Here is a 55,549-nt window from a genome sequence, read left to right as displayed (position 1 = left end):
CCTGGGCGGTGAAGACCTCGCCCGGCTTGGCGGCGAAAGCCTTGTTCAGGGCGTCCGGGGACAGCGACTGGTTGGACTGGGCGGATGCGCGATCGACCCCGACCGTGCGCACCACCCGCGAACCGATCGAGGCGGCGACCTTCTCGGGGCTTTCGCCCTTGCGCAGGCGCTCGGCCAGCTCGCCGGCGCGGGTCTCCATCCGCTTGACCATTTCGCGCAGCATCCAGGCGCGGGTGAGCTGGGGCTTCACCTCGGCGAGCGGCGGCAGGGCGGCGGGGATGACCCGCTCGACCCGGACCGCGTAGTAGGTGCCGTCGCCGCCTTCCTCGATGTCGCTTTCACCGCCCTGGGCCAGGCCGAACGCGGTCTGCAAGATCTTGGCGGTCACGCCGTTCACCGGTTCGCCCTGGGGACCACGCCCTTCGGCGGTGACGGGCCCCACGGTCACGGCCGGGACGCCGGCCTTCTGGGCCGCTTCGGTAAGGCTGGCGCCTTCGGCGTGCGCGTCCTCGTAGGCCTGGCTGAGGGCGTAGACCTTCTCGGCGGCCGCGTCCTTGCGCAGCTCTGCCTCGATTTGCGGGCGAACCTCCTCGAGCGTGACCTCATGGCCGGGAGTGACCTTTTCGACCTTGACCACGGCCAAGCCAAGATCGCCCTGGATGGGTCCGCTCACCTGGCCTTCCGGCAGGGCGAAGGCGGCGGCGGCCACCTTGTGGTCGACAATGGCCGTCTGCGGCTTGTCCTCGTAGATCACCGGATCGACCCCGAGGGACTTGGCGACGGCCTGCGGCGCCTCGCCCTTGGCGAGCCGGGCGGCGACCGCGCCGGCCGCGGCGGCGTCCTTCACGGGGATCTGGACCAGCGAGCGGGTCTCCGGCGTCGATAGCGTGTCCTTTCGGAACTCGAAACGCTTCTTCACGTCCTCTTCGCTGACCGGCAGGTTGGCGCTGACCTGGTCGGGGCTGAAGCGGACGACGGTCAGGATGCGCTGCTCGGGCCGAGTCAGGCGCGCGGCGTTCTCCTTCATGAAGGCCTGCAGCTGGGCGTCGGTGGGCGCCGCCGGCTCGCCGACCATCTGTGGCGTGATCGAGAAGCTGGTGATGTCGCGGGCCTCGAGGCCGTAGATGGCGCCGAGGGCGGTGTAGGCGCGCGGAGCGGTGAAGCCGTTGGCCAGGGCGGTGGCGAACTGGTTCTGGGCGATGTCGTCGCGCACACGCTGCTCGAAGCTCGCTTCGGTCATGCCGTTCTCGGCCAGGCGCTGGCGGTAGAGGTCCTTGTCGAACTGTCCACTGACGGAGTTGAAGAAGGCCGGGATGCGCCGCAGCTGCTCGGCCACGAGCTTGTCGGACGGCTGGACCCCCGCCGACTGCAGGGCCGCGGCGAAAGCTTCCTGGGTGGCCAGCTCGTTCAGCAGGCGATCGTCGAGGCCGGCTTCGGCCGCCTCCTGGGTGGTGATCGGCTGGCCGTACTGCTGCTCGGCCTGTTGGCGGAAGTTGTCGAACGCCTGGCGGTACTCCGCCGCGCCGACCGTGCGCGGCCCGGCCTTGATCACCCAATCGCTGAGTCCTCCCCGGAACACGTCGCTCAGGCCGAGGACGGCGAAGCTGACGATCAGGAGGCCGATCAGGATCAGGGCGACCCAGGATTTCGCGAATGCGCGGATGGCGGAGAGCATGGGACCCTTTCCGGGGTGCGAACGTCTGGCGGGTATAGTGGAGGCCCCTTCGCCCCTGCAAGCACGTGACAGACGCCGTCGGGCGCCTTAACCGGCCCGGGAACCGTACGAAAGTGAGGCTTGATGACCGCTCCCATCCCCCTGATCGCCGGAAACTGGAAGATGAACGGCCTGGCCGCCGCGCTGAGCGAAGCCAAGGTGGTGGCCGCGGGCGCCGGCGAGAGCCGGGCGCGCGTGGCGCTTTGCCCGCCGGCGACCCTGATCGAGCGCATGAGCGCGGCCCTGGCGGGAAGCCCGGTGCTGGTCGGCGGCCAGGACTGCCATGCCGAGGCTTCGGGGGCCTTCACCGGGGACATCTCCGCCGAAATGCTTGCCGACGCGGGCGCCCGGCTGGTGATCGTGGGCCACTCCGAACGGCGCGCCGGCCATGGCGAGGACGATGCGGCGGTGGCGGCCAAGGCGCGGGCGGCCCTGCGAGGCGGCCTGGAGCCGATCGTCTGTGTGGGGGAAACCCTGGAGGAGCGCAAGGCGGGCAAGGCGCTGACTGTCGTCACCGGTCAGGTGAAGGGCTCGCTGCCGCCGGAGATGGCCGGCTCCGCCTTTGCGGTGGCCTACGAGCCGGTCTGGGCGATCGGTTCGGGCCTGACGCCGAGCATCGCCGAGATCGAGGAGGTCCATCGCGCGATCCGGGAAACCCTGGTGGCGATGTTCGGCGACCACGGCGCCGCCCAGCCGATCCTCTACGGCGGATCGGTGAAGCCTGCGAACGCGGCAGAGATTCTCGCCGCCGCAGAGGTGGGAGGCGCGCTCGTGGGCGGCGCATCGCTGAAGGCCGCCGACTTCCTGGGCATCGTCGGCGCGGTCTAGGCCGATCGGGCGCGGGGCGCGGCGAAACGCTCGATCCGCGCCTGGGCCGCGTGAACCGGGTGGCCCTCGGCCGCCTGGACCTCGGTCTTGAAGCGGCCGACGAGGGTGGCCAACTGCACCGCCTCGGTGTTCAGGGCGTGGGTCGCGGCCGTCGATTGCTGGACGACGGCGGCGTTCTGCTGGACGACCCGATCCATCTGGGTGACGGCGGTGCTGACCTGATCGACGCCGACCGCCTGTTCCTGGGCCGAGCGGCTGATCTCGGAGACGAGGTCATGAATCTCCGCAACCTGCCCGACGATCCGCTGCAGCGCCTCGCCGGTCTTGCCCACCAGCTCCACGCCGGCCTCCACCTGCTCTGAAGAGGCGCTGATGAGGTCCTTGATCTCCTTGGCGGCCTCGGCCGAGCGCTGGGCCAGGGCGCGGACTTCCGAGGCGACGACGGCGAAGCCGCGGCCGGACTCGCCTGCGCGCGCGGCCTCGACCCCGGCGTTCAGGGCCAGAAGGTTGGTCTGGAAGGCGATCTCGTCGATCACGCCGATGATCCGGCCGATCTGGTGCGAGGAGTGCTCGATCTGGCCCATGGCTTCCACCGCCTGGGCGACCACGTGTCCGGACTCCTCGGCGTCGCGGCGGGCGGACTGCACGGCGCCGGCCGCCTGCTGGGCGCCGGCGGCGGTGCGTTTGACCGTGGCGGCGATCTCTTCCAGGGCTGCGGCCGTCTCCTCCAGGCTGGCGGCCTGCTGCTCGCTGCGGCGGGCGATCTCGTCGGAGGCCTGGGCGATCTCGCCGGCCCCGGAGCGGATGCCCCCCGTCGCCGAGACGACCGCGCCGATCGCCGACTCCAGTTGGGCTATGGCGCTGTTGAAGTCGCGCTTCAGGTCGGCGTACTCCGCGGCGACGTCGTCGCTGAAGCGCGTCGAAAGGTCGCCCTCCGCCAGACGCAGGAACCGGTGGGCGAGGGCGTCGACGACCCGCTTCTGCTCGCGGCCGGCGAGCTCGAACGCAGCCTCGGTCTCCTTGAGTCGGCGGTCGAGGTTCTCCTGAAAGCGCGCGGCTTCCGCCTCCAGCTTGGCGCGCTCCTGGCCGTTGTCCTTGAAGATGATGACGCTCCTGGCCATGGCGCCGACCTCGTCACGGCGATCGGCGTCGGCGACCTCCGCCGAATAGTCGCCGCCCGCCATTCGACGCATGGTCTCGGCCAGGCGGTGCAGCGGCACCACGACGAGACGCTCGAAGAACAGCGCGCCGACCAAGACGCCGGCCGCCATCAGGGCTCCGGCGATCAGGGCCGCGCCGAAGATCCGGCGGTAGAGCGCGTCGGCCGCCTTTGCATCGGTCTCCGCCCGGGTCTCCGTTTGAACTGCAAGGGTTCCAAGCCGCTCCTGAACCGCCGCCAGCCGCGCCGAGTCGCCTTCGGCGAACGCCTGCCAGTCGCTCTGCAGCGTCGCCGCCTCGGCATGGAGGGGGTCGCCCTTCAGGACGTCGGCCAGGTGCTCGAGCCGCGGCTTGATCCGGGCGTCGAGCGTGGCCGGCGCGTCGGTCTCGTGCCCGTCCAGGACCGCCTGGACCGCCTCGAGTTCGCGCAGCGCCGGCAGCCAGCGGGCGCTGGCCGCGAGCGATTGGTCGTGAATGCTCGTCAGGGCCATGAGACTGACGGCCACCACGGCTATGATCGCCAGGAAGCCGACGCTCCAGGATGCTCGCATCCGCGCCTTGATCGTCGACAGCATGATTCACCCCTGCAACTTGCGCTGGGAGCGTGCGGCGCCAGGCTTAATCAGCTGTGAATCGCGGCCTATAGCAGCAGGCCGAACAGGCGGCAGTCGCGGCGCTCGCCATCGCGCAGGACGTGGCCGCGCAGCAGGCCCTCGGGCTTGAAGCCGAGCCGCTCAAGCACCGCCTCGGACCTGCGGTTGCCCAGGTGCGTTCGCGCCGAGAGCTTGCGTACGCCGGCCGCCGCGGCGAGGGCGACTACGGCCTGCATGGCCTCCTGGGCGTAGCCGTAGCCCCAGGCCCCGCGACCGAGCATGAAGCCCACCTCGGCGCGCCGGTGCCAGCGGTCGATTTCGGACAGGTCGCAACAGCCGGCGAAGCCGCCGTCCTCCAGCAGCCGGATCGCCCAGTAGAGCGCGCGCCCGTCGGCCATCGCCGCAACCTGGCTGGCGACGATCCGGTCGACCAGTTCGGGATCGTCGACTTCGCCGACGTCCCAGTGGGCCATGACCTCGGCGTCGCTCATGATCGGAAACAGATCGGCCGCATCCGCCTGCGTCAGAGGCTCGAGCCGCAGGCGCGCGGTCTCAAGGACGGGCGGTGGGTCGGCGCCGAGAATCATGGACTTGCCTGAAGGCTTTGACGCCCTAGCTATGGCCTTCGGGGCGTCTCGGTGGTAGAGCGCCCGCTTCATTTCGGCGGGCTGTGTCCGCCCGAACCCACTGGACGGCCCCATGCTGCTCGGCATCCTGCTCACCTTCCACATCATTGTCTGCATCGCCCTGATCGGGGTGGTGCTGATCCAGCGCTCGGAAGGCGGGGCCCTGGGCATGGGGGGCGGACCCTCCGGGTTCATGACGGCGCGGGGCGCGGGCGACCTTCTGACCCGCACCACGTGGATCCTGGCCTCGGTCTTCTTCGCCCTGAGCCTGGCGCTCACGGCGCTCGCCGGCCGCGAGCGCGGTGCGGAGTCCGTGGTGGACCGGGTGAAGATCGACTCGCTCGACCCCAGCCAGCTCAACCGCCAGGCCGCTCCGGCGCCCGAGGGGCCGACGTCGCCGCAGACCGCCCCGGCGGACGGATCGGCCGCGCCCATCGAAGCGCCCACCCCGCAGCTGCGCAATCCGCTGCTGGGCGAGACCGAAGGCTCCGCGCCCGCCCCGACCAACCCCTGATCCGGCCGCATTGCGGCGTTACATGTCCGGACCGCTGGCGCGGTCCGAGGAGACCTGCGTTTTGCCCGTCCGCGTCCCCGCGCCGTCACGACCGTCCACAGCTCCCGGCGAATCGCCGCAGGGCGCAGGCGGCGAATCAGGGCTACTCTGAACGCCCATGGCCCGGTACATCTTCATCACCGGAGGCGTGGTCTCCTCCCTTGGAAAAGGTCTCGCGTCCGCCGCCCTCGGCGCGCTGCTGCAGGCGCGCGGCTACAAGGTCCGCCTGCGCAAGCTGGACCCTTATCTGAACGTCGATCCGGGGACGATGAGCCCCTATCAGCACGGCGAGGTCTTCGTCACTGACGACGGCGCAGAGACCGACCTGGACCTTGGGCACTACGAGCGCTTCACGGGGGTGAACGCCACCAAGGCCGACAACATCACCACCGGCCAGATCTACAAGACGATCATCGAGAAGGAGCGCCGCGGCGACTATCTGGGCGCGACCGTCCAGGTCATCCCGCACGTCACCGACGAGATCAAACGCTTCGTCCTGTCCGATCCGGGGGAGGGTGTCGACTTCGTGCTCGTCGAGATCGGCGGCACGGTCGGAGACATCGAGGGGCTGCCGTTCTTCGAGGCGATCCGCCAGCTCGGGCAGGAGCTTCCGCGCGGGCACGCCTGCTACATCCATCTGACGCTGCTGCCGTTCATCAAGACGGCGGGCGAGATGAAGACGAAGCCGACGCAGCACTCGGTCAAGGAACTGCGCTCGATCGGCATCCAGCCGGACATCCTGCTGTGCCGCTGCGAGCAGCCGATCCCGCCCGGCGAGCGGCGCAAGATCGCCCAGTTCTGCAACGTGCGGGAAACCGCCGTGATCCAGGCGATGGACTCGGCGAACATCTACGCCGTTCCGCTCGACTATCACGCCCAGGGCCTGGACGCCGAGGTGCTGGACGTGTTCGGCCTGGACGACGCGCCGGCGCCGGATCTGTCGCGGTGGGAGTCGATCTCGCACACCCTGTCCAACCCGGACGGGGAAGTGAACATCGCCATCGTCGGCAAGTACACGGGCCTGACCGACGCCTACAAGTCGCTGGTCGAAGCGCTGGTGCACGGCGGCGTCGCCAACACCGTCCGGGTCAAGTTCGACTGGATCGAGGGCGAGGCCTTCGAGCGCGACGAGGAGCTGATCGGCGAGCGGCTGACCGGGGTGCACGGGGTGCTGGTGCCCGGCGCCTTCGGCGAGCGCGGCTCGGAGGGCATGATCCGCGCGGTCCGCTTCGCCCGGGAGCACGACATCCCCTATTTCGGGATCTGCTTCGGCATGCAGATGGCCATGATCGAGGCGGCCCGGAACCTGGCCGGCATCAAGGCCGCGTCCTCCACCGAATTCGGCCCGACCTCGGAGCCCATCGTCGGCCTGATGACCGAATGGACCCGGGGCAACTCACGCGAGGTGCGCCGGGAGGGCGACAATCTGGGCGGCACCATGCGCCTGGGCGCCTACGAGGCGGTGCTGGAGCCCGGATCGAAGGTGGCCGAGATCTATGGGGCGGTGAACATTAGCGAGCGGCATCGCCATCGCTACGAGGTCAACATCGGCTACCGCAAGGCGATCGAGGACAGCGGCCTGGTGTTCTCCGGCCTGTCGCCGGATGGCGTGCTGCCGGAAATCTGCGAGCGGCGGGATCATCCCTGGTTCGTGGGCGTACAGTACCACCCCGAGCTGAAGAGCCGGCCGTTCGACCCGCATCCGCTGTTCGCCAGCTTCATCGGGGCGGCGAAGGAGCGCAGCCGCCTCGTCTGAGGCTACCAGCGCAGCAGCCGCGGGCCGAGGAGCGCGCCGACGGCGCCCGCCGCCAGGACGCCGATCGTGTACCAGACCGCCAGGAAGGCGGCCGTGTGCTCGGTGCAGGCCAGTCCATAGGCGGTCGCCCCCACGGCGCCGGAGACCAGTCCCCCCGCAAACCCGGCCAGGGCCAGTCGCGTGGGCGCCAGGTTACGGAAGGCCCAGACCAGGGCGGCGTAGACCGGCGTTGCGAAGGCGAGGATGCGGCCGGGACAGAGCATGGCGCTGTGGCCCATGACCATGCGCGTGCGCGCGTGCGGAGCGGCCTGCATCAGTTCGGCCGAGGCCAGGGCGAACACGACCAGCGTCACTGCCGCGAGCGTCAGCCACGCCCAGCCTGCGGACGCGCCAGGCCGGGACAGGCGATGCAGCACGAAAAGGCCGCAGAAAGCGAGAGCGGCCGTGTAGGCCGCCTTTATCCAGAAAGCGCCGGTGGCGACGGCCTGGGGAAGGTCGGCGCGGGGCCCCAGCACCGCCAGAACGCCGACGAGGGCGGCGGCTCCGCCCAGGGCCATGGCCAGGACCAGCCATCGCATCGCCGATCCAGGGGGCGTGGGACGCACGCCCGCGGCCAGGGCGCCGATGAGGTCGTCGGTGTTCACAGGTCGTCCCTCCCGCGCAGCCGCGCCATCAGGGTCTTCAGCCCGCGGTGCACGCCCACCTTGACTGCGGATTCCGACTGGCCGCTGACCTCCGCGGCCTCGGCGACGGATAGGCCCTGCAGTCGGGTGAGACGGATCGCCTCCCGCTGCTTGGGCGGCAGTGCGGAAAGCAGGCGCTCCACGTCGCGGCTGGCCGTGGCGGCTTCCGATTCGTCCGGGGCGAACAGGGCGTCGGCGTCTTCCAGCGGCGCGGAGGCGCGCACCCGGCGCCGGCGATAGTGATCGATCAGCTTGTAGCGGGCGACCGCATAGGCCCAGGCCGTGAACGGTTGTGCGCGGTCGTAGCTGGCGCGGCGGGTGTGCACGGCGATCAAGGTCTCCTGCACCAGGTCCTCCAGGTCGGCCGCTCCGTCGCCGAGACGCCGGCCGTAGTAGCGGCGAAGCAGGCCCGCAAGTTCGCTCAACAAGTCGCGCTGAGCCGCCGCATCGCCATCCAGGCCGCGGAGCATCAGGGACTTCAGTCGGTCTTCGACGGCGGTCACTCAGGCTCCTCAGGACCGAATACGCGCGCGGGGCCGGCCTGGTTACACCACCCGGCGCGGCCGGTCGTTGCCTGCGGAAGACGGATTCTCACACCGTCACTGTAACCAATCTGCGTCGGGCGCCGAACCGGCGGGAGTGACCGGCCGCGCCCGTCAAGCGCGGGGCGGGATTGGGCGCTGGACCGGTTCCTGCGCGTCCCTCGACCCGATAAGGGGGCGCGGCGGCGACGGAACGCATGGCGATGCTTGATCCGGCGCTGCGTTTGCGGCATACACCCGCGCTCACGTCGGCGGCCTGCGCGGCCGCCGTCTCCATTTTCTACGCCTGAGAGATTCTCCCGTGGCCGTTCCTAAAAGAAAAGTCTCGCCCTCGCGTCGCAACATGCGCCGGTCGCACCATGCCCTGGGCGCCAACTCCTACGTCGAGGACAAGGAGACGGGCGAGCTGAAGCGGCCGCATCACGTCGACCTCAAGACCGGGATGTACAAGGGCCGCCAGGTCCTGACGCCGAAGGAAGACTAAGCCGCCCGCGGCGCGCCGCGCCGCCGGAGGTCTGAAGATTTGCGCACCCGCCCGGGCCGACCGGGCGGGTGCGTTCGTTTGCGCCTACTGGCTGCGGCCGCGGGCCAGAACGCCGGCCCGGCGCGCCTCCACCTGCTCGGGGCGGACCTGGGCGTTTCGCCGCCGCGAGCGCTCGTCCTCCAGCTTCAGGCCTTCGCCGAGGGGCAGGGCGTAGCCGTCGTCGATCATGGCCTTCAGGTCGGCGAGCATGCTCGCGTCGATCTGGCTCATGTCGCGGGCCAGGGCGAGGGCGGTGGGCATCAGGTCCTCGGGTTCGACCACGCGGTTGACCAGACCCCAGTCGCAGGCGGTGCGGGCGTCCAGGAAGTTGCCGGTGAGCGAGAGTTCCTTGGCCCGATAGGGCCCGATCACCCGTGACAGCCGCTGGGACAGGCCCCAGCCCGGCGTGATTCCCACGCGTCCGTGGGTGTCGGCGAAGCGGGCGTTGGTCGAGCAGACCAGCACGTCGCAGGCGAGAGCCAGTTCAAATCCGCCGGTGATGGCGACCCCGTTGATCGCCCCGATCACCGGCTTGCGGCAGGCGAGCAGGGCCCCCACCGGGTCGGCTACGGCGCCGGCCGGATTGGCGGCCGGATTGGCGGCCGACAGAGCGGCCGGGTCTGCGCCGAGCTCCTTCAGGTCGAGGCCGGCGGTGAAGGCCCGCTCTCCGGCGCCGGTCAGGACGACCACGCGCACCTTCGGGTCGGCGTCGAGCACGGGAAAGGCCTTGGCCAGAGACTCGCGCAGCGCCTTCGAAAGGGCGTTCATGGCCTCGGGGCGGTTCATCGTCAGCACGGCGACGCCGTCGATGATCTCGGTGTTCAGCATGAGCTTGCCTCCCTGGAAGCCGGCAGCGGGCCGGGGGCGCGCCACGGAAGTCAATGCCCGCGAGTCGGCGCCGAGGTTGCGAAGCCGAGCGGGGGCGGGGTAAAGCCTGCGCGCCTCAAGGACCTCATCCCAGACAGGACCCTCCATGACCGAGATCGTCGACATCACCGCCCGCGAAATCCTCGACAGCCGCGGCAATCCGACGGTCGAGGTGGACGTGGTGCTCGAGGACGGCTCCCTCGGCCGGGCCGCGGTGCCCTCGGGGGCTTCGACCGGCGCGCACGAGGCCGTCGAGAAGCGCGACGGCGACAAGACCCACTATCTGGGCAAGGGCGTGCGCCAGGCCGTCGAAGCGGTGAACGGCGAGATCTTCGACGCCCTGTCGGGTATGGACGCCGAGGACCAGCGCCGGATCGATTCCCTGCTGATCGAGCTTGACGGCACGCCCAACAAGAGCCGGCTGGGCGCCAACGCCATCCTGGGCGTGAGCCTGGCCACCGCCAAGGCGGCGGCCGGCAGCGCCGCCCTTCCGCTCTACAAGTACGTGGGCGGCGTCTCGGCCCGGGCGCTTCCCGTGCCGATGATGAACATCATCAACGGCGGCGCCCACGCGGACAACCCGATCGACATCCAGGAGTTCATGATCCTGCCGACCGGAGCTCCGACCTTCGCCGAGGGCCTGCGGATGGGCGCGGAGATCTTCCACGGCCTGAAGAAGGCTCTGAAGGACGCCGGCCACAACACCAACGTCGGCGACGAGGGCGGCTTCGCGCCGAACCTGGCCAGCGCCGAGGAAGCGCTCGCCTTCATCGTCAAGGCGGGCGAGGCGGCCGGCTACAAGGCCGGCGAACATTTCCACCTGGGCCTGGACGTGGCCTCCACCGAGTTCTTCAAGAACGGCAAGTACGTGATGGAAGGCGAGGGCAAAACCTTCGATCCGGCGGGGATGGTCGACTACCTGGCCGGCCTCGTGGGCAAGTTCCCCATCGTGACGATCGAGGACGGCTGCGCAGAGGACGACTTCGACGGCTGGAAGCTGCTCACCGACGCCCTCGGCGGCAAGGTGCAACTGGTCGGCGACGACCTGTTCGTCACCAATCCGGCGCGCCTGGCCGACGGGATCGGGCGTGGCCTGGCCAACTCCATCCTCGTGAAGGTCAACCAGATCGGCACCCTTTCGGAGACCCTGGACGCCGTCGATATGGCCCACCGCGCCGGCTATACGGCGGTGATGAGCCATCGCTCCGGCGAGACCGAGGACTCCACGATCGCCGACCTCGCGGTGGCGACGAACTGCGGCCAGATCAAGACCGGTTCGCTCGCCCGGTCCGACCGCACGGCGAAGTACAACCAGTTGCTGCGCATCGAGGAAGAACTGGGCGATCAGGCGATCTATCCCGGCGCCAAGGCGCTCAAGCGCCTCTGATAGAGCGCCGAAAGGCGAGCACCAGCGCCAGCACCGCCACCGGCACGACGGCGTAGGTGGCGATGGCGGCGGCGAGCCCCCAGGCGTCCGCCGCCGCGCCGGCGAGCGCCGGGAAGGCTGCACCGGGCAGGCCGATGACCGAGACGATCGCGCCGGTCGAGCCGGCCTGGCCCGGCCGGAGCGTCATCACCGCCTCTTGCAGGCGCGTATAGAAGATCGCGCTCGCCGCACCGAAGCCGGCCCCGGCCGCCAGGATCGCGGCGGGCCAGGCGGCGAACGCCATCAACGGCAGGAACGCCGCCATGGCCACGGCCGTCGCGCCGAGCACGGCAGGCAGGGAGAGGTCGCGCCCCACGCGATCGGCCGCCAGATAGCCGCCGACTGCGCCGCCGACGGCGCCGAGTGCGAGGGCTGTCGCGGCTGCGGCGCCGAACCCGGCCACGCTCTCCAGATAGGCGATGGTGAAGCCCAGCAGCGGCTCGTCGAGCAGCGCGAACAGGCCCATCAAGGTTCCCAGCAGCAGGACGCGGCCGTCTCGCACGACGGCCCAGACGCCGCTCAACGGGTTGGGGTGCGCTTCGGGCGGATTCGGGGCGGGGAACCGCTGGGCCGCGAGCCAGGCGGCGTAGGCCAGCATCAGCGCCCCTCCGACGACGAACGGCGTGCGCCAGCCCCACCCCAGGGCGAGCGCCAGGGCGAAGCTCGTCGGCGCCAGCAGGTCGCCGACCGCCGACCACGCGTTCATGCGGCCGAGACTCCGGGCGAGGTCCTCGCCGGAGAGGTCCACCAGGGCGACCTCGCAGCCGTGGGTGAAGGCGTCGCTGGCCGCGCCCCAGACGAAGGCGGCCCCCAGCAGCACCCACAGGGAATCGGCCAGGCCGAACGCGATCATCGCTGCGCCGTAGGCAAGCGCCCCGGCGGCCGCCAGAAGCCGGCGGCTCACGTAGTCGGCGGCGATTTCGAAGGTGAAGCCGACGAGGCCGCCGGCGGAGAGGGCGACCAGAACCGCGCCGGCGTGGGCGTAAGCCAGCCCCAGGTCCCGGGCCATCGGCTCCAGGGCGCCGGCCGGGAAGAAGGTGAACCACTCGTCGGCGAAGCCGACGAACGTCAGGGCGGCGACGAGTAACCAGGGCGCACGCGCGAGCGGCGGCGCGGCCCATGCGGCCATGCGCCTGATCCAGCCGAAGCTAGGCGCGCGTCAATTGGGAGGGCGGGCTCTTTGCATGAGGTCACTGTGCGCCTGCAGGCCTCGGATCCGCAACGCAAAATTAAGCATGGGGGCGCGACATGGACCGGCCCAGGAGCCGCGATTCGCCCTTGCTCGCCCGTCTTCGTCCATATGCGCCGACCGCCGCCCTGGCGTTCCTGATCTTCTATTTCGGGTTCCACGCCTTCACGGGCGAGCGGGGAATCCTGTCGACCCATCAGCGCGACGAAGCCTTGGCCGCCAAGACCCGCGAACTGGCCTTGCTGCAGGCCGAGCGCCGCGATCTCGAGGCGCGCGCCCATCTGTTGCGCGACACGAGCCTTTCGGCCGATCTGCTGGAGGAACGCGCGCGGTCTCTGCTAGGCTTCAGCGATCCGAAAGACTATGTGATCCGCCTGAAGCGCTAAGCCGCTTCGTTCGTTTGACAGGTCGTGCGACCCAGACGAAGCCGCGGCGGCGACATTCACGGAGAAGCGTATGGCGCGCGGGCAGGATGCGTCCCGAAAGAAGAAGGCCGACACCGGCGCTCACGCCGAGTGGGGCAAGGCCGAGCTGATCGAAGCCTACCGCAGCATGCTGCTCATCCGCCGTTTCGAGGAGCGGGCGGGCCAGCTCTACGGGATGGGGCTGATCGGGGGCTTCTGCCACCTCTACATCGGCCAGGAGGCGATCGCGGTCGGCGTGCAGTCGGTCAAGGAGCCAGGGGATCAGGTGATCACCGGCTACCGCGACCACGGCCACATGCTGGCCTGCGGCATGGATCCGCGTGAGGTCATGGCCGAGCTGACCGGCCGATCGGGCGGCTCGTCCAAGGGCAAGGGCGGTTCGATGCACATGTTCTCGACCGAGGCCGATTTCTACGGCGGCCACGGTATCGTCGGCGCCCAGGTCAGCCTGGGCACGGGCCTGGCCTTCGCCAACCGCTACCGCCAGAACGGCAAGGTCGCCTTCGTCTATTTCGGCGACGGCGCGGCCAATCAGGGGCAGGTCTACGAGAGCTTCAACATGGCCGAGCTGTGGAGCCTGCCGGCCGTCTACATCATCGAGAACAACCAGTACGCCATGGGCACCTCGATCGAGCGGTCCTCGTCGGAGACCCACCTCTACAAGCGCGGCGCCTCGTTCCGGATTCCCGGCGAGGAGGTCGACGGCATGGACGTGGGCGCCGTGCGCGCGGCCGCGACCCGAGCCGCCGAGCATGCGCGCTCGGGCGAAGGCCCCTACATCCTGGAGATGAAGACCTATCGCTACCGTGGCCACTCGATGAGCGATCCGGCCAAGTACCGGACTCGGGAAGAGGTGGACGAGGTGCGCAAGACACGGGACCCGATCGACCACCTGCAGGAACGGCTGATCGCCGAGGGCTTCGCCGACGAGGCGGCGCTGAAGGCCATCGACGCCGAGGTGAAGAAGGTGGTCGCCGACGCCGCCGAATTCGCGCGCACCAGCCCCGAGCCGGCGCCCGACGAACTTCACACGGACGTCTATCTGGAGGCCGCCCAGTGACCGATGTGCTGATGCCCGCGCTGTCTCCGACGATGGAGGAGGGCACGCTCGCCAAGTGGCATGTGAAGGCGGGCGACACGGTGTCCTCGGGGGACGTGATCGCCGAGATCGAGACCGACAAGGCGACGATGGAGGTCGAGGCGGTCGACGAGGGGGTGGTCGAGGAGATCCTGATCGCCGAAGGCACCGAAGGGGTGAAGGTCAACACGCCCATCGCCCGCCTGTCGGGGGACGCGGCGAGCGCCAGGCCCGCGCCGCCGCCGGCCCAGTCCGCAGGCGATCCGGAGAAGTCGCCGCCCGAGGCCGCCGCGCCGAAGCCGCAAGGGCAGGGGCCTGCGCCCGTCGCGGCCGCGTCGCCGCAGGATCCGGAGATCCCGGCCGACGCCAAGCTCGTGAAGATCACCGTGCGCGACGCCCTGCGCGACGCCATGGCCGAGGAGATGCGCCGCGACGAGTCGGTGTTCCTGATGGGCGAAGAGGTGGCCCAGTACCAGGGCGCCTACAAGGTCAGCCGCGACCTGCTGCAGGAGTTCGGAGACCGCCGCGTGGTCGACACCCCGATCACCGAGCATGGCTTCGCCGGCCTGGGCGTAGGCGCTGCCATGGCCGGCCTGAAGCCGATCGTGGAGTTCATGACCTGGAATTTCGCCATGCAGGCGATCGACCAGATCATCAATTCTGCGGCCAAGACGCTCTACATGTCCGGCGGCCAGATTCGTTGCTCCGTGGTGTTTCGCGGGCCGAACGGCGCAGCGGCCCGGGTGGCCGCCCAGCACAGCCAGGACTACTCGGCCTGGTACGCCCAGGTGCCGGGCTTGAAGGTGGTCGCCCCCTACGATGCGGCCGACGCCAAGGGGTTGCTGAAGGCGGCGATCCGCGATCCGAACCCGGTCGTCTTCCTGGAGCACGAGATGCTCTACGGGGTGGAGTTCGAGATCCCGGAGGTGGAGGACTGGATCGTTCCGATCGGCAAGGCCAAGGTGCGCCGGCAGGGGAGCCACGTGACCATCACCGCCCATTCGCGGATGGTGGGTCTGGCGCTCAAGGCGGCCGAGCAACTCGCCGCCGAGGGGCTGGAAGCCGAGGTGATCGACCTGCGCACCCTGCGCCCGCTGGACCACGAGACGATCGTCGAGAGCGTGAAGAAGACCAACCGCCTGGTCACGGTCGAGGAGGGCTGGGGCCCCATGGGCGTGGGCGCGGAGGTGGTGGCGCGGGTGCTGGAGCACGCGTTCGACTATCTCGACGCTCCGCCGGCTCGGGTCCACCAGGCCGACACGCCCTTGCCCTATGCGGCGAACCTGGAGGCCCTGGCCCTGCCGTCGGTCGAGCAGATCGTGGCTGCGGCCAAAGCGGTCGCCTATCGATGAGCCCGGCGGCTCCGCGCCGCCGCCTGAACGCCTGACGGAAACGGATCCATGTCGATCGACGTACTGATGCCCGCACTGTCTCCGACGATGGAGGAGGGCACGCTCGCCAAGTGGCATGTGAAGGCGGGCGACACGGTGTCCTCGGGGGACGTGATCGCCGAGATCGAGACCGACAAGGCGACGATGGAGGTCGAGGCGGTCGACGAGGGGGTGGTCGAGGAGATTCTGATCGCCGAAGGCACCGAAGGGGTGAAGGTCAACACGCCCATCGCCCGCCTGTCGGGGGAGGGCGCCGGCGTGCCGCCCGCGAGCGACTCCGGCGCGACGCCCGTCAAGGCCGAGGCCCAGGCGCCCAAGCCGGAGCCCGCCCGGCCCGCGGCCGAGCCGGCGGAAGCCGCGGCCCCGGCTCCGAAGCCGGCCAAGCGTGAGGGGACACGGATTTTCGCCTCGCCTCTGGCGCGACGCATAGCCGAGCAGAAGGGCCTGGACCTGGCGGCGATCCAGGGCTCCGGCCCGCACGGGCGGATCATCAAGCGCGACGTCGAGGCGGCCCGTCCGGGCGCAGCGGCCCCCGCGTCGGCGGTCGCACCCGCGACGGCGCCCCGGCCGGTGCTGTCGCTGCAGCAGATGGGGATCCCTGAGGGCTCCTACGATCTGATCCCGCTCGACGGCATGCGCAGGACCGTCGCGCGGCGGATGACCGACAGCTTCCGCGACGTGCCGCACTTCCCGCTGAACGTCGATCTGGAGATCGACCGGCTGCTGGAAGGCCGTGGTCGCATCAACGCCATGCTGGAGAAGCAGGGCGTGAAGGTCAGCGTCAACGACCTGGTGATCAAGGCGGCCGCCATCGCCCTCAAGCAGGTGCCAGAGGCCAACGCCTCCTATTCCCCCGAGGGGATCGCCATGCACCACCATGCCGACATCGCCATGGCCGTGGCGGTCGAGGGCGGGCTGATCACCCCGATCATCCGGGCCGCCGAGACCAAGGGGCTGGCCCAGATCGCCATGGAGGCCAAGGACCTCGCCGAACGGGCCCGCTCGCGCAAGCTCAAGCCCGAGGAGTTCCAGGGCGGCACGTTCTCCGTCTCGAATCTCGGCATGTTCGGCATCAAGTCGTTCGCCTCCATCATCAACGAGCCGCAGGGCTGCATCCTTTCGGTTGGGGCGGGCGAGAAGCGGCCTGTCGTTCGCAGCGACCGGATCGAGATCGCCACCGTGATGAGCGTCACCTTGACGTGCGACCACCGGGTGGTGGACGGGGCGACGGGCGCGCGCTGGCTGCAGGCGTTCAAGGCCCTGGTGGAAGACCCGATCACGATGATCGTCTGAAGGAGTGCTCATGGATTTCGACGTCATCGTCATCGGCGCGGGTCCGGGCGGCTACGTCACGGCGATCCGCGCGGCGCAGCTCGGCCTGAAGACTGCGATCGTCGAACGCGAGCTGCTGGGCGGGGTGTGCCTGAACTGGGGGTGCATCCCCACCAAGGCCCTGCTGAAGTCCGGCGAGGTGTTCGAGCAGCTCAGCCATCTGGCCGACTACGGCCTGAAGGTCGAGAAGGCCAGTTTCGACTTCGGCAAGGTGATCGAGCGCTCGCGCAAGGTTGCCGCCCAGTTGAACTCCGGCGTCGCCTTCCTGATGAAGAAGCACAAGATCGAGGTCATCGAAGGCCAGGCCAGGCTCGAGAGGGGTCAAGGCGCGCCGAAGGTGGTGGTGGCGCTGAAGGCGGGCGGATCGCGCGCGATCCAGGCCAAGCACGTAATCCTCGCCACCGGCGCACGGGCGCGGACGATCCCTGCGATCGGCCTGGAGCCGGACGGCGAACGGGTGTGGACCTATCGCGAAGCGCTGGCGCCAAAGGCGGCGCCGAAGTCGCTTGTGGTCGTAGGCTCCGGCGCCATCGGAATTGAGTTCGCGAGCTTCTACAGGGCGTTAGGCTCGGAAGTTACAGTCGTGGAGGCGCTGCCGCGCATCCTGCCCGTCGAAGACGAGGAAGTCTCAAAGGCTGCGCACAAGGCGTTCGAGCGGCGGGGAATCCGGTTCCGCGTCGGGGCGAGCGTACAGAAGCTGAGCAAGACCAAGACCGGCGTCAGCCTGGCGATCGAGGCAGGCGGCAAGGCCGAGACGCTCTCGGCCGACGTGGCGATCGTCGCCGTCGGCATCGTCGGTAATGTCGAGGACCTGGGGCTGGAAGCGCTCGGCGCCAAGATCGAAAAGACCCACGTCGTCACCGACGCCCATGGCGCGACCGGCGTTCCCGGCCTCTACGCCATCGGCGACGTCGCGGGGCCGCCATGGCTGGCGCACAAGGCCAGCCACGAGGGCGTGCACTGCATCGAACACATCGCCGGGCTGAAGCCGACGAACCTGTCCTCGCCGATCCCCGGATGCACGTACGCCAGTCCGCAGATCGCCTCGGTGGGGCTGACGGAGGCTCAGGCCAAGGAAAAGGGGCTCGACGTCAAGGTCGGACGCTTCCCCTTCCGGGTGAACGGCAAGGCGATCGCTGCGGGTGAAACTGAGGGTTTCGTCAAGACGGTGTTCGATGGCGCGACCGGCGCCCTGGTCGGCGCGCACATGATCGGCGGCGAGGTCACCGAGATGATCCAGGGGTTCGCCCTGGCGATCACCATGGAGGCGACCGAGGCCGAAATCCAGGCCACCGTCTATCCGCACCCGACGATGAGCGAGGCCATGCACGAGGCGGCTCTGGACGCCTACGGACGCGTCCTGCACATCTGATCGCCGCCTGCCGGGGCGTGCATGCGCCCTCAATTCGCCCAAGACGCGTGAAAGGTCCACGCCGTGCTGACCGGATCCTCCCCAGACCGTCGGCGCACGGCCGCGTTCGCCGCCGTGCTGCTGCTCGCCGGGTGCGCCACCGCCACCCAGACCACCCCCGGTCGCACGGCGACCGAACAGCTGCTGGTCGCCCACGCGGCCGAACAGGCGGCCAAGAAGATCGAGATCCCGCTGCCCGCGGGCTCGCGGGTGTTCGTCCTGCCGGCGGGGTTCGGCGGCGAGGAAGGGCAGTATGCGATCAGCGCCCTCCGCTCGACCCTGGCCAACCGCGGCTATGCCCTGGCTCAGAAGCCGGAGGAGGCGGATGTCGTGCTCGAGGTCCGCAAGGCGGCCCTGTCCATAGACGAGATGAGCCACCTGATCGGCATTCCCTCGGTGACCCTGCCGAACATCGCGGCCCTCAGCGCCTTCACGGTGCCCGAACTGTCACTCTACGCCCGTCGCGACCGCAGCGGCGTCGCCGAGTTCCTGCTGTTCGCCTACGACGCCAAGTCGGGCAAGCCGTTGCACGTTCAGGATCGGGTGGTCGGCGCCACCATGATCCGGGCGCACAAGGCGCTGCTGGTCTTCTCTTGGGGCAAGCAGGAGGTGCGGCCAGGCGACCCGGCGCTCGGGTCGGAGCCTTGGTGGAAGGTGTGGTGAGTCGCGGCCGAGCCGCCTCAGAGGCTTTCCCGGGCCGCGCGGGCGTCGGCTTCGGCTGAGAACGCCCGGGCCATTCTCGCCTTGACCACGCCCCAGACCGCGAAGGCGCCGACCAGGCTCAGGGCGCCGCCCACGAGCGCGAGGGTCAGGACATCGGCCTCGCCCAGCGCTTCGAGCTCCGCCAGCCCCTTGGCGGCCAGATAGCCTGGCGCGATCACCGCAGGCACCCAGACGATGGCCGACGCCGCATTGGCCAACTGGAACGTCCGCGATTTCATCTTCAGCATGCCGGCGATGAGCGGCACGAACGCCCGCACCGGACCGAAGAACCGCCCGATGAAGATGGAGGCCACCCCGTAGCGCCGCGTCAGGAGGCGCGTGCGCGCCACCTTGCGGCGGTGGGGCCGCAGGATGCGGGCGCGCAGGGCGCCAGGGCCCAGTTTGCGGCCGAGCATGTAGGACAAGCCGTCGCCCAGCACCGCGCCGACGACACACCAGATGATCACCGACACCGGATCGAGAGCGCCTGCCGCCATCAGGCCGCCGGCCATGACCATCAGGGCGGTCGCCGGGACGAAGGCGCCGACGAGGACCAGGGACTCCAACAGCGTCACTGCGCCCAGGATCGGGCCTGCCCAAGCATGATGACGGCTGATGAACTCGGCGGTACTGGAAAACAGCGCGTCCATGGGGCTCCTTGCGTCACCCCCATGTGGGCAGTCGAATGAGTCGGTGCGAGGGCGCCCGCGCCTAAACTCTGCGGCCGTTGCGCGGCTGCATCAGGCCGCGCGCGAGCGCCCGTCCGCCTCGGCCATGCGCTGGATCGCCACGTAGTCGGTCTTGCCGGTGCCCAGCACGGGCACTTCGGGGACCTTGATGATCTTCCGCGGGACGGCCAGCTCGGGCGCTCCAATCGACTGGGCGTGAGCCACCATCGGGGCCGCGGCGGCGTCACGCTGGTCGGTGACGAGCACGAGCCGTTCGCCCTTCTTGGCGTCGGGCATGGCGATCACGGCGTGGCGGGAGTCGGGCCAGACTGCGCTGGCGAGATCCTCGGCGGCGGTCAGCGAGACCATCTCCCCGCCCACCTTGGCGAAGCGCTTGACCCGGCCGCGGATTTTCACCCAGCCGTCCTCGCTGACGTCGACCACGTCGCCGGTGTCGTGCCAGCCGTCGACAGGCGCCTCGATGGAACCGTCGGCGGCGAGGTAGCCCGCCATGACGTTGGGACCGCGAACGAAGAGGCGTCCGCCGCCGGGAATGCCCTCGACCGGCTCCAGGCGGGTCTCGATGCCGGGGAGGAGGCCGCCGACCGTGCCGCGGCGATTGTCGGTGGGCTTGTTCACGGCGATCACCGGCGCGGCTTCCGTGGCGCCGTAGCCCTCAAGCACGGGCACCGCGCCGAAGCGTTCGGCGATCAGGTTGTGGGTCTCCTCGCGCACCTTCTCGGCCCCGCACACGATGAACTTCAGGCCCGACAGCTCCCCCGGGTCGGCGGCGCGGGCGTACTGGTTCACGAAGGTGTCGGTGGCGAGCAGGATCGAGGCCCCGGAATCCTTGACCAGGGGCGGGATCTGCTTGGTGTGCAGGGGCGAGGGGTACTGGAAGGCCTTCATGCCGGTCAGCAGCGGCAGCAGGACCCCGCCGGTCAGGCCGAAGCAGTGGAAGGTCGGCAGCGGATTGAACATGACCCAGTCCGGGTCGAGGTCGATGTGGGCGGCGATCTGGCGGACGTTGGCGATCAGGTTGCCCTGGGTCAGCAGGACGCCGCGCGGCGCGCCGAAGCTGCCGGACGTGAACAGGATGACGCCCGGGTCGTCGGCCTTGGCCTCGGTGCGGAACCGCTTGGGGAACATGCCGGCGGCGGCGGCGAAGAGCTTGTCGGCGAGACCGACCTTCTCGCGCACGTCCTCCAGGTAGGTGACCGTACAGGTCTGCTCCAGGGCGTCGGTGAGGTCGTGAAGCTTTCCCTGCTCGATGAAGCGGTGCGAGGTCAGCACCCGCTTCACGCCCGCGAGCTCGCAAGCGGCTTTCAGGTTGCGGATGCCGGCCGTGAAGTTGAGCATGGTCGGCACACGGCCGAAGGCGTGCAGGGCGAAGAAGGTGACCACGACCCCGGCGCTGGCCGGCAGCATGACGCCGACCCGTTCCCCCGGCGCCGTCAGTTCGGCGATCTTCCGGCCGAGCGCAAATGACGCGCGGATGACATCGGTGTAGCCGAGCGGGTTCCGCTCCTGATCCTCGAGGATCAACTTCTTGGCGCCGTAAACAGCACGCGCCTCAAGCAGGGCGTCGAACAAGGAACCCGCGCTCGGATTCGAATCAAAGGGACGCGACAAAGGCGAATGCCTCCCCGAATGTTACGCCATTCTTCTTGGCCGGAGCGTATCGTCGGGCTCCGGTGTTGAAAAGATCGGTTACAGGGCGTGAGCTCTTAGCGCAAAGTCGGGGCCTCGCCCATGGCGGATCGTTCCAGGGCGAAGGCGGCCGTGGCGCGCGCGGCGCTGGCGCGATCCAGTGCGCTTGAGCCGGTCTGCTCCTGACGACAACGCGCGATCCGTGGGCACAGATCCCCTCCCACCGCTCGTCCGAGCTGAAGCACCGGCAGCGACAGACTCGACGCCGCGGCCAGGGCCTCGGCGCTTGCGGCCTGGTGCGCTTCGACCCACCCCCGGCTCGGTCCCGACATCCGCAGGTCGGGATTGACCAGTTGCCAGCCCGCGCCCACGGGGTCCGACTTTGTGGCGTCTTCTCGGGCCCACGGCTTCCAGTCGCGGGGCGGGCGGCGGTCCAGCCCCATCCAGCGCTCCAGCGTGGCTCTGGGGCTCGGCGCGGCGGTGCGGCTGGCCAGGTGCGGAGCCCACAGCACGATGCGGTCGGCCGGAAGCCCTCGCTCGGCCGTGGCGATCGCGACGGCCGCGCCGTCACCGCGCGCCAGCAGAGTGAGCGGCTGGTCCGGCGACGGCCGTACGACCGCGCCGACGAGGGCTTCCAGCGCCCGTACGTCCGGCTCAAAGCTCGAAACGTGGCCAAGGTCCCGGGGAGAGGCGAACCGCCCGGAGCCGCCCTGACCGGCGCGATCCAGCACCCAGACCGTAAGGCCGGCGCCATTGAGCGTGCGGACGGCCGAGAACCAGGCCTCCGCGGTCTCGCCGTAGGCGGGGACGATGACGGCCTGGCCCTGAGGCACGACGTCCGGGCTGGCGACCCCGTAGCGCTGGGGCGGATCCTCGCCCACCTGCACGGCGCCCCAGGCCCAGCCCTCCGGCGCGAGGTCGGCCGCAGGCAATCCTGGCGGCGCCTGGCTTTCGAAGAAGGGCGAGCGCGATGCAGGCCGCTCGCAGCCCGCGAGCAGCAGAAGTGCGGCGGCGATTGGGAACGCCCGGTTCATGGCCAAATCTGACCGCGCCGAAGGCGCAGAGCGCAAGCGTGCGCATTCGCGCCTTGATCGCAGCCGCGCGACGGACGATCTAGGCGGCATGACCGTCGTCATCGACACCCTCGGCTCCGGCCGGCCGCGCCACCCGGAAAAGCAGAACCGGCCCGACACGCCCATGCTGCGCAAGCCGCCCTGGCTTCGCGTCCGCGCGCCGGGCTCCGAAGGCTACGCCGCCACCCGCGCCGTCGTGAAGACCCACGGCTTGACGACGGTGTGCGAGGAGGCCGCCTGTCCCAACATCGGCGAGTGCTGGACCCAGAACCACGCGACGATGATGATCATGGGCGAGGTCTGCACCCGCGCCTGCGCCTTCTGCAACGTCACCACCGGAAAGCCGGCGGCCCTGGACCCTACCGAGCCGTCCCGGGTGGCGGATGCGGTCGCGAAGATGGGGCTGAAGCACGTCGTCATCACCTCGGTGGATCGCGACGACCTGGCCGACGGCGGGGCCGAACACTTCGCGCAGGTGGTCAGGGCCATCCGGGCCGCCGCGCCGGAGACGACCGTGGAGATCCTCACGCCGGACTTCCTGCGCAAGCCCGTCGCCGCCGCCGAGCAGGTGATCGATTCGCGGCCCGACGTGTTCAACCACAATCTCGAGACCGTTCCGCGGCTCTACCTGTCGATCCGGCCAGGAGCGCGCTACTACCATTCGCTGCGGCTCCTGGAGCGGGTGAAGGAGCGCGACGCCCAGATGTTCACCAAGTCCGGCCTGATGGTCGGGCTTGGCGAGACCAAGGAAGAGGTCATGCAGGTGATGGACGACATGCGATCGGCTGGCGTCGATTTCCTGACGATCGGCCAATACCTGCAGCCTACCCGCAAGCACGCCGCCGTGGACCGCTTCGTGACGCCGGAGGAGTTCAAGGCCTACGAGGAGATCGCACGGGCCAAGGGATTCCTGATGGTGTCGGCGAGCCCGCTTACGCGCTCGTCCCACCACGCCGGCGAGGATTTCGCCAAGCTGCAGGCCGCCCGGCGGGCGCGCGAGGCCGCCGCCTAGTTCGACCTTGCGACACCACCTGACCAAGGAACTGCCCTACAGGCCCGACGATCTGTTCCAGCTCGTCGGCGACGTGGCCGCCTATCCGCAGTTCGTGCCGTGGATCCAGTCCATGCGCACCTGGAACGCCCAGGAACTCGGGGAGGGCGTGGACGGGCTGGACGCAGAGGTTCAGGTGGGCTTCTCGCTGCTGAAGGAGCGTTTCGCCACCCGCGTCCGCAGGGACGCTAGGGCGCGGCAGGTGGACGTGAGTCTGATTTCCGGACCGTTCCGCAAGCTGGAGAACCGCTGGCGCTTCCATGAGACGGCCACCGGCGGCACCCGCGTGGACTTCGACATCGATTTCACCTTCAAGTCGCGCCTGCTGGAAGCGTTGCTGGCGGCGAATTTCCATACGGCGGTCGATCGGCTGATGCGCTGTTTCGAAGATCGGGCGGCGGCTCTGTATGGCCCCGCGCCGATGGCGATTCCCGGCAAATCCTGAATTTGACAGGACTTTCCTTGACGATTGAGTTGCATCTCGCCTCTCAGTTGAACTGAGTACTCGCGCGGATCGCCTGAAATCTGAGCCGGCTCGTCAAGATAATGACGCGAAGATATTATATGCGAATACGTGCGATTGTTGATCGACGCCAATTGTGATTGCGGCGAGGGCGGCCGCAATCTGCCATTCTTTTTCATCTGTGTGCCCATTTATGGTTGAGGATCGGGCAGGCGGATGCGGACGATCGCCATGATCGCGCGCAAGGGCGGGTCGGGGAAGACGACGCTGGCGACGCACCTGGCGTTGGCGGCGCACCTGCGCGGGCGTCGGGTCATGCTCGCCGACGCCGACCCCCAGCGATCGGCTTCCGACGTGCTGAAGCTGCGTCAGGCGGAGGGTCCGCAGGTGGTGGAGACCGCCGGGCCCAAGTTGTTCGCCCTGAAGGTCGCGGCCCTGCGCGACGGGTTCGACTATCTGATCATCGACACGCCCGCCGGCCCCGAGACGGAGGTGTGCCACGCCATCGTCCTGTCGGAGCTGTCGGTCGTGGTCGTGCGCCCGACCTATCTGGACCTGGTGGCGGCGGTGCGGACGGTTGAGATTCTGCATCGCCTGGGTCGGCCGGGCCTGATCGTCCTCAACCAGGCGCCGTTCTCCCGCACGGGGGCCGAGCCGCCGCTGGTGCGCAAGGCCCTCGACGCGCTGAAGCTGTTGCACGTGCCGATCGCGCCGGTCACGATCCGCGCCCGCATGGCCTACCAGGAGGCGCTCAGCGCAGGCATGTCCGTCGAGGAGCTGAGCCCGCCGACGCCGGCGACGGCCGAGATCGAGCAGCTCTGGAGCGTGGTCCAGGATCGCCTGGCGGGGCGCTTCTGAATCCGCCTGCCGGGTTCAGCGCATCCGCTCCCGCAGCATTTCCAGGGCGGACTGCACGGCCGCCAGCTGGATCTCCGACCGCGTCTCGTATTCGAACAGCTCGCCGCGATGCATCAGCCCCTGGTTGGCGCGGGCGGTGGCGATGTGCACGGTGCCGACGGGCTTCATCGACGTCCCGCCGCCGGGACCGGCGATGCCGGTGATCGCCACGGCGACGTGGGCGTTGGAGTTCTCCAGGGCGCCTTCCGCCATCATTCTGGCCACGGGCTCGGACACCGCGCCGAGGTCGGCGATCAGGTCGCCGGGAACGCCGAGCAGCTCCTGTTTGGCGCGGTTGGTGTAGACGACGTAGCCGCGCTCGAAGACGTCGGACGCGCCGGCGATGGAGCAGATGGCCCCCGCCACCAGCCCGCCCGTGCAGCTTTCCGCGGTGACGATCCGGAGCGAGCGGCTGCGAGCCTCGTCGATCAAAAGGCGCGCCAGGGTCTCGATTTCGAGGGAAAACATCGCCGCGGCTCCGGGGTCTAGGCAACAGGGAGGCGAGACCACAACATTGCGCCGACCGCCAATTCAAGCCGAATCGCGACCATGACCACCTCGGACGTCAGCGAGAGGACTGCTCCGGGCGGCGCTTCGGCGCTGTTCGCCGTGACGATCTTCGCCAGCGCGGCCCTGGTGTTCCTGGTCCAGCCGATGGTGGCCAAGATGGTGCTGCCCCTGCTGGGCGGTTCACCGTCGGTCTGGAACACCAGCATGGTGTTCTTTCAGGCGTGCCTCTTGATCGGCTACGGCTACGCCCACCTTCTGCAGCGAATTCCGGCCCTCAGAACGCAGGCGATCGTGCACGGCGTCGTGCTGCTCGGCGCGGCGGCCGTTCTGCCGTTGCGGGTGACCGACCTGCTGGGCGAGCCGGCCTCGGCCCATCCGGCGCTGTGGCTGCTTGGCGTGCTGGCGGTCTCGGTCGGCGCGCCGTTCGCCGCCCTCTCGGCGACCGCGCCGCTGGTTCAGGCCTGGCACGCGCGCACCTCGGGCCGGATCCAGGGCAAGGAGCCCTACAGTCTCTACGCCGCGAGCAACCTCGGCAGCTTCCTGGCGCTGCTGGCCTATCCCGCCGTCGTCGAGCCGACCCAGGCTCTCGGCGCCCAGACTCTCGGCTGGACGTTCGGCTACGCGGGTTTCGTGCTGCTGATCGCCGCCCTTGGGACCTTTGTGGCGCGCGCGCGGGCCGGGGACTCCGCGCCGTCGCCCGTCGTCATAGCCGCGCCGGTCTCATGGCGCGATCGCGGGCTGTGGGTGGTCCTGGCGGCGATCCCCTCGAGCCTGATGCTCGGCGTCACGACCCACATCACGATGGACGTGGTGTCCGCGCCGCTGTTCTGGGTCGCGCCGCTGGCGCTCTATCTCCTCACCTTCGTCCTGGCGTTCCAGGACAAGCCCCTGATCTCCCGGGACGCCGTACTGATGTTCCAGGCGGCGGCCCTGGCCGGCTGCCTCCTGGTGCTGCCGTTCGCCGGCACGGACATCGTGCTCGTGCTCTTCCTGCACCTGTCGGCCTTCTTCCTGACCGCGCTGATGTGTCACCAGGCCCTGGTGGCCCGCCGGCCGGAGCCCTCGCGCCTGACCGAGTTCTATCTGTGGATGTCCGTCGGCGGGGTGCTGGGCGGGGCCTTCAATGCGCTCCTGGCTCCCCTCGTCTTCGACAACGTGTGGGAATACCCGCTGGTGCTGGTGCTCTCCTGTCTGGCGCGGCCCTGGGGCAAGGGCGGGATGGAGCCCTGGAGGTGGTCCTCGATCGCGGTCGGGGTCTTCGCAGGGGTGGCGGCGCCGATCTGGACCACGTTCCACGGCGTCGGGACGACCACACGCCTGTTGCTCGCCGCGGTCTCGGTGATGGCGTTCATCGTGCGGGGCAGGGCCCTGAGCTTCCTCTGCGTGATCGCGGTGCTGGCCGTGGTCACCGCGACGGTGGGCGACCGGGTGGACGCACGGCACAGTTGGCGCAGCTTCTTCGGCGTAGTGCGCCAGTCGGAAATGCCGTCGCCGGCGATGGGCGGACAGGTGCGCATGCTCTCCCACGGCACCACCCTGCATGGCGCCCAGGCGCTGGATCCGCGCTACCGGTGCCGGCCGCTGACCTACTATGCGCCGGAGACCCCGATCGGCCAGGTGTTCTCGGCGGTGCGGGCCGAGCGCGCGGTTATGAACGCGGCGGCGGTGGGCCTGGGGACCGGCGCAGTGTCCGCCTATGTGCGGGCGGGCGATCGGCTGACCTTTTTCGAGATTGATCCGCTGGTTGTGCGGATTTCCTCCGACCCCGCGCACTTCAGCTACACCACGGCCTGCGCCCAGGGGGAGGTACGGTATGTGGTGGGCGACGCCCGCCTGACCCTCGCCAAGCAGCCGCCGGAGAGCTTCGACGTGTTGCTGATCGACGCGTTCTCGTCCGACAGCGTGCCGGCGCACCTGCTGACCGCCGAGGCTGTGGCCGGATATCTGAGCCATCTGAAGCCGGACGGCCTTCTGATTCTGCACCTGTCGAACCGGCACATGGAACTGCTCTCGCCGGCGATCGCCGCGGCCGAGGCCGCCGGCGGCGCCGCCCTGGTCCAGCGCCACACGATTCCGCCCGGGACCCCGGCGCTCTGGCAGTCCTCCGAAGACGTCGTGTTGGTCGGCCGATCGTCTGAGGCCCTGGCGCCGTTTGAGCACGACGCGCGATGGGACGCCGCCGACGCCGGCGGCGTGAAGCCCTGGACGGACGACTACGTGAACATCGTCGGCGCGATCTATCGCCGTCAGAAGGAGCGGTGGACCTGGCTGCCCTAGGCCGGCGTCTCCACGGCCACCACGGCCTGCGCAAGAAGGCCTTCCTGGCGCCCGGTGAAGCCCATGCCCTCGGTCGTGGTGGCTTTCACGCTGACCCGGTCCTCCGGCACGCCGAGCAGTTCGGCGAGGCGGGCGCGCATGGCCTGGCGATGCGGGCGGATCTTCGGGCGCTCGCAGACCAGGGTCACATCCGCGTTGATGATGCGCCCGCCGCGCGCAACGGCCAGGTCGACGGCGTGCTTAAGGAAGCGGTCTGAAGACGCGCCCTTCCACTGCGGATCCGACGGCGGAAAGTGTTCGCCGATGTCGCCTTCGCCGATCGCCCCCAGGATGGCGTCGGTCAGAGCATGCAGGCCTGCGTCGGCGTCGGAGTGGCCCACCAGGGTCTGGTCGTGGTCGATGCGCACGCCGCAGAGCCAGACCGCCTCGCCGGGGCCCCAGCGATGGGCGTCCACGCCCTGGCCGACCCGCGTGATGCGCATCGCGCCCGCCAGCCGCTCGGCCATGGCGAAGTCCTCCGGATAGGTGAGCTTCATCAGCATCGGATCGCCCGGCGCCAGGGCGACCCCGCCGCCGGCGCGCTCGAGCACCGCGGCGTCGTCGGTGGGTTCCAGATCGCCAGGCCAGGCGGCGTAGGCGGCGCGCAGGGGGCCGAGGCGAAAGGCCTGCGGGGTCTGGGCGCGCCAGAGCCCCTCGCGCGGAACCGTGGCCTGCACGACCGCCTCGCCCCGTTTCAGCGTGTCGGCCACCGGCAGGACGGGCACGGCGCCGTCGGCGCGGTCGAGCGCGGCGATGAGCGCCTGGACGTGACCCGTTGCGACAAAGGGCCGCGCCGCATCGTGGATCAGCACGATGGCGTCGGGATCGGTGTCGAGGGCGGCGAGGCCGGCCTGGACGGAGAGGGCCCGGCTCGCTCCCCCTGCGACGCAGATGGTCTGGGGCAGTCCCTCGGTGACAGCTTCGGCGGCATTCAGGCGATCCGCCGCTGCGACAAGGACAATTCGCCTTGCGCCGGCCGCGCTCATGGCCTCCAGCGACCAGCGCACGACGGGCCTGCCCCCCAGCGTCCTCCATGCCTTGGGGACGCCGGGGCCGGCCCGGGTTCCGCTGCCGGCGGCGACGATGATGGCCGAGAAATCCATGGCCGCTGTTTAGTTTGCGGGGTTCAGTTGTCCAGGCTTTACGGCGCCGCACAAATTGCCTAAAAAGCTGGCGGTTGGGGTGATTACAAAATGAGCACAACGCTCGGTGTAGGCAAGGTCGAGGTTCCCGGACGGGCGTGGATCGCGCCCATGACCGGCGTTTCCGACCTGCCGTTCCGCAGGGCGGCCAGCCGCCTCGGGGCGGCGTATGTGGCCACTGAGATGGTGGCTTGCGCGGAGTTCTCCCGCGGCCGGCCCGACGTGGTGCGGCGCGCCGCCGTGGGCGAGGGCCTGCCGCTGATGGTGGTGCAACTGGTCGGCCGCGATCCCGCCCATGTCGCCGAAGGGGCGCGGCTGGCGGCGCGGGCCGGGGCCCACATCATCGACCTGAATTTCGGTTGCCCGGCGCGGGAAGTCACCGGCGCCCTGTGCGGCTCGGCGCTGATGCGCGACCTGGACCTGGCCGAACGCCTGGTGGCGGCGGCGGTCGAGGCGGTGGACGCGCCGGTCACGGTGAAGATGCGCCTGGGCTGGGACGATGCGTCGAGGAACGCCCCGGAATTCGCGGCGCGGGCGCAGGCGCTGGGAGTCGCCGCCGTGACCGTTCACGGGCGAACCCGCTGCCAGTTCTACAAGGGCGAGGCCGACTGGGCCGCGGTCCGGGCCGTGAAGGAAGCGGTGTCGATCCCCGTGATCGTCAACGGCGACATCGTCGACGCCGAAACGGCCCGCCGGGCCCTGCAGGCTTCGGGCGCGGACGGCGTGATGATTGGCCGTGGCGTCTACGGAAAGCCTTGGATCGGCGCCCAGATCGACGCGGCGCTCGACGGCGCAGGGTTCAAAGAGCCGGGGGCGGAGGCGCGCCTAGCCATCGTGCTCGATCACTTCCACGACAGCCTCGCCTTCTACGGCGATCGGCTCGGGCTGCGGATCTTCCGCAAGCATCTGGCCGCCTACATCGAAAACGCGCCCTGGCCCACGCAGGCCGAGGCCAGGCGCATGGCGCGCTCCGCCCTGTGCCGAATGGAGGAACCCTCGGAGGTCGAACGCAGCCTGGTCGCGCTCTGGCGCGATCCTCAGATGAGAGCGGCGGCATGAGCGGCCAGACAAAGACAAGCAAGTCGGGGATAGACCTGAACGGACTGAAGGCGGCGGCCTTCGACCTCAGTCCCGAGCCGGCCATGGTGGTCAGCGCGGACGGGGCGCTGGTGGCGGTGAACGAGTCCGCCGAGGCCCTCTTCGGCCAGGGGCTCGGGCTCCTGGCCCGCGGACGGTTCCTGGCGGCCCTGCCGCCCGGTTCGGCCCTGGTCTCCCTGATCAACCGGGCGGTGGAGGAGGGCGGTCCCGTGCGAGAGCGGGGGGTCGAGATCAGCCTCTTCGGCCTTCCGCCCTTCGAGGCCGACGGGGCGGCCGCGCCGCTTGGCGACGGCTCGATCCTGCTGAGCCTGCATCTGAAGTCGGGCAATCTGGGCGCCGAGCGGGCGGACAACCTGCGCTCCATCGTCGGGCTCGGCCGGATCCTCGCTCACGAGATCAAGAACCCGCTCGCCGGCATCCGCGGCGCCGCCCAGCTGCTGAAGTCGGGCGCCAAGGCCGAGGATGCGCCGCTGGCGCAACTGATTGTCGACGAGACCGACCGGGTGCGCCGCCTGGTGGACCGGATGGAAGCCTTCAGCGACGACGCGCCGCCGAGCCGCACCCCGGTCAACATCCACCAGGTGCTCGACCGCGTCCGCGCCCTGGCCGCTAACGGCGTCGCCGACGGCCTGTCGCTGCGCGAGCAGTACGATCCTTCGCTGCCACCCACCCTGGGCGACGAAGACCAGCTCATCCAGATCTTCCTGAATCTGGTGAAGAACGCCGCCGAGGCGGCCCATTCCCGCGGCGACGGCCGGGGCGCGATCTCGATCTACACCGCCTATCGCCACGGCGTGCGGGTTCGCGCCGCCAAGGGGCAGAACCTGCGCGGGGCGCCCCTGGAAGTCCGCGTCGTGGACAATGGCCCCGGCGTGCCGGCCCACCTGCGCGACAGCCTGTTCCAGCCTTTCGTGACGACCAAGACCTACGGGGCGGGCCTCGGCCTGGCGCTCGTCGCCAAGCTCGTCGCCGCCCACGGCGGACTGATCGATTTCGAATCCGAGCCAGGGCGGACCGTGTTCCGCGTCCTGCTGCCCATCGCATCCGAAGAGGACCTGACGGCATGAACGCCGCGACCAAGAAGATCCTGATCGCCGACGACGATTCCTCGATCCGCCTCGTGCTGAGCCAAGCCTTCACCCGGCTCGGCTATCAGGTGCGGGCCACCGGCAACGCCTCGACCCTGCTGAAGTGGGTGTCGGACGGGGAGGGGGACCTCGTCGTCACCGACGTCGTGATGCCCGACGAGAACGTCTTCGACGTGCTGCCGCGCATCCGCAAGGAACGGCCGAAGCTGCCGGTCATCGTGATGAGCGCGCAGAATACGCTGCTGACGGCGGTCAACGCGGCCGAGATCGGCGCCTTCGACTACGTGCCCAAGCCCTTCGACCTGGACGACATGACCTCGGTGGCCCGCCGCGCGCTCGCCCGGCCGGCCGACGCCGAGGCGTCCAAAGCCCAGGCCCGGGCCCTGCGCGACGAGCGGCTGCCGCTGATCGGCCGCTCGGGACCGATGCAGGACGTCTACCGCACCATCGCCCGGCTTGTCGGCGCGGACCTCACGGTGCTGATCCTCGGGGAGTCGGGCACCGGCAAGGAGCTGGTCGCCCGCGCCCTGCACGACATGGGACGCCGCCGCGACGGCAAGTTCGTGGTGATCAACCTCGCCGCCGTACCGCGCGAGCGGGTGGAGGCCGAACTGTTCGGGCGCGAGGACGGCGACCCCGGAAAGCTGATCGAAGCGGACGGGGGCACCCTGTTCCTGGACGAGATCGGCGACATGCCGCTGGACGCCCAGACCCGACTGCTTCGGGTCATCGACGGCTCCGAACAGGCCATCAACCCCAAGACCGGCCGCCGGCCCAACGTGCGCATCATCGCGGCGACAAACCGCGACCTGAGGGGATTGATCCAGCACGGGCTGTTCCGCGAGGACCTGTTCTTCCGCCTGAACGTCGCCCCGATCCGGCTGCCGCCGCTGCGCGACCGGGTGGAGGACATTCCGGACCTGGCGCGCGCCTTCCTGCTGCGCGCCAACCGCGAGGGCCTGCCCGCCAAGACGATCGATTCCAGCGCGCTGGAACGGCTGAAAATGCATCCCTGGCCGGGCAACGTCCGCGAGCTGGAGAACCTGATCCGCCGGATCTGCGCCCTCTACGCCGAGGAGCTCATCACCGCTCGGATCGTCGAGCGCGAGTTGCAGGATCACACACCCGCCGCGCCGGGTCAGGAAGGGCCGGTGACCCTTTCCACCCTGGTCGAGCGGCACCTCTCGGGGCACTTCGCCGAGCAACCGGACGGGCTGCCGCCCGCCGGGCTCTACGACCGCGTCCTTGAGGAGGTCGAGCGTCCCCTGATCCAGCTCACCCTGGCCGCGACCCGCGGCAACCAGGTGCGCGCAGCTGAGATTCTCGGGCTCAACCGCAACACCCTGCGCAAGAAGATCCAGGACCTCGGCGTGGAGATGAGTCGCGGCCGCCGCTGAAGCCTTGGCGCAACAATGCTGTTGAGTTTGGGGCACAGTTGCGCCTAGGCTGAGCGAACCATGGCGTCGCTGGCTCCCGATGGCGGACCTGATGATGCGCCGGCCACGGGCCTGTGGCGGGCGCTACAGTCACGCTATGTGGTCGGCGGCGGATACGCCCTCGCCGCCGGCCTGACGGCGCTGGCGATCCTCATGGCGTCGTCTCCGCCGGAGACGGGCCCGCTGGGGCCGGCCAGCCACCTGATCCTGACGGTTCTCGGCCTCAACCTGATCCTGATCGGCGGTCTCGCCGGGCTGACGGCGCTTCGCCTGCGCGCCCTGCTGCGGGCGCGCTCGCGCGACGCGGGCGCGCGGTTGCACCTTCGGTTCGTCACCCTGTTCGCCCTGGCGGCCGTGGCGCCCGCCGTGGTGGTGGCCTTCTTCTACGGGGTCCTGGTCAATCGCGGCGTCGAGAACTGGTTCAGCCAGCGGGTGCAGACCGTGGTCGAGAACTCGGCGACCGTGGCGCGCTCCTATGTCGAGGACCAGAAGACCTACATCCAGGAACACGTGACCCTGATGGCCAAGGACCTCAACCAGGCCGCACCGGCCCTGGGGTCCAGTCCCGTGACCTTCAGCCACTTCCTGGCCTATCTGGCGTCCTATCACGCCTTCCCCGCCGCCTACCTGATCGACCGGGAGGGCCGGGTGCTGTCGCGGGCGGAAACCGCCGATGCGCCGGCCTTCGTGCTGCCGCCCGAGTCCAGTTTCGCTGCGGCGGACGAAGGCGACATCTCGGTGCCGGCCTTCGACTCCTCCGACCTGATGCGGGCGCTCTACAAGCTGAACGCCTATCCGGACGCCTATCTCTATGTGGTCTGGCCGGTGGAAAAGGGAATCATCACGCACCTTTCGGACGCCCAGGACTCCCTGGTCGCCTACCGGGAGGCGGCCAAGAGCCGGGCGCGGATCCAGGCGGTTTTCGCCCTCAGCTACTTCGAGACCGCGTTCCTGGTGCTGGTCGGCGCGGTGCTTCTGGGAATGTCGGCGGCCAACGCCATTTCGGCGCCGGTCGCGCGCCTCGTGCAGGCGGCCGGCCGGGTCGCGACGGGCGACCTGACCGCCAGGGTGGACGCCGAGCACGACCCGCCGGAGATCGCCGTGCTGAGCCACGCCTTCAACAGCATGACCAACGACCTTCAGGTGCAGCAGGCGGCCCTGAGCCGCGCGCGCGAGGAGGCCGAGAGCCGGCGCCAGTTCATCGAAACGGTGCTTGCCGAAGTGAGCGCCGGAGTGATCGGGCTGGACCGCGACGGGCGCGTGTCCGCGGCGAACCGCGCCGCCGCCGCCCTCCTGCACCTGCCCCAGGACCATGGGCGGGGCCGGCCCCTGGCGGACCTCGCCCCCGAGCTGGCCGGCGTGGCCGCCCAGGCCGCGGCGATGGGCGAGGCGGAGGAGGAGGTGGACGTGGTGCGCGACCGCGAGACACACCGTCTGCGCGTTCGCGCCAGCCAGAGCGAGGGCGGTCTGGTGCTGACCTTCGACGACATCACCCGGCTGGTCGCCGCCCAGCGCAACGCCGCCTGGAAGGACGTGGCGCGCCGCATCGCCCACGAGATCAAGAATCCGCTGACTCCGATCCAGCTTTCTGCCGAGCGGCTGCGGCGCAAGTTCCGCAGGAACGTGGCGAGCGGCGACCTGGAGACCTTCGACCGCTGCACCGACACCATCGTGCGGCAGGTGGGCGACATCGGGCGGATGGTGGACGAGTTCTCCGCGTTCGCACGCATGCCCGCGCCGGTCTTCACCGAACAGGACGCGGCCGAACTGCTCCGGGCGGCCGTGTTCGCCCGCCGGGTGGCGTCCCCCGACATCAGGGTGGACCTGATCGAGCCGCTGCCGCAGGCCACGATCGTGGCCGACGGGCGGATGCTGTCGCAGGCCCTGACCAATGTGCTGAAGAATGCGGCCGAGGCCATCGCCGCCCGCCGCGAGGGCGAACCCAAGCTCAAGGGAGCGATCATCGCCCAGCTGGTGGTGGAGCCCGAGGGCGTCGCCTTCGAAATCGAGGACAATGGCGTGGGCCTGCCCCCAAAGGACCGCGACCGCCTGACCGAACCCTATGTGACGACGCGGGAGAAGGGCACGGGCCTGGGCCTGGCGATCGTCAAACGGATCATGGAGGACCATGGGGGGGAACTGGTCCTGACTGACGCTCGTGGCGGGCAGGGGGCCCGGGCGATCTTGCGGGCGCCGGCGACGGCGCGAGCCACGGCCGCGATGCGCGCGGCCGAGACTGTCTGAGGTGAGTGATGGCGGCTGACATCCTTGTGGTCGACGACGAGGCGGACATCCGCGAGCTCGTGGCGGGAATCCTGTCGGACGAAGGCTACGCCGTGCGCACGGCGGCCGATTCCGAGCAGGCCCTGGCCGCGATCCGCGCGCGCAAGCCCTCGCTGCTGATCCTGGACATCTGGATGCAGGGCGGCGGGATGGACGGCCTCGAGCTACTGGACCTCGTCAAGCAGCTCGACGCCGACCTGCCGGTGATCATGATTTCCGGCCACGGCAACATCGAGACGGCGGTCTCGGCGATCAAGCGCGGCGCTTACGAGTTCCTGGAGAAGCCCTTCAAGTCGGATCGGCTGCTGCTGGTCGTCGAGCGGGCGCTGGAGGCCGCCAACCTGCGGCGCGAGAACCGCCGGCTGCGCACCCAGGCGATCGAGCCAGAGGGGCTGCTGGGCCGCTCGATGGCCGCCCAGCACATGCGTCAGATGATCAGCAAGCTCGCCTCGGCCAACAGCCGGGTGCTGATCTCCGGCCCCCCCGGCTCCGGTAAGGAGACGGTGGCGCGCCTGATCCACCAGGACAGCCCCCGCGGGAACGGCGAGTTCGTGGCCATCAGCGCCGCCGGCATGACGCCGGAGCGCATGGACGTGGAGCTGTTCGGCGAAGAGGGCGCTGGCGGGCGTCCGGCCAAGATCGGGGTGTTCGAACGGGCTCACGGCGGCACCCTCTACCTCGACGAAGTGGCGGACATGCCCCGCGAAACCCAGAGCCGCATCCTGCGGGTGCTGGTGGATCAGCGCTTTCGGCGGGTGGGGGGCGACTCCGACGTGCAGGTCGACGTGCGGGTGATCTCGTCCACGTCGCGCGACCTTCGGGCGGAGATCGAGGCGGGACGTTTCCGCGAGGATCTGTTCCACCGGCTGAACGTCGTGCCTGTGATGGTTCCTGGGCTGGCCGAGCGCCGGGAGGACATTCCCGAGCTGGTCGACTACTTCATCCAGCGCATTTGCGACGCCACGGGCATGATGCGCCGCAAGCTGGCGGACGACGCGCTGGCGGCGTTCCAGGTGCGCGCCTGGCCCGGCAACCTGCGGCAACTGCGCAACAACGTGGAGCGCATGCTGATCCTGGCTTCGGGGGATCCGGCCGAGCCCATCACCGCCGACATGCTGCCCCAGGAAGCCGCGCCCTCGGAACAGGGGTCGACCCTTGGGGCCGAGCGCATCATCGCCCTGCCGTTGCGCGAGGCCCGCGAGGTGTTCGAGCGCGAGTATCTGAACGCCCAGATGCTGCGCTTCTCGGGCAACATCTCGCGCACCGCCGCCTTCATCGGCATGGAGCGCTCGGCCCTTCACCGGAAGCTGAAATCCCTGGGACTGTCGGGCGCCAGGGCCCTTGAAGAGGATGTGGGCTGATGGGACGCATCGCCTATGTGAACGGCCGGTTCGTCCCGCACGCCCAAGCGGCCGTGCACATCGAGGACCGCGGCTATCAGCTGGCCGATGCGGTCTACGAGGTGTGGGCGCTGTTCGACGGTAAGATGGCCGACGCCGAGGGGCACTTCGCGCGGCTGGAACGCAGCCTGGGCGAGCTGCGCATCCCCATGCCGATGAGCCGTCGGGCGCTGACCCTGGTCCTGCGCGAGACGGTGCGCCGCAATCGCCTACGCGAGGGGCTCGTCTACCTCCAGGTCAGCCGGGGCGTCGCGCCGCGCGACCACGCCTTTCCTGTCTGCGGGGCGCCGCCGGCCGTGGTGATCACCTGCAAGGCGGTCGACCGCGCCGCCGCCGACGCGAAAGCGGCCAAGGGCTGCGCCGTCGTCACCACGCCGGAGAACCGCTGGGGGCGCTGCGACATCAAGACGGTGGGATTGCTCCCCAACGTGCTCGCCAAGCAGGCGGCCCGCGAACGTGGCGCGGTGGAGGCCTGGTTCGTGGACGACCTTGGCCTGGTGACCGAGGGGGCCTCCTCCAACGCCTGGATCCTCGATGCGGACGGGGTGCTGCGCACCCGCGACACCAACGCGAACATCCTGCGGGGCGTCACCCGTCGCACGCTCATGGACGTGATCGCCGCAGCCGGACTGAAGGTCGAAGAACGCGCCTTCACCCCCGAGGAGGCGCGTCAGGCCCGGGAAGCGTTCATCACTGGCGCTGGCTCCCTCGTGACGCCGATCACCTCCATCGACGGCAAGCCTGTGGGCGATGGCGCCGTCGGACCGGTGGCGATGCGGCTTCGCAGCCTCTATATCGAGCGCGCGAAGGCCACGGCGGTCTGACCGGCGCGCTGCGATTGCGCCGGTCATCAAAGGCGGTCTAGCGTTCACTCGCGTGTGTGGAGGGCGGTCTGCGCCCTCCGATCGAAAACAAAGGGCGAAAAGCCAATGAGCGACAAGAAACAGAACCTGCAGGACACCTTCCTGAACAGCGTGCGCAAGTCGAAGACGCCGCTGACCATCTTCCTCGTCAACGGCGTGAAGCTGCAGGGCGTGGTGAGCTGGTTCGACAATTTCTGCGTGCTGCTGCGCCGTGACGGCCAATCGCAGCTTGTCTACAAGCACGCCATTTCCACGATTATGCCGGCCCAGCCCGTCCAGCTGTACGAGCCGGCGGAAGACGAGGCGGATTGACCTCAAAGCTCATCGAACGCGAGGCGCCGCCGCAGCGCGCCATCGTGATCCATCCGGACCGGGAGGAGCGCGCCTCTTCCCGGACCGCCGCTGCACGACTCGAAGAAGCCGTGGGCCTGGCCCTGGCGCTCGACCTGGTGATCGCCGACCGGCGGATCGCCCCCCTGCGCCGGCTGACGCCCGCCACCCTGTTCGGCAAGGGCAAGACCGCCGAGGTCGGCGAACTGGTCGAAGCCCTCGAGGCGGACGTGGTGGTGGTCGACGATTCGCTGACGCCGGTGCAGCAGCGGAACCTGGAGCGCGCCTGGAAGGCCAAGGTGATCGACCGTACGGGCCTGATCCTGGAGATCTTCGCCCGGCGCGCGCGCACCCGGGAAGGCCGCCTGCAGGTAGAGCTGGCGCGCCTGTCCTACGAGCGCTCGCGCCTGGTGCGCACCTGGACCCACCTGGAGCGGCAGCGTGGCGGCTTCGGCGTCATGGGTGGTCCGGGGGAAACCCAGATCGAGACCGACCGGCGCCTGCTCGCCGAGAAGATCGGCAAGCTCAAGCGCGATCTGGTGGAAGTCAGGCGCACCCGCACACTCCAGCGCGGCGCGCGACAACGCCATCCTTACCCGGCTGTCGCCCTCGTTGGGTACACGAACGCCGGCAAGTCGACGCTTTTCAATCGGCTGACGTCGGCCGAGGTGGTGGCTCAGGACATGCTGTTCGCCACCCTCGACCCGACCCTTCGGATGCTGAAGCTCCCGGACGGCCGGCCGGCGATCCTGTCCGACACCGTGGGCTTCATCTCGGATCTGCCGCACGAGCTGGTCGAGGCGTTCCGCGCGACCCTCGAGGAGGTCAAGGAGGCCGACGTGATCCTGCACGTTCGCGACATCGCGAGCGAGGAGACCGACGCCCAGGCCAAGGACGTGCGCAAGGTGCTCGAACGCCTGGGCGTGGACATCGAGGACCGCAACGTCCTGGAAGTCTGGAACAAGATCGACCAGGTCGGGCCCGACGAGCGGGCGCTGCTCGAGGGCGACGCACGCCGGGCCCACCCTGCCGCCGTGCTGGTGTCTGCGCAGACCGGCGAAGGCTGCGCAGCCCTTCTCGAGGCCGTCGCCGGGCTCGTCGACGAGGCGCCGCCGGTGGAGGCTCACGTGCCGGCCGGGGAGGGGGCGGCGATCGCCTGGCTCTACCGGCACGGCCGGGTCATCGAACGCGAACCGGAGGAGGACGGCGGCGTGCGTCTGGCCGTGCGGCTGACGCCTCAGGCGCTCGGCCAGTTCGAGCAGCTCTTTCCCGCCGCGGAGCTACGCGGCGGCTGACCGGGCGGCTGCGGCGGCGCGGGCGCCGTCCACCAGCGTCATCAGCGCATCTTCGAAGGCCTGGGTGTAGAGGGCCGGGTGGCCCTCCAGCACCGCGGCGCGGATCGCGCCGATGATCGCGCGGCTGAGGGCGTAGGCCTCAAGGCCGCCAAGCCCCGGGATCGGCGGCAGCAGCGAACGGGTTCGATCCGTCTCCGCGCCAAGGGCGTGCGCGCTCTCCTCGGCCATGGCGGCGCGCACCACCGCTCGCCGCAGGGCCGGTCGGCCCGCGAAGGCGTGAATCTGGTGATGGATGACCGCGCGCACCGGGTCGGCGGCGCCCTGGATCTCCGCCGCCATCTGCGCCCGCATGGCGATCACCTCCCGCCGCGACAGGGCGAGCAGGATCGCCTGCTTGTTGGGGAAGTACTGGTAGAGCGATCCGATGCTGACGCCGGCGCGTTCGGCGATCCGGTTCGTGTTGAACGCAGCCTCGCCCTCGTCTTCCAGAATCTGAGCAGCCGCATCCAGCACCGCCGCTTCCGTCGCCACGGAGCGCGCCTGCCGGGGCTTTCGCCTGGGTTCCGCCGAGCTTTTCACCACCGCCTGTCAGACCTCCCAAATGCGAGTACCGAAACCTGAGCTTAGCTCGGAAAGTCGTCGCCAACAGGAGGACGGCATGAATTGGTGGATCGAACGGTTGGACGCCCTGAAGGCCGGAACGGCCGAGGTCCCCCTGGTCACCCAGACCTTGCGCATGGGGCTGCTCGACGACTGGGGCGAGGGCTGGTCGCGCAAGACCTGGTCGCCGGATCCGACAGTGATCGGCCCTGACGGATCGTTGTTCGGCGGCCATCTCGCCGCCCTCGCGGACCAGTCGGCCGCCTTCGCGACCATGACTGTGATGGGGGAGGAGGAGACGTTCCGCACGACCCTCCTGTCGGTCCAGTTCTTCCGCGTCGGGAGGGCCTATCCGCTCGAGATCGCTGGCCGCGTCGTGGCGCGCACCCGGCGCATGGTGTCCGTCGAAGTCGATTTCTGCCGCCCCGACGGCGAACTCATCGCCCGGGCGACCGCGCAGCAGATCATCCAGGCCGACGACCGGCCGGCCTAGGCCTTCTCCGCCGCCTTGGCGGCGTCCCACAGGGCGTCCATCTCGTCCAGGTCGGACTGCTCCGGCGTCTTGCCGCGTTCGGCCAGGGCGGCCTCAATGAAGCGGAAGCGGCGGGCGAACTTGGCGTTGGTGGAGCGCAGGGCGTCCTCCGGCTCGATGTCGAGCTTGCGGGCGAGGTTGGCCATGACGAAGAGGACGTCGCCCAGTTCCTCGCGAGCCAGCGCCGCATCGCCTGCGGCGATCTCGGCGCGCAGCTCGCCGATCTCCTCCTCGAGCTTGGCGAGCACGAAATCGACGTGCGGCCAATCGAAGCCGACGCGTGCGGCGCGCTTGGTCAGCTTCACGGCGCGGGTCAGGGCCGGCAGGCCCGCGGGCACGTCGTCCAGCAGGCTGGCGTTGCGCCCCTTGTCCGCCCGCTCGGCGGCCTTGGTTTCCTCCCAGGCCTCGGTCTGCTCGGCGCTGGAGCGATAGTCCGCGTCTCCGAACACGTGAGGATGGCGGCGGATCATCTTGGCGGAAATCGCGTTCGCCACATCGTCGAAGGCGAAGTGGCCGTCCTCCTCCGCCATCCTGGAATGGAAGACCACCTGCAGCAGCAGGTCGCCGAGTTCCTCCTTCAGGTCCGCCAGGTCGCCGCGTTCGATCGCGTCGGCGACCTCATAGGCCTCCTCGACGGTATAGGGGGCGATGGAGGCGAAGGTCTGCTCCAGGTCCCATGCGCAGCCCGTCTGCGGGTCGCGCAGCCGCGCCATGATCGCCAGCAGGCGATCTATGGGCCTGGCCGCCTCGAGCGAGGGTGCGACGCTATTCCGCCGGTCGGGCTGCGACATGGATCTCCTCGCTGATCAGCGGGTCGGCGGACATCTCGGGGGCGGCGTCGGCCAGGTCCCGTTCAGCCAGGGCGGCGCGGATTTCGGCGTGGCGCTCGGCGGTGAGCGGGAAGCCCAGCACGATCCAGCTCGCCAGCAAGGACATGCCGGCGGGAATGGCCGCGAACAGCAGCGCCAGGCCCGCGAGGCCGCTGTCCACGCCCTCGGACGTCGGATCGAAGCCCAACGCCTGAAGCAGCGGGAAGGTGACGCCGACGGCCGCCGCGGCGCCGATCTTCACAGTGCCCGCCAGCAGGGCGTAGAGCAGGCCGGTGCGGTCGACGCCGCTCTCCAGCCGCTCTTCGTCGCCGATGTCGGCCATCATCGCCCGGAGCAGGAACGCGCCCGCCGCATAGGGCACCCCGATGAGGAACATCAGGAGGGCGGCGATTGGGAAGTTGCCGACCGGGATGGCCAGCGAGGCCATCGTCAGGGCCGCATAGACCACCCCGGAAATCGCCAGGGCCCGGTGCTTGCCGACCCTGTAGGACAGCCAGGTCCACAGCGGCGCCCCCAACAGACCGCCGATGAAGTAGATGAGGAGCAGGCCGCTGGCCATGCCCTTGTCGAAGCCCTTCACCCGCTCGAAGAAGAAGAAGAACAAGGCGCCGGTGATCGCCGGCCCGGTGCCGATCAGCAGGTCCGCCACCAGAATCCGCACGACCGAAGGCCGGCGCAGCAGGCTCAGGTACTCCTTGACGCCCGCGTGCTCGGCCTTCGCCGTGATGCGCGGCTCGGGCACGCGCCAGAGGGCCAGGCCGACCGTCAGGGGCATCAGGGCCACGATGAACCAGCCCATGGCGGCAACGCCAGCCGCGTGCCCCTTGATCCCCATGAGCGGGAGCAGGGCCGGCAGGGTGAGCACCAGGATCATGCCGACGACGTTGCCGGCCTGCCAGAAGGCGTAGATCCGCGATCGCTGGTCATAGTTCGGCGAGAGCACCGCGGCCCAGGCGAGCTGAGCCAGAGTGGCGATGGAGAAGCCGGCGTAAACCACGAGGAGCCAGAACCAGAGATAGAGCTCGGTCACACCCGGCTTGGCCATGAACAGCATGTAGGAGGCCAGCATCAGGATCGGCGCGCCGATCGCGAACCACAGCTTGAAGCGCCCGAAGCGGCTGCGGGTGCGGTCCATCACCGCCCCGATGAAGGGATCGAATCCCATGTCCAGCAGCCGCACCGCCATGAAGGCCGTGCCCACGGCCGTGAGGCTGAGGCCAAGTTCGCTGGCGTAGAACTCAGGCAGGTAGACGACGAGCGGCAGGCCAAGCCCGGCGAGCGGCAGGCACGGCGCGGCCAGGGCCGCCAAGGTGAAATTCGAGCGCCGCTCGGTCGTCATGAACATTCCCCAAATGAGCGGCGCGGATCAGACAGCGCGCCGCCCGCCTGGGCAAGGCCTATCGGCGTTATCGGCTGGCGAGAACCTCGCCGCGGGCGAGGCGGCGGGCAAACCGGTCGATCGTCCAGTTTGCGTCGGCCCAGGTGGTGTTCATCCGCGCATTGCGGATGTCGCTCTCGTACCAGCTGTAGCTGACCGGCGTGACCGTCCCGTCCAGGGCGATCAGCTTGCCTTCGATCCGGGCTCCGCCGACGCCGAAGCTGTGGAACGACAGGCCCGGCGTGTCGCCGAGCTGCTTGAAGGTCGGCCGGTTCGGCTGCGCATCGACCAGGACCAGTTCGGCGCGGCCGCCCGCCAGCACGCCGGTGCGCGCCAGCTCGCGCTGCACGTCGTGCTGGAGCTCCTGGGCGAGCTCGTTGACGTCGCGCAGGCCGTATTTTTCCTGGGCGAGCTTCTCCAGCTTGGGGCTCAGGGCGACGCTGACTTCCGGCGCCGTGTGGCTGGAAAAGGTCTCGGCCGAAGCGCCCGTGGCGAGCGACAGGGCGGCGAGGGCGGTGGCGAGGGGCAGGACGCGCATGTGGGGGCTCCCGAGCTCTTGCAACGTCCGCAGAACATAGGGCGACGCTTGCGGCCGAACGAGGGCGGACCGCCTGCATGACGAGAATTTCACGTCGCCCGGCGCGTCAGCCGAGGAGGTCGGCGGGCGCCTCGATGTCGATGTCGAGAAGCTGCTGCGCCTTGCCCTTGGCCAGGGGATCCAGGCGAAGGCTGGCGAACTGGCCTCCCCCGAGCGACTGAATGCAATGGAAGTTCAGGGCGTTCAGGCCCGGCGCCTCGTAGCGGACGACCTTGGGCGCGGCGGCCCCTTCGAACTCGTGGGCGAACCAGTCCTTCACCCGCGCCTCGGTGAGGCCCGCGCGGATCCAGGGCAGGAACTCCGGCTTGCGGGCGATCACCCCGACGTTGAACGCATCGCCCTTGTCGCCGGACCGGGCCCAGGCGAGCTCGATGAGGCGAACCTTGGTCATCGCGCTCCGGGGCTCGGGGGCGGGGGGCGACTTCGGCCGCTCCACCTGCTCTGGATCGAAGGTCGCCGCTGGCGCTTCCGCGCTGGCCTCGATCCGCTCCCCGCCAAGGTCGACGACCACCGGAACGTCCTGGCGCGGGATCAGGACCGAGAACACGCGGCTGACCGGGGAGATCGTCGGCTGGCCGCCGAACCAGCCGGTGGAGCCGACGCTCATCGAGGTGGTGGGCGAGGCGAACTCGCGCATCATCAACTGCAGGGCGGCGGCGTCCTCATGCTCTGCGCCGACACGCGCCACGACTTCGCGCGTGGCCCGGGCGTCCGGTCGAGCATTGGCGCCATAGCTGGCCTCCGCCCCCAGGATCTCCACGCGCGTGTCGCGGAACGGCGGCAGGTTGCGGTCGCGCAGCAGCTCGCCGACCCGCTCCAGCACCGCCTGCGCCTGACGCTCGGCCTTGGCGGCCGCGTCGCGGCCGACCACGGGCATGGCGCCCAGGAAGCGGGCCCCGTCGTTGAAGGTGACGCAGACCTTGTAGCAGCCGCTCGGCGGATATCCCCTGGCGCCGGCGACAAGCACGCGGTCCGGGCCGGCCTGCTGCACCGTCACGGCGCTGAAGTCGCAAACGACATCGGGCAGGGCGTAGGCCTGCGGATCGCCCACTTCATAGAGGATCTGCTCCGCCACCGCCGCCGGGGAGACTAGGCCGCCCGTGCCGGCCGGCTTCGTCACCGTGAACGTGCCGTCCGCAAGGCACTCGATGATCGGGTAGCCGATGTGGGCCCAGTCCGGCACATCCTGCCAGTCGGTGAAGAGGCCGCCGGTGGCCTGGGCGCCGCATTCGATGACATGGCCGGCGAGGGAGCCTGCGGCCAGGCGGTCGAGGTCGGCGTCGCTCCAGCCGAACTCGTGCATGAGCGGCCCGAGGGTGAGGGCGCTGTCCACCACTCGGCCCGTGATGACCATGTCCGCGCCGGCGGCCAGGGCCGCCGCAATCGGCCGCCCGCCCAGATAGGCGTTGGCGGTGAACACCCGGGCAGGGTCGGGAAACGGCGCGCCAGTGAACATCTCGGTGAGGCCGCGGCCGGCGAGTTCGTCAAGGCGCGGCGTCAGGTCGTCGCCTTCCACGACCGCGATCTTGAACTCAAGGCCGGCGTCGCGGGCGAGGGCCTCCATGCGGGCGCGGCAGGCCTGCGGATTGACCCCGCCGGCGTTGGTGACGATGCGCACCCCACGGGTCTTCAGCTCCCGCAGGTTGCCCTTCCACACCCACTCAGTGAAGTCGCGGGCGTAACCTTCGGACGGATTGGCCAATTTCATCCGGCCGAGGGCGGCCATGGTCGCTTCGGCCAGGTAGTCGAGGATGATGTAGTCCAGCCCGCCGGCCCGAAGGAGCTGCGGCGCGGCCACGGAGGAGTCCCCCAGGAAGCCGCCCGCGCCGCCGATCTTCACCACCTTCGCCATGACCGCATCCTCCCTTGGGGCCGTACAGGAGGGCGCCTGCCACCACGGAAAGCAAGGCGGCGGTCAGGCCCTCGTCACCGGCAGCTTGAGGAAGACCTTGCCTTCGGCCGTGGGCGGGGGCAGGGCGCCGGCGCGGATGTTCACCTGCAGCGACGGCAGGATCAGCACTGGCGGGGCCAGCGTCGCGTCGCGAGCCTGGCGATGCTCCACGAACTGCGCTTCGCTCACGCCGTCGTGGACGTGAATGTTGCGGGTCCGCTCTTCAGCCACCGTGGTCTCCCAGGCGAAGGCCTTGCGGCCCTCCGGCAGATAGTCGTGCCCCACGAAGATCCGGGTCTGCGGGGGAAGCTCCAGAATCCTGTGAATGGAGCGGTAGAGCGCATGGGCGTCGCCCCCGGGGAAATCGGTCCGCGCCGTGCCGTAGTCGGGCATGAACAGGGTGTCGCCGACGTAGGCGGCGTCGTCGATCAGGTAGGTGACGCACGCCGCGGTGTGCCCGGGGGTGTGCATCACGCGGACCTTGGCGTCGCCGAGGGGCAACTCGTCCCCGTCGGCGACCAGACGGTCGAAGGCCGAGCCGTCCGGCGTGACGTCGTCCGCCCCGAAGACGGGCGCGAAGTGGGCCTGGACCTGGGTGATGTGCTCGCCGATCACCACCTCGGCCCCCGTGGCCTTGCGAATGTGCTGGGCCGCCGTGAGGTGGTCGGCGTGGGCGTGGGTCTCCAGGACGTAGCGGAGCTTCAGGCCGCGGTCTGTGATCGCCTTGAGAATCGCGTCCGCCGACTCGGTCGAGACGATCGCCGCCTTGGGCTCGTAGTCGAGCGCTGGGTCGATCACGGCCGCTTCCTTCGTGCGCTCGTCCCACACGAGGTAGGTCACCGTGGACGTGGCCTCGTGGAAGAAGGCTTGTTGCTGCACAGGCATATGAGGCTCCTTTCGAGGCCAATATATGCATTATTGCTAAATTAGCAAATACATATATATTGCTGTTATGAGAACGCCGAACCACCTTGTCCGCGAACTTGAGGCCGACGCCCGCGCCGCCGCCGACCTGCTGCGCGTGCTGGCCAACGAGCATCGGCTGCTGGTGCTTTGCGCGCTGCGGACCGGCGAACTCTCGGTAGGCCAGCTCGCGGAGCGGGTGGGGCTCTCCCAATCGGCCCTGTCGCAGCATCTGGCGCGGCTGAGGAGCGACCGCATCGTCTCCACGCGCCGCCAGGGCCAGACGATCTTCTACGGCATCGCAGATCCGGACGCGCTTAGCCTGGTCGAGGCGCTCGCGGGGGTCATGCAGCGCCGCCGCGAAGGGCGCTGAGCCGTGGACCTGACCTCCGCATCGATGATGCTGGCCATTGGCAGCGGCGCAGTCGTCGGCCTTCTTCTGGCGCTGTTCGGCGGGGGCGGCTCGGTGCTGGCGACCCCGTTGCTGCTCTATGTTGTCGGGATCGGCGACACCCATGTGGCGATCGGCACCTCGGCGGCGGCGGTCGCGGTCAACGCGGCGATCAACCTTCTGGGCCACAGCCGCAGCGGGCGAGTGAAGTGGCCGTGTGCGAGCGTCTTCGCCGCGGCCGGACTGCTGGGCTCGTTCGCGGGGTCCAGCCTGGCCAAGGCGGTCGACGGCCAGCGTCTGCTCCTGTTCTTCGCCTTCGCGATGGCGGCGATCGCGCTGTCGATGCTGCGGAAGCCGAAGGGCGAGGGGGACCCGGCGGTGCACATCACCTGGCCGCTGGTCGCGCGCCTGGCCCCCATGGGCCTGCTCACCGGCTTCGCCGCCGGCTTCTTCGGGATCGGGGGCGGCTTCCTGATCGTGCCCGGTCTGATGAGCGCGGCAGGGATGACCCTGGCCAACGCCTCAGCGTCTTCGCTTCTGTCCGTGGCGATCTTCGGCGCCGCCACGTCCGTCAACTATGCGGTCTCGGGCCTGGTGAACTGGCCGGCGGCCGGGCTGTTCGTCGCCGGGGGAGCTGTCGGTGGCTGGCTCGGTCTCAAGGGCGCGCGCCGGCTGGCGGCGCGGGCGCGGCTGGCCCGGAGCCTCTTCGCAGGCCTGGTCCTGCTGGTGGCCGTCTATGTGGCGTGGCGCGCAGTTGTCGGCGCTTAGGCCGCTTCGTCGTCGCAGGCGCGTCACCGATCGGACCTAGCCAGTGGCGGACCAAGGAGGCGCCATGGCCACGATCCGCCTGTCCACCGAAAAGCCGATGGACCAATCCTGCGAGCTGCTTCTGGCCCTGCCATTCGATACGCCCGAACAGCGGTTCAAGGGCTTCGAGGTGGAGGAGGCCGCAATTGTCAGCGTCGTGACGGCTCAGGGGCGCGGGCAGCAGGCCCTGCGCCTGGCCGCGAGAGCAGGGGCCCGGCCACAGGTTCGCTTCGAAGTGGAGGAAGCCCCCGGCGACTTCCCCGAATGGATCTTCGCGGGCGACCGCGGGCGCCATGAGACCCCGTCTGACGACCTCGTGGCCCTCATGGCGGAAACCGCGCCACAGCGCCTCGCACCGGCCGAGCGGGTCACCCGGATCGTGCGGCACGTCGAGTCACGCTTCGCCTATGGGGTGCGGGACGTCGGGCTCGGCGACGACAGCGACGAGATGGGCGCGCTCTGGTGCGACACGCATCTGGGGACCTGCGTGGACACCCACAGCTACGCCGTGGCGGCCATGCGCGCGGCGGGCGTCGAGGCCGCCTATGTTTCCGGGGTGTTCTTCAAGGAGGGCACGGTCCAATCCCAGCCTGGCCATTGCTGGTTCGTGGTGCGGGCGGAGGACGCGCCCCACCACTGGGACATCTCGCACCACCTCAAGTATGATCTTGGGCCCGTCCGGCCGCTCTTCAATCCGAAGCCGGGATTTCGCTTCGCCTTGGCCGCCGGCCGGGACCTCGTGTTCGAGGGCGCCGAAGGGCCGGTGACGTTCGGCCGGTTGTCGGGATTTCACATCCTTGCCGCCGGGGCCGCGAAGCTCTCCACGGTGGCGCAGGTGTCGAACCGCTGAGAAGCGCAGGCGGGGACGCCGCAAGAGGTCGCCGCCGTCCGGCCGCGCCAAATCATCGCCTAAGGAAGATTATCGGAAATATGGGAGCTCCCGGCGTGGTCAGGCCGCCTCTGCGGCCTGGCTGGCTTCCGGCACGATCAGCACGTCGCAGCGGGCCCCGAGCAGCAAGCGATCCGCCGCGCCCTGGCCGCCGAAACGTCCGGTCCGCTTCGCGCCGAGCACCACTAGGTCCGGCGCATGGCTGCGCACGTAGTCGGCTTCGAGCTCTTCCACCGAGCCGTATTCCACAAGCGCCGTCAGCGGCTCTCGGCCGCCCGCGCGGACCTGAAGCCGCTTGCGGAACTCGGCCAGATTTTCCAGCGCTTCCTCCCGCATCTCGTCCTGGTTCGCCGGTTCGCTGATGAACCCGGAGAACGGCACGCGATAGCCGTGCAGCAGCGTCAAAGTCGCATCCGGAAACAGGCGCATGGCCTCGGCGGCCGCGAGTTCGGAAGCCCTGGAGAAGTCCGTCGGCGCCATCATCCTGCGATAAGGGTCATGCGGCCTGCGTTTGACGACCAGCACCGGCGCGGGGGCGCGGCGCATCAGCGTCCTCGCCATTCGCCCGGGATCGTTGCGTCCCATCAGTTCATTGCGCGCCACGCCGGTCACGATGAGCCGCGCGCCGGACTGGGCGGCGGCGGCCATGACGACTTCGGCGGGATCGCCGGCGGCTACGTCCAGGGTCCAGTCGATGGCGTCGTCCTGGAACTCGGCCGCAAGATCGGCGCCGGCCTGCTCGATCAGGTGATGGCGCGCCGAGCGCCACGAGGGATCGTGGAAGTCGTCCTCCACCGCGATGACAAGGCGAAGACGGGCGCGCCAGGCCGCGGCCAGGGCGCGGGCCCTGTCCAGCGCCCTGTCGCATCGGCATCCCAGGTCGCTCGCCAGGACGATCTCCAGGTCTCCGGAGTTCGGCGGGAACTCGGCCATGGGCGGCTCCTTCGGTTGACGTGAGCAGCCTTCTTAGCACCCGCAGGCCCCGGGTGGGCCTTGACCCGCCTCAAATCGTACCGCCTAGAACCAGGCGCGCACCCCCACCGCGACGGCGGTGTCGTGGCGAGCTTCCCCCGCCCGACGGGCCAGATCGGCCGTTTCGCCGAACCTGCGGGTGTGGACGACGCCGACATAGGGCGCGAGTTCCCTGGCGAGGTGATAGCGCAGGCGCAGGCCGAGCTCGGCGTCCGTGACGCCTGCGCCGCGCTGCAGGTCCGGCGCGTCCTCGGCGGCCCAGTTGACCTCGGCGGCCGGCTGGAGAACCAGCCGCTGGGTGATGCGCAAGTCGTAGTCGCCCTCAAGGCGCGCCGTGACTTCACCGCGATCGGAGAGGAACACCGCCGCCGAGACGTCGAACCAGTAGGGCGCGACGCCTTCGACGCCCGCCGCCAGCCAGGTGCGCCTCGGCCGAGGCTGAAAGTCCTGACGAACGCCGAGCTGCAGGTCGAAATACGGGCTGACCGCGCGCGACAGCAACGCCTGGACCTCGGCCTCGCGCAGGTCGCCGTCGAAAGCCCCCTCGCCTTCGGTCTTGAGGGCCAGGCGATGGATGTCGCCCCCGATCCAGGCTTCGCCATTCCAGGCGTAGGCGTCCCCCTCCCCGCCCAGGCGGGCCTCGCCCCGGTCCAGGCGTACGCTCCAGGCCGATGCGCCGCCGTGCTCGCGGCGCAGCTGTGCGCGGGCCCGCGCCATCTCCTCGGACGGGAAGAAGGCGTCAGCCGCATGGTCGCGGGGCGGCTGCGGAACGCCGGAGGCCTCGGGCGCCGACGCAGGCAGACCGTGCATGGCGTGTGCGGCGTGCGGATCCGCCGGCGCCTGGGTGGGCCCGTGACCGGCGTGCGGATCGGCGGGCGCCGCTGGGGCGTGGCCGGAATGGTCGTGCTGCGCGAGGGCGGCGCCGCCGGAAGACAGCACGAGAAAGGCGCCTAGCATCAGAGGCTTCACCGGGCGTCTCCATCCATCGGGCGAACCGTCACCACGTTCATCATGCCGGCGTGCATGTGGTAGAGAAGGTGGCAGTGGAAGGCCCAGTCCCCCGGCGCGTCCGCCGTCAGGTCGAACGCCACCTTGCCCCCGGGGGCGACCGTCACCGTGTGCTTCCGCGGATGGCGGCCGGGACGCCCCGTGACCACTTCGAAGAAGTGACCGTGCAGGTGGATGGGATGGGCCATCATCGAGTCGTTGACGAGGATCACCCGCACACGTTCGTCGCGCCGGAACGGAATGGGTTTGGTGAGCGGCCCGAAGCTCTCGCCGTCGAAGCCCCACATGAACCGCTCCATGTTGCCGGTGAGGTGGATCTCCACCTCGCGAGCAGGCGGCCGGGGATCGGGATTGGGCTCCAGGGCGACGAGGTCCCGATAGACCAGGACCCGGTGATTGGCGTCCTGAAGCCCCTGCCCCGGCTCGCCTGTGCGGTCCGCGGGCATGGCGGCGAGCATCTGCACGCCGGGACCTCGCGGAATCTTCGCCTCGCCTGCGGCCGGGGCCGTCATGGCGGCGTGGCCCATGCCTGCGTGATCCATCCCCGAGTGGTCCATTCCCGAGTGGTCCATTCCCATGTCGCGCATGGTCAGCACTGGGCGTGATCGCAACGGCGGCGTGGCGGCGGCCATGCCGGGGCGCGGCGCAAGGGTGGCGCGGCCCAGGCCAGAGCGGTCTGCGGCCTCGGCCACCAGCGTATAGGCGCGGTCTTCCGGGGTTACCACAACGTCGTAGGTTTCGGCCGGAGATATTTGGAATTCTTCGATTTCGACCGGCTGAACGTTCTGCCCATCTGCCTGGACGACGGTAAGGGCGAGGCCCGGAATCCGCACGTTGAAGATCGTCATCGCCGCGGCGTTGATGATGCGCAGGCGCACCCGCTCCCCCGGCGCGAACAGGCCCGTCCAGTTGTCTGCGGGGCCGTGGCCGTTGACGAGATAGGTGTAGACCGCGCCGGTGACATCCAGGATGTCGGTCGGATCCATGCGCATGCCGGCCCAGGCGATGCGCTCGTCCAGGTCCTGGTCGCGGCCGGCCAGGAGCCCGGAGAGCGTCTGCTTTTGGCGGTTGAAGTAGCCGGGTTCGGCCTTGAGCTTCCGCATGATCTCGTGCGGATGCATGAAGGCGTAGTCGGAAAGAACGACGACGTGCTCGCGCTCGGCCGCCACCGGATCGGCCGACGCCGGCTCGATGATGATCGGGCCATAGTGGCCCTGCTGTTCCTGCAGGCCGGAATGGCTGTGGTACCAGTAGGTCCCCGCCTGCACGACGGGAAACTCGTAGACGAAGGTTTCCCCGGGCCGGATTCCGGGGAAGCTGAGGCCGGGAACGCCGTCCATCTGGTGGGGCACCAGGAGTCCGTGCCAGTGGATCGAGGTGTCCTCGTGCAGGCGATTGGTGACAGCGATCCGAGCCGCCTGACCCTGCTTCAGCCTGATCAGCGGGCCGGGCACGGAGCCGTTGACGGCGACGCCGTGGCCCGGCCGGCCATCGATGCGCACCGCAGCGTGGTCCACCGTCAACGCGATGTCGGGTCCGTTCAGCGCCTCGGCCGCGCCCCGCGTCCCGGCGCGGGCCCACGCCGGAAGCAGGCCCGATATCGCCGACGCGCCTCCGAGCGCCGAGGCCATGGCCAGCAACCGCCGCCGGTCGATGTCGTTCATGTCACGCGTCCCTACTCTTGCGCGGCCACTCATGCGGCTTCCCACGGCTGGAAGGTCAAGCGCGGATTCCGGCCTTGACCTTCCCATGATGGGAATCCCCATGTGAATGCGGCGACGATCGTCAGGAGGTTCGCCATGTCCACGCACAGCCTCGATATACCGGTACGGGGGATGACCTGCGCCGGTTGCGTGTCGCGGGTCGAGCGGGCCATCAAGGCCGTGCCGGGGGTGGCGGACGCCTCGGTCAACCTGGCGACCGAGCGGGCGCATGTGGAGTTCTCAGGTCATGGCGAGCCGCAAGCGGTCGTCGCGGCCATCCGCGGACTCGGCTACCGCGCCGACCTGCCTGACGTCGGCGCGCACCGCCACAGCGGCCATGATCACGGCGCCGAGACCGAAGCCGAGCGGGCGAAGGACATCCGCGCCCTAAAACGCGACACGGTCATCGCCGCCGCGGCGACCCTGCCGCTTCTGGCTGTGGAGATGGGCGGCCACCTGTCGCCGGGCGTGCATCACGCGGTGACGTCGGCCCTGGGCGAGACCGGGTGGCGCGTGGCCAGCTTTGTCCTGGCCGGCCTGGTGTTGTTCTGGCCCGGCCTGCGCTTCTTCCGCATCGGCGTTCCGAACCTGCTTAGGGGCGCGCCTGAGATGAACTCCCTGGTGGCGATGGGGGCAGGCGCGGCGTTCGCCTATTCCACCGCGGTGACGTTCGCGCCCGAGCTGTTCCCGGCCGCGGCGCGCCATGTCTATTTCGAGGCGGCCGCCGTGATCGCCACCCTGATCCTGGTGGGCCGCCTCATCGAGGCTCAGGCCCGCGGGCGCACGGGGGCGGCGATCCGCCGGCTGATGACCCTGCAGCCCCGCACCGCCCGGGTGGTGCGCGAGGCTGGCGAGCAGGATGTCGGGATCGACGACCTGCGAGCCGGCGACCTGATCGCCGTACGGCCTGGAGAGCGGGTGGCGGTGGACGGCCAGGTGGTGGAGGGGCGGTCGTTCATCGACGAGTCGATGATCACCGGCGAGCCGGTTCCGGTGGAGAAGGCGCCGGGCGCGCCGGTCACCGGCGGCACGCTCAACACGACCGGCGCGTTCCGCTTCCGCGCCGAAAAGGTCGGCTCGGACACCGTGCTGGCCCAAATTATCCGCATGGTGGAGCAGGCCCAAGCCGGCAAGCTGCCGGTTCAGGCCCTCGTGGACAAGGTCACGGGCTGGTTCGTGCCCGCAGTCATCGCCGCTGCGATCCTGACCTTCGGCACCTGGCTGGTCTTTGGCCCCGAGCCCGCGCTCACCTTCGCCCTGGTGAACGCCGTGGCGGTGCTGATCATCGCCTGCCCCTGCGCGATGGGCCTGGCCACGCCCACCTCGATCATGGCCGGGACCGGCCGGGCGGCGGAGCTTGGCGTGCTGTTCCGTCGGGGGGCGGCGCTCCAGGCCCTGCGAGACGTAAAGGTGGTGGCGTTCGACAAGACCGGCACGCTCACCGCGGGACGCCCTGCCCTGACCGACCTGCTGCCGGCCGACGGGTTCGAGGCCGGCGAGGCCCTGGCCCTGGCCGCCGCAGTCGAGGCGCGGTCGGAACACCCGATCGCCCGGGCCATCCTCGAGGCCGCCGAGGAACGGGGGCTGAAGCGGCTCGAGGCCGAGGGATTCGACGCCGTGGTCGGCGCCGGCGCCCGAGCTCGGGTCGGCGGCCGCCGCGTCGACATCGGCGGGGAGCGGTTCATGCGCGACCTAGGGGTCGACCTCGGTGCTCTTCTCGAGGCCGGCAAGGCGTGGGCGGATCAGGCCAGGACGCCCCTGTACCTGGCGGTGGACGGGCGGCCCGCCGCCGCCCTGGCGGTCGCCGACCCGATCAAGCCCACGGCGGGCCAAGCGCTGGAGTCGCTGCGCGCCCAGGGTCTGAAGATCGCCATGCTCACCGGCGACAACGCCGCCACCGCCCACGCGGTCGCCGGGCGCCTCGGGCTCGACGAGGTGGTCGCCGAGATCCTTCCAGCCGGAAAGGTCGAGGCGCTGGAGGACCTGCGCCGACGCTACGGAGCGGTGGCCTTCGTGGGCGACGGGGTCAACGACGCGCCGGCCCTCGCCGCCGCCGACGTCGGGGTCGCCATGGGCGCTGGCACGGATGTCGCGATCGAGAGCGCCGAGGTGGTGCTGATGCGCGACGATCCCCAGGCCGTCGCTACCGCGGTCGCCCTCAGTCGCTCGGTGATGCGGAACATCGCGCAGAACCTCGGCTGGGCTTTCGGCTACAACATCCTGCTCATACCGCTGGCCGCGGGGGCGCTCTATCCGGTCTTCGGGATTGCGCTGTCGCCGGTGTTCGCCGCGGGGGCGATGGCGCTCTCCAGCGTCAGCGTCGTCGGCAACGCCCTGCGCCTGCGGGCCTTCAAGCCGCCAATCGGGAGCGCCGCATGAACATCGGCCAGGCCGCCGCCGCGACCGGCGTCACCGCCAAGATGATCCGCTACTACGACGAGATCGGCCTGGTTCGACCCGCCGGGCGGAGCGAAGGCAACTATCGCGAATATGGGACGCGCGAGATCAACGAGCTCCGCTTCATCAAGCGCGCACGTGGCCTTGGGTTCTCCATCGCCGAGATCACGCATCTGTTGTCCCTTTGGCGGGACAGGAACCGTCCCAGCCGTGAGGTCAAGGCGATCGCCGACCGCCATCTGGCCGACCTTGACGCCCGGATCGCCGAGATGACGGCCATGGCCGACACCCTGCGCGAACTCTCCCGCTGCTGCGCCGGCGACGACCGGCCCGACTGTCCGATCCTGGCCGATCTGACCGGCGGCAAGGAGCCTGCGGGACCTGCCGTCAGGTGATCTTGGCGCGGCGGTCGACGGCGCCTAGGCTCGCTGAACAACGATAAGCTAGGGAGTTCAAGATGGCCGCCGCCCTGCCCAAGGCCTGCATCATCGGCGCCGGCTGCTCCGGGTTCACGACCGCCAAGCGGCTGAAGGATGTGGGCGTGCCGTACGACTGCTTCGAGATGTCCGACGAGATCGGCGGCAACTGGTACTACAAGAACCCCAACGGGATGTCGGCCTGCTACGAGAGCCTGCACATCGACACCTCCAAGTGGCGCCTGGCGTTCGAGGACTTTCCCGTGCCCGCGGACTGGCCGGACTTTCCGCACCACAGCCAACTCTTCGAGTACTTCAAGGCCTATGTGGATCACTTCGGGCTGCGCGAGACGATCACCTTCAACACTGTGGTCGAAAAGGCGCGCCGTACGAGCGAGGGCCTCTGGGAGGTCGCGCTCTCGAGCGGCGAGACCCGCACCTACGACGTGCTGTTCGTCTGCAACGGCCACCACTGGAGCCCGAGGATCCCCGAATACCCCGGCGAGTTCGACAACCCGGCCTTCCACAGCCATGCCTACCGCACCCCTTTCGACCCGGTGGACATGCGCGGCAAGAACGTGGTCGTCGTCGGCATGGGCAACTCGGCGATGGACATTGCGTCCGAACTCTCCCAGCGGCCGATCGCCAAGAACCTGTGGGTGTCCGCCCGCCGCGGCGTCTGGGTGCTGCCCAAGTACATGAACGGCCGACCAGCCGACAAATCCGCCATGCCGGCCTGGATGCCGCGCAAGCTGGGGCAAAGACTGGCCCGCAGCGCCATCAAGAAAGCCATCGGCAACATGGAGGACTACGGCCTGCCCAAACCTGACCACGAGCCGCTGGAGGCCCACCCCTCGGTCAGCGGCGAGTTCCTGACACGGGCGGGCTGCGGCGACGTGAAGTTCAAGCCCGCCATCAAGGCGCTGGAGGGCACGCGCGTGCGCTTCGCCGACGACAGCGTCGAGGACGTCGACGCGATCATCTTCGCCACCGGCTACGACATGCGTTTTCCGTTCTTCGACGACCCGGCGCTGGTTCCGGACGAGGAACATCGGCTGCCGCTCTTCAAGCGGATGATGAATCCGGACGTGCCGAACCTCTTCTACATGGCGCTGGCTCAGCCGCTGCCGACGCTGGTGAACTTCGCCGAGCAGCAGTCCAAGCTGGCGGCGGCCTACCTCACCGGCCGGTACCGGCCGCCCTCGCCGGAGGAAATGCGCCGGGTGATCGCCGAGGATGAAGAGATCCACCTTGGCCACTACTACAAGGCCAAGCGGCATACGATCCAGGTGGACTTCAACCTCTACTGCGCCGACCTGATGAAGGAGATCGCGGCAGGTGAGAAGCGGGCGCGCGCCGCCGAATACGCCCTGCCGACGCCGGCTCGCGCCGTCGCGACGGCCTAGGCCGGCGGCAACTTCAGTTCGCCCTGGGCGATACGCCGCAGGGTCTCGACGAAGAAGGCCGGTTCGAGGGCGGTGATGCGGGCTTCCAGGCTGTCGACGGTCTCGCCGGGCTCCAGCGGCACGGCGCGGGCGGCCACGATCGGCCCCCGGTCGTACTCTTCGTCGACCAGATGGATGGCGATCCCGCTTTCCGCCGCCCCGGAGGCGATCACCGCCTCGTGCACCCGCCGGCCGTACATCCCCTCCCCGCCGAAGCGGGGCAGCGGGCCTGGATGGATGTTGAGCACCCGGTTGCGGTAGCGGGCGAGGGTCGCGGGGCCGAGCCGCCGCAGGTATCCCGACAGCACCACGAGTTCGACTCCGGCGGCCTCCAGGGCCCGCACCAGCGCCTGGTCCGCCGCCGCCGGATCGCTGCGCGTCGGAATGCACGCGTGCGCCAGGCCCTTCTCCGCAGCGAAGGTCAGGGCC

At 69.8% G+C, this 55,549-nt stretch carries 52 protein-coding genes (2 of these 52 only partly in view); 30 read left to right on the top strand and 22 right to left on the bottom strand.

Translation table 11 applies throughout. From position 1 onward, the window contains the following. Nucleotides 1-1,675: the 5' portion of a SurA N-terminal domain-containing protein gene (locus ACK4YQ_RS11905; protein ID WP_409611625.1), read on the bottom strand. 275 nt of this gene lie to the left of the window's left edge; the window shows 1,675 of its 1,950 coding nt (coding positions 1-1,675); its start codon is at nt 1,673-1,675; the stop codon falls past the left edge of the window. Between the two features lie 123 nt (nt 1,676-1,798). Here ACK4YQ_RS11905 and tpiA point away from each other — a divergent pair, with 123 nt between their 5' ends. Next, a complete protein-coding gene (gene tpiA / locus ACK4YQ_RS11900; RefSeq protein WP_409611624.1) occupies nt 1,799-2,542 on the top strand; it encodes a triose-phosphate isomerase in 744 nt (247 codons plus the stop codon). On the opposite strand, the gene ACK4YQ_RS11895 is transcribed toward tpiA, so the two are convergent. Further along, the gene (locus tag ACK4YQ_RS11895; RefSeq protein ID WP_409611623.1) at nt 2,539-4,275 is read right to left on the bottom strand and encodes a methyl-accepting chemotaxis protein; all 1,737 of its coding nucleotides are present in this window, start codon (nt 4,273-4,275) and stop codon (nt 2,539-2,541) included. The two genes, tpiA and ACK4YQ_RS11895, sit on opposite strands and share 4 nt — an antisense overlap. A 65-nt stretch (nt 4,276-4,340) precedes the next feature. After that, nucleotides 4,341-4,880, bottom strand: coding sequence for a GNAT family N-acetyltransferase (locus ACK4YQ_RS11890; RefSeq protein WP_409611622.1), 540 nt, complete (start codon nt 4,878-4,880; stop codon nt 4,341-4,343). A gap of 112 nt (nt 4,881-4,992) precedes the next feature. On the opposite strand from ACK4YQ_RS11890, the gene secG reads away from it, so the two are divergent. Both secG and ACK4YQ_RS11880 read left to right on the top strand, forming a co-directional pair. After that, complete coding sequence (gene secG / locus ACK4YQ_RS11885) at nt 4,993-5,433, top strand: preprotein translocase subunit SecG (RefSeq protein ID WP_409611621.1); 441 nt, start codon at nt 4,993-4,995, stop codon at nt 5,431-5,433. A gap of 157 nt (nt 5,434-5,590) precedes the next feature. Continuing rightward, nucleotides 5,591-7,228, top strand: a complete 1,638-nt coding sequence (locus ACK4YQ_RS11880; RefSeq protein WP_409611620.1) for a CTP synthase — start codon at nt 5,591-5,593, stop codon at nt 7,226-7,228. A 2-nt stretch (nt 7,229-7,230) separates the two neighbouring features. Here ACK4YQ_RS11880 and ACK4YQ_RS11875 read toward each other — a convergent pair whose 3' ends face one another. Both ACK4YQ_RS11875 and ACK4YQ_RS11870 read right to left on the bottom strand, forming a co-directional pair. Further along, nucleotides 7,231-7,872 (bottom strand): NrsF family protein, encoded by a 642-nt coding sequence (locus ACK4YQ_RS11875; RefSeq protein WP_409611619.1) that lies wholly within the window; start codon nt 7,870-7,872, stop codon nt 7,231-7,233. Further along, on the bottom strand, nt 7,869-8,414 hold the full coding sequence (locus tag ACK4YQ_RS11870; RefSeq protein WP_409611618.1) for a sigma-70 family RNA polymerase sigma factor: 546 nt from the start codon (nt 8,412-8,414) through the stop codon (nt 7,869-7,871). Before ACK4YQ_RS11870 ends, ACK4YQ_RS11875 begins: the two co-directional genes overlap by 4 nt. Before the next feature lie 340 nt (nt 8,415-8,754). Here ACK4YQ_RS11870 and rpmF point away from each other — a divergent pair, with 340 nt between their 5' ends. Continuing rightward, nucleotides 8,755-8,937, top strand: a complete 183-nt coding sequence (gene rpmF / locus ACK4YQ_RS11865) for a 50S ribosomal protein L32 (protein WP_091739612.1) — start codon at nt 8,755-8,757, stop codon at nt 8,935-8,937. 84 nt (nt 8,938-9,021) lie between these two features. Here the strand turns inward: rpmF and ACK4YQ_RS11860 are convergent, their stop codons facing one another. Then, the gene (locus ACK4YQ_RS11860; RefSeq protein WP_409611617.1) at nt 9,022-9,804 is read right to left on the bottom strand and encodes an enoyl-CoA hydratase; all 783 of its coding nucleotides are present in this window, start codon (nt 9,802-9,804) and stop codon (nt 9,022-9,024) included. A 145-nt stretch (nt 9,805-9,949) separates the two neighbouring features. On the opposite strand from ACK4YQ_RS11860, the gene eno reads away from it, so the two are divergent. Further along, nucleotides 9,950-11,230, top strand: a complete 1,281-nt coding sequence (gene eno / locus ACK4YQ_RS11855; protein ID WP_409611616.1) for a phosphopyruvate hydratase — start codon at nt 9,950-9,952, stop codon at nt 11,228-11,230. On the opposite strand, the gene ACK4YQ_RS11850 is transcribed toward eno, so the two are convergent. Then, nucleotides 11,217-12,398 (bottom strand): MFS transporter, encoded by a 1,182-nt coding sequence (locus ACK4YQ_RS11850; protein ID WP_409611615.1) that lies wholly within the window; start codon nt 12,396-12,398, stop codon nt 11,217-11,219. The genes eno and ACK4YQ_RS11850 overlap by 14 nt on opposite strands. Before the next feature lie 149 nt (nt 12,399-12,547). Here ACK4YQ_RS11850 and ACK4YQ_RS11845 point away from each other — a divergent pair, with 149 nt between their 5' ends. The 6 genes from ACK4YQ_RS11845 (at nt 12,548) to ACK4YQ_RS11820 (ending at nt 18,758) form a co-directional block, all read left to right on the top strand. After that, nucleotides 12,548-12,844, top strand: coding sequence for an FtsB family cell division protein (locus tag ACK4YQ_RS11845; protein WP_409611614.1), 297 nt, complete (start codon nt 12,548-12,550; stop codon nt 12,842-12,844). A 70-nt stretch (nt 12,845-12,914) separates the two neighbouring features. Then, the gene (pdhA, locus tag ACK4YQ_RS11840; RefSeq protein ID WP_409611613.1) at nt 12,915-13,943 is read left to right on the top strand and encodes a pyruvate dehydrogenase (acetyl-transferring) E1 component subunit alpha; all 1,029 of its coding nucleotides are present in this window, start codon (nt 12,915-12,917) and stop codon (nt 13,941-13,943) included. Next, nucleotides 13,940-15,313: a pyruvate dehydrogenase complex E1 component subunit beta gene (locus tag ACK4YQ_RS11835; protein WP_409611612.1), complete on the top strand. Its 1,374-nt coding sequence runs from the start codon at nt 13,940-13,942 to the stop codon at nt 15,311-15,313. Before pdhA ends, ACK4YQ_RS11835 begins: the two co-directional genes overlap by 4 nt. 48 nt (nt 15,314-15,361) lie before the next feature. Then, a complete protein-coding gene (locus ACK4YQ_RS11830; RefSeq protein ID WP_409611611.1) occupies nt 15,362-16,645 on the top strand; it encodes a pyruvate dehydrogenase complex dihydrolipoamide acetyltransferase in 1,284 nt (427 codons plus the stop codon). A gap of 4 nt (nt 16,646-16,649) precedes the next feature. Next, the gene (gene lpdA, locus ACK4YQ_RS11825) at nt 16,650-18,056 is read left to right on the top strand and encodes a dihydrolipoyl dehydrogenase (protein ID WP_409611610.1); all 1,407 of its coding nucleotides are present in this window, start codon (nt 16,650-16,652) and stop codon (nt 18,054-18,056) included. Between the two features lie 63 nt (nt 18,057-18,119). Then, complete coding sequence (locus tag ACK4YQ_RS11820; RefSeq protein WP_409611609.1) at nt 18,120-18,758, top strand: DUF6655 family protein; 639 nt, start codon at nt 18,120-18,122, stop codon at nt 18,756-18,758. A 17-nt stretch (nt 18,759-18,775) separates the two neighbouring features. Here the strand turns inward: ACK4YQ_RS11820 and ACK4YQ_RS11815 are convergent, their stop codons facing one another. The 3 genes from ACK4YQ_RS11815 to ACK4YQ_RS11805 form a co-directional block, all read right to left on the bottom strand. Next, nucleotides 18,776-19,447, bottom strand: coding sequence for a DedA family protein (locus ACK4YQ_RS11815; protein WP_409611608.1), 672 nt, complete (start codon nt 19,445-19,447; stop codon nt 18,776-18,778). Nucleotides 19,448-19,537: 90 nt separating this feature from the next. After that, on the bottom strand, nt 19,538-21,097 hold the full coding sequence (locus tag ACK4YQ_RS11810) for an AMP-binding protein (RefSeq protein ID WP_409611606.1): 1,560 nt from the start codon (nt 21,095-21,097) through the stop codon (nt 19,538-19,540). Between the two features lie 95 nt (nt 21,098-21,192). Beyond that, nucleotides 21,193-22,149, bottom strand: coding sequence for an alpha/beta hydrolase (locus tag ACK4YQ_RS11805; RefSeq protein WP_409611604.1), 957 nt, complete (start codon nt 22,147-22,149; stop codon nt 21,193-21,195). A gap of 88 nt (nt 22,150-22,237) precedes the next feature. Here ACK4YQ_RS11805 and lipA point away from each other — a divergent pair, with 88 nt between their 5' ends. The 3 genes from lipA to ACK4YQ_RS11790 all read left to right on the top strand — a co-directional run bounded on the left by lipA (nt 22,238) and on the right by ACK4YQ_RS11790 (nt 24,560). Continuing rightward, nucleotides 22,238-23,200 (top strand): lipoyl synthase, encoded by a 963-nt coding sequence (gene lipA, locus ACK4YQ_RS11800; protein ID WP_409611602.1) that lies wholly within the window; start codon nt 22,238-22,240, stop codon nt 23,198-23,200. A gap of 7 nt (nt 23,201-23,207) precedes the next feature. Next, nucleotides 23,208-23,684: a type II toxin-antitoxin system RatA family toxin gene (locus ACK4YQ_RS11795; protein ID WP_409611601.1), complete on the top strand. Its 477-nt coding sequence runs from the start codon at nt 23,208-23,210 to the stop codon at nt 23,682-23,684. A 234-nt stretch (nt 23,685-23,918) separates the two neighbouring features. Further along, the gene (locus ACK4YQ_RS11790; protein WP_409611599.1) at nt 23,919-24,560 is read left to right on the top strand and encodes an AAA family ATPase; all 642 of its coding nucleotides are present in this window, start codon (nt 23,919-23,921) and stop codon (nt 24,558-24,560) included. Nucleotides 24,561-24,575: 15 nt separating this feature from the next. On the opposite strand, the gene ACK4YQ_RS11785 is transcribed toward ACK4YQ_RS11790, so the two are convergent. Beyond that, nucleotides 24,576-25,067 carry a CinA family protein gene (locus ACK4YQ_RS11785; protein WP_409611597.1) on the bottom strand — a complete coding sequence of 164 codons (492 nt, stop codon included), beginning with the start codon at nt 25,065-25,067 and terminating at the stop codon, nt 24,576-24,578. Between the two features lie 81 nt (nt 25,068-25,148). Between ACK4YQ_RS11785 and ACK4YQ_RS11780 the strand changes: the two genes are divergently transcribed. Next, nucleotides 25,149-27,386: a spermidine synthase gene (locus ACK4YQ_RS11780; protein WP_409611595.1), complete on the top strand. Its 2,238-nt coding sequence runs from the start codon at nt 25,149-25,151 to the stop codon at nt 27,384-27,386. Here the strand turns inward: ACK4YQ_RS11780 and ACK4YQ_RS11775 are convergent. Continuing rightward, nucleotides 27,383-28,528, bottom strand: coding sequence for a bifunctional 2-C-methyl-D-erythritol 4-phosphate cytidylyltransferase/2-C-methyl-D-erythritol 2,4-cyclodiphosphate synthase (locus ACK4YQ_RS11775; RefSeq protein ID WP_409611593.1), 1,146 nt, complete (start codon nt 28,526-28,528; stop codon nt 27,383-27,385). The genes ACK4YQ_RS11780 and ACK4YQ_RS11775 overlap by 4 nt on opposite strands. A 90-nt stretch (nt 28,529-28,618) precedes the next feature. Between ACK4YQ_RS11775 and dusB the strand changes: the two genes are divergently transcribed. From dusB to hflX, 8 genes are all read left to right on the top strand, one after another. Then, nucleotides 28,619-29,626, top strand: a complete 1,008-nt coding sequence (dusB, locus tag ACK4YQ_RS11770) for a tRNA dihydrouridine synthase DusB (RefSeq protein ID WP_409611591.1) — start codon at nt 28,619-28,621, stop codon at nt 29,624-29,626. After that, nucleotides 29,623-30,732 (top strand): two-component system sensor histidine kinase NtrB, encoded by a 1,110-nt coding sequence (locus ACK4YQ_RS11765; RefSeq protein WP_409611589.1) that lies wholly within the window; start codon nt 29,623-29,625, stop codon nt 30,730-30,732. The genes dusB and ACK4YQ_RS11765 overlap by 4 nt, the downstream gene beginning before the upstream one ends. Further along, nucleotides 30,729-32,150: a nitrogen regulation protein NR(I) gene (gene ntrC / locus ACK4YQ_RS11760; protein ID WP_409611587.1), complete on the top strand. Its 1,422-nt coding sequence runs from the start codon at nt 30,729-30,731 to the stop codon at nt 32,148-32,150. The genes ACK4YQ_RS11765 and ntrC overlap by 4 nt, the downstream gene beginning before the upstream one ends. A 60-nt stretch (nt 32,151-32,210) precedes the next feature. Beyond that, nucleotides 32,211-34,433 carry an ATP-binding protein gene (locus tag ACK4YQ_RS11755; protein WP_409611585.1) on the top strand — a complete coding sequence of 741 codons (2,223 nt, stop codon included), beginning with the start codon at nt 32,211-32,213 and terminating at the stop codon, nt 34,431-34,433. Between the two features lie 8 nt (nt 34,434-34,441). Next, nucleotides 34,442-35,833, top strand: a complete 1,392-nt coding sequence (locus ACK4YQ_RS11750) for a sigma-54-dependent transcriptional regulator (RefSeq protein ID WP_409611583.1) — start codon at nt 34,442-34,444, stop codon at nt 35,831-35,833. After that, complete coding sequence (locus tag ACK4YQ_RS11745) at nt 35,833-36,696, top strand: D-amino-acid transaminase (protein WP_409611581.1); 864 nt, start codon at nt 35,833-35,835, stop codon at nt 36,694-36,696. Before ACK4YQ_RS11750 ends, ACK4YQ_RS11745 begins: the two co-directional genes overlap by 1 nt. Before the next feature lie 105 nt (nt 36,697-36,801). Then, entirely contained in the window at nt 36,802-37,047 is a 246-nt protein-coding gene (hfq, locus tag ACK4YQ_RS11740) for an RNA chaperone Hfq (protein WP_332043542.1), read from the top strand. Beyond that, on the top strand, nt 37,044-38,360 hold the full coding sequence (gene hflX / locus ACK4YQ_RS11735; RefSeq protein ID WP_409611578.1) for a GTPase HflX: 1,317 nt from the start codon (nt 37,044-37,046) through the stop codon (nt 38,358-38,360). The genes hfq and hflX overlap by 4 nt, the downstream gene beginning before the upstream one ends. On the opposite strand, the gene ACK4YQ_RS11730 is transcribed toward hflX, so the two are convergent. Continuing rightward, a complete protein-coding gene (locus tag ACK4YQ_RS11730; RefSeq protein WP_409611576.1) occupies nt 38,346-38,891 on the bottom strand; it encodes a TetR/AcrR family transcriptional regulator in 546 nt (181 codons plus the stop codon). The two genes, hflX and ACK4YQ_RS11730, sit on opposite strands and share 15 nt — an antisense overlap. A gap of 127 nt (nt 38,892-39,018) precedes the next feature. Here ACK4YQ_RS11730 and ACK4YQ_RS11725 point away from each other — a divergent pair, with 127 nt between their 5' ends. Next, nucleotides 39,019-39,453 (top strand): PaaI family thioesterase, encoded by a 435-nt coding sequence (locus ACK4YQ_RS11725; protein WP_409611574.1) that lies wholly within the window; start codon nt 39,019-39,021, stop codon nt 39,451-39,453. Here the strand turns inward: ACK4YQ_RS11725 and mazG are convergent. The 5 genes from mazG to ACK4YQ_RS11700 form a co-directional block, all read right to left on the bottom strand. Further along, the gene (mazG, locus tag ACK4YQ_RS11720; protein WP_409611572.1) at nt 39,450-40,283 is read right to left on the bottom strand and encodes a nucleoside triphosphate pyrophosphohydrolase; all 834 of its coding nucleotides are present in this window, start codon (nt 40,281-40,283) and stop codon (nt 39,450-39,452) included. The two genes, ACK4YQ_RS11725 and mazG, sit on opposite strands and share 4 nt — an antisense overlap. Then, nucleotides 40,258-41,661 carry an MFS transporter gene (locus ACK4YQ_RS11715; RefSeq protein ID WP_409611570.1) on the bottom strand — a complete coding sequence of 468 codons (1,404 nt, stop codon included), beginning with the start codon at nt 41,659-41,661 and terminating at the stop codon, nt 40,258-40,260. The genes mazG and ACK4YQ_RS11715 overlap by 26 nt, the downstream gene beginning before the upstream one ends. A 67-nt stretch (nt 41,662-41,728) precedes the next feature. Continuing rightward, the gene (locus ACK4YQ_RS11710) at nt 41,729-42,238 is read right to left on the bottom strand and encodes a hypothetical protein (protein WP_409611568.1); all 510 of its coding nucleotides are present in this window, start codon (nt 42,236-42,238) and stop codon (nt 41,729-41,731) included. A gap of 106 nt (nt 42,239-42,344) precedes the next feature. After that, the gene (locus tag ACK4YQ_RS11705) at nt 42,345-44,150 is read right to left on the bottom strand and encodes an acyclic terpene utilization AtuA family protein (protein ID WP_409611566.1); all 1,806 of its coding nucleotides are present in this window, start codon (nt 44,148-44,150) and stop codon (nt 42,345-42,347) included. A 63-nt stretch (nt 44,151-44,213) separates the two neighbouring features. Next, complete coding sequence (locus ACK4YQ_RS11700; protein WP_409611564.1) at nt 44,214-45,074, bottom strand: MBL fold metallo-hydrolase; 861 nt, start codon at nt 45,072-45,074, stop codon at nt 44,214-44,216. Between the two features lie 67 nt (nt 45,075-45,141). Here ACK4YQ_RS11700 and ACK4YQ_RS11695 point away from each other — a divergent pair, with 67 nt between their 5' ends. The 3 genes from ACK4YQ_RS11695 (at nt 45,142) to ACK4YQ_RS11685 (ending at nt 47,140) form a co-directional block, all read left to right on the top strand. Then, complete coding sequence (locus tag ACK4YQ_RS11695) at nt 45,142-45,465, top strand: ArsR/SmtB family transcription factor (protein WP_409611562.1); 324 nt, start codon at nt 45,142-45,144, stop codon at nt 45,463-45,465. A gap of 24 nt (nt 45,466-45,489) precedes the next feature. After that, nucleotides 45,490-46,251: a sulfite exporter TauE/SafE family protein gene (locus ACK4YQ_RS11690; RefSeq protein ID WP_409611752.1), complete on the top strand. Its 762-nt coding sequence runs from the start codon at nt 45,490-45,492 to the stop codon at nt 46,249-46,251. 64 nt (nt 46,252-46,315) lie between these two features. Then, nucleotides 46,316-47,140, top strand: coding sequence for a transglutaminase domain-containing protein (locus tag ACK4YQ_RS11685; protein WP_409611560.1), 825 nt, complete (start codon nt 46,316-46,318; stop codon nt 47,138-47,140). Between the two features lie 99 nt (nt 47,141-47,239). Here the strand turns inward: ACK4YQ_RS11685 and ACK4YQ_RS11680 are convergent, their stop codons facing one another. From ACK4YQ_RS11680 to ACK4YQ_RS11670, 3 genes are all read right to left on the bottom strand, one after another. Then, complete coding sequence (locus ACK4YQ_RS11680) at nt 47,240-48,112, bottom strand: universal stress protein (RefSeq protein ID WP_409611558.1); 873 nt, start codon at nt 48,110-48,112, stop codon at nt 47,240-47,242. Nucleotides 48,113-48,196: 84 nt separating this feature from the next. Further along, nucleotides 48,197-49,120 (bottom strand): copper resistance protein B, encoded by a 924-nt coding sequence (locus ACK4YQ_RS11675; RefSeq protein ID WP_409611556.1) that lies wholly within the window; start codon nt 49,118-49,120, stop codon nt 48,197-48,199. Then, nucleotides 49,117-50,823 (bottom strand): copper resistance system multicopper oxidase, encoded by a 1,707-nt coding sequence (locus tag ACK4YQ_RS11670; protein WP_409611554.1) that lies wholly within the window; start codon nt 50,821-50,823, stop codon nt 49,117-49,119. Before ACK4YQ_RS11670 ends, ACK4YQ_RS11675 begins: the two co-directional genes overlap by 4 nt. Before the next feature lie 135 nt (nt 50,824-50,958). Here ACK4YQ_RS11670 and ACK4YQ_RS11665 point away from each other — a divergent pair, with 135 nt between their 5' ends. From ACK4YQ_RS11665 to ACK4YQ_RS11655, 3 genes are all read left to right on the top strand, one after another. Continuing rightward, on the top strand, nt 50,959-53,241 hold the full coding sequence (locus ACK4YQ_RS11665; protein WP_409611552.1) for a heavy metal translocating P-type ATPase: 2,283 nt from the start codon (nt 50,959-50,961) through the stop codon (nt 53,239-53,241). Then, a complete protein-coding gene (cueR, locus tag ACK4YQ_RS11660; RefSeq protein WP_409611550.1) occupies nt 53,238-53,654 on the top strand; it encodes a Cu(I)-responsive transcriptional regulator in 417 nt (138 codons plus the stop codon). Before ACK4YQ_RS11665 ends, cueR begins: the two co-directional genes overlap by 4 nt. A gap of 62 nt (nt 53,655-53,716) precedes the next feature. Next, nucleotides 53,717-55,081 (top strand): flavin-containing monooxygenase, encoded by a 1,365-nt coding sequence (locus tag ACK4YQ_RS11655; RefSeq protein ID WP_409611548.1) that lies wholly within the window; start codon nt 53,717-53,719, stop codon nt 55,079-55,081. On the opposite strand, the gene ACK4YQ_RS11650 is transcribed toward ACK4YQ_RS11655, so the two are convergent. Next, on the bottom strand, nt 55,078-55,549 hold the 3' portion of the coding sequence (locus ACK4YQ_RS11650; RefSeq protein WP_409611546.1) for a phosphoribosylglycinamide formyltransferase. Its footprint extends 146 nt past the window's final position; 472 of the gene's 618 nt are visible here — the last part of the coding sequence; its start codon lies beyond the right edge, outside the window; its stop codon occupies nt 55,078-55,080. The genes ACK4YQ_RS11655 and ACK4YQ_RS11650 overlap by 4 nt on opposite strands.

Source organism: Phenylobacterium sp. (genome assembly GCF_046291545.1).
GTDB lineage: Bacteria > Pseudomonadota > Alphaproteobacteria > Caulobacterales > Caulobacteraceae > Phenylobacterium.
This window is presented reverse-complemented; position numbering and strand designations above follow the sequence as displayed.

Excerpts from the sequence above, each read along its gene's own strand:
- tpiA (WP_409611624.1), top strand. The coding sequence starts at position 1,799 with ATGACCGCTCCCATCCCCCTGATCGCCGGAAACTGGAAGATGAACGGC.
- ACK4YQ_RS11895 (WP_409611623.1), bottom strand. The coding sequence starts at position 4,275 with ATGCTGTCGACGATCAAGGCGCGGATGCGAGCATCCTGGAGCGTCGGC.
- ACK4YQ_RS11890 (WP_409611622.1), bottom strand. The coding sequence starts at position 4,880 with ATGATTCTCGGCGCCGACCCACCGCCCGTCCTTGAGACCGCGCGCCTG.
- secG (WP_409611621.1), top strand. The coding sequence starts at position 4,993 with ATGCTGCTCGGCATCCTGCTCACCTTCCACATCATTGTCTGCATCGCC.
- ACK4YQ_RS11880 (WP_409611620.1), top strand. The coding sequence starts at position 5,591 with ATGGCCCGGTACATCTTCATCACCGGAGGCGTGGTCTCCTCCCTTGGA.
- ACK4YQ_RS11860 (WP_409611617.1), bottom strand. The coding sequence starts at position 9,804 with ATGCTGAACACCGAGATCATCGACGGCGTCGCCGTGCTGACGATGAAC.
- eno (WP_409611616.1), top strand. The coding sequence starts at position 9,950 with ATGACCGAGATCGTCGACATCACCGCCCGCGAAATCCTCGACAGCCGC.
- ACK4YQ_RS11850 (WP_409611615.1), bottom strand. The coding sequence starts at position 12,398 with ATGGCCGCATGGGCCGCGCCGCCGCTCGCGCGTGCGCCCTGGTTACTC.
- pdhA (WP_409611613.1), top strand. The coding sequence starts at position 12,915 with ATGGCGCGCGGGCAGGATGCGTCCCGAAAGAAGAAGGCCGACACCGGC.
- ACK4YQ_RS11830 (WP_409611611.1), top strand. The coding sequence starts at position 15,362 with ATGTCGATCGACGTACTGATGCCCGCACTGTCTCCGACGATGGAGGAG.
- ACK4YQ_RS11815 (WP_409611608.1), bottom strand. The coding sequence starts at position 19,447 with ATGGACGCGCTGTTTTCCAGTACCGCCGAGTTCATCAGCCGTCATCAT.
- ACK4YQ_RS11805 (WP_409611604.1), bottom strand. The coding sequence starts at position 22,149 with ATGAACCGGGCGTTCCCAATCGCCGCCGCACTTCTGCTGCTCGCGGGC.
- lipA (WP_409611602.1), top strand. The coding sequence starts at position 22,238 with ATGACCGTCGTCATCGACACCCTCGGCTCCGGCCGGCCGCGCCACCCG.
- ACK4YQ_RS11790 (WP_409611599.1), top strand. The coding sequence starts at position 23,919 with ATGCGGACGATCGCCATGATCGCGCGCAAGGGCGGGTCGGGGAAGACG.
- ACK4YQ_RS11785 (WP_409611597.1), bottom strand. The coding sequence starts at position 25,067 with ATGTTTTCCCTCGAAATCGAGACCCTGGCGCGCCTTTTGATCGACGAG.
- ACK4YQ_RS11780 (WP_409611595.1), top strand. The coding sequence starts at position 25,149 with ATGACCACCTCGGACGTCAGCGAGAGGACTGCTCCGGGCGGCGCTTCG.
- ACK4YQ_RS11775 (WP_409611593.1), bottom strand. The coding sequence starts at position 28,528 with ATGGATTTCTCGGCCATCATCGTCGCCGCCGGCAGCGGAACCCGGGCC.
- dusB (WP_409611591.1), top strand. The coding sequence starts at position 28,619 with ATGAGCACAACGCTCGGTGTAGGCAAGGTCGAGGTTCCCGGACGGGCG.
- ACK4YQ_RS11765 (WP_409611589.1), top strand. The coding sequence starts at position 29,623 with ATGAGCGGCCAGACAAAGACAAGCAAGTCGGGGATAGACCTGAACGGA.
- ntrC (WP_409611587.1), top strand. The coding sequence starts at position 30,729 with ATGAACGCCGCGACCAAGAAGATCCTGATCGCCGACGACGATTCCTCG.
- ACK4YQ_RS11755 (WP_409611585.1), top strand. The coding sequence starts at position 32,211 with ATGGCGTCGCTGGCTCCCGATGGCGGACCTGATGATGCGCCGGCCACG.
- ACK4YQ_RS11750 (WP_409611583.1), top strand. The coding sequence starts at position 34,442 with ATGGCGGCTGACATCCTTGTGGTCGACGACGAGGCGGACATCCGCGAG.
- ACK4YQ_RS11745 (WP_409611581.1), top strand. The coding sequence starts at position 35,833 with ATGGGACGCATCGCCTATGTGAACGGCCGGTTCGTCCCGCACGCCCAA.
- hfq (WP_332043542.1), top strand. The coding sequence starts at position 36,802 with ATGAGCGACAAGAAACAGAACCTGCAGGACACCTTCCTGAACAGCGTG.
- ACK4YQ_RS11725 (WP_409611574.1), top strand. The coding sequence starts at position 39,019 with ATGAATTGGTGGATCGAACGGTTGGACGCCCTGAAGGCCGGAACGGCC.
- mazG (WP_409611572.1), bottom strand. The coding sequence starts at position 40,283 with ATGTCGCAGCCCGACCGGCGGAATAGCGTCGCACCCTCGCTCGAGGCG.
- ACK4YQ_RS11715 (WP_409611570.1), bottom strand. The coding sequence starts at position 41,661 with ATGACGACCGAGCGGCGCTCGAATTTCACCTTGGCGGCCCTGGCCGCG.
- ACK4YQ_RS11710 (WP_409611568.1), bottom strand. The coding sequence starts at position 42,238 with ATGCGCGTCCTGCCCCTCGCCACCGCCCTCGCCGCCCTGTCGCTCGCC.
- ACK4YQ_RS11705 (WP_409611566.1), bottom strand. The coding sequence starts at position 44,150 with ATGGCGAAGGTGGTGAAGATCGGCGGCGCGGGCGGCTTCCTGGGGGAC.
- ACK4YQ_RS11700 (WP_409611564.1), bottom strand. The coding sequence starts at position 45,074 with ATGCCTGTGCAGCAACAAGCCTTCTTCCACGAGGCCACGTCCACGGTG.
- ACK4YQ_RS11695 (WP_409611562.1), top strand. The coding sequence starts at position 45,142 with ATGAGAACGCCGAACCACCTTGTCCGCGAACTTGAGGCCGACGCCCGC.
- ACK4YQ_RS11690 (WP_409611752.1), top strand. The coding sequence starts at position 45,490 with ATGATGCTGGCCATTGGCAGCGGCGCAGTCGTCGGCCTTCTTCTGGCG.
- ACK4YQ_RS11685 (WP_409611560.1), top strand. The coding sequence starts at position 46,316 with ATGGCCACGATCCGCCTGTCCACCGAAAAGCCGATGGACCAATCCTGC.
- ACK4YQ_RS11680 (WP_409611558.1), bottom strand. The coding sequence starts at position 48,112 with ATGGCCGAGTTCCCGCCGAACTCCGGAGACCTGGAGATCGTCCTGGCG.
- ACK4YQ_RS11670 (WP_409611554.1), bottom strand. The coding sequence starts at position 50,823 with ATGAACGACATCGACCGGCGGCGGTTGCTGGCCATGGCCTCGGCGCTC.
- ACK4YQ_RS11665 (WP_409611552.1), top strand. The coding sequence starts at position 50,959 with ATGTCCACGCACAGCCTCGATATACCGGTACGGGGGATGACCTGCGCC.
- cueR (WP_409611550.1), top strand. The coding sequence starts at position 53,238 with ATGAACATCGGCCAGGCCGCCGCCGCGACCGGCGTCACCGCCAAGATG.
- ACK4YQ_RS11655 (WP_409611548.1), top strand. The coding sequence starts at position 53,717 with ATGGCCGCCGCCCTGCCCAAGGCCTGCATCATCGGCGCCGGCTGCTCC.